A 57,671-nucleotide genomic window follows, 5' to 3' on the forward strand; every position below is an offset into this window, starting at 1 on the left:
GGTTGATCAAGTGCTGCGCACTGACAGTGATGGTGTTCCAGACACCTGTCACGTTGATATCGATCGTGTCCCGGAAGCTATCCGGGGTGATCTCGTCCCATACCTGGGGAACGCATATCCCGGCGTTCGCGATGACGGTGTCGAGGCCACCGAACTCGGCCACACCCTCATCGACGACGGCCTGCAGCGCATCGAGATCGCGAACGTCGCACTGGACGAGATGCGCGTTCGCCCCGACGTCTTCGATGAGCCGCCGTGTCTCCTCGAGATCGGCCGCGGTGGCCGAATCGTACGGGACATGCGGAAGCGGTCCGGCCAGATCCACCCCGATGATGTGTGAACCTTCGCGCGCCGCGAGAACGGCGTGCGAGCGCCCCTGCCCGCGCGCAACGCCAGTGATGAAGACTACTTTGTCCTCGAAACGTCCCATTTCGACGTATCCTCTCGAATTCGGGAGCTGTTCGAATACTTTGTGCCACTACCTAATTCGCGACAAGGAGGGTCAGATACCGGAAGCCGCGGGGACTGCCGCGGCATCGGCCCGCAACATATGCTTCATGATCTTGCCTGTCGCGTTACGAGGTAATTCGGCGACGATCACCAGATCTCGCGGTGTCTTGTACGATGCCAGGCTCTTGCGGCAGTGCTCGACGAGTTCTACGAGAGTCGGGGGGTTGTCGGCGTCGACGGGAACGATCACCGCGACCACTGCTTCGCCGAATTTCTCGTCGGGGCGCCCGATCACGGCGGCGTCGGCCACCGCGGGGTGCGTGCTCAACGTCAACTCGACCTCGGCCGAATAGATGTTCTCGCCACCGGAGATGATCAGATCCTTCTTCCGGTCGACTACGAAGACGTAGCCTTCGTCATCGCGGCGTACCAGATCACCGGAGTGGAACCAATCACCTTCGAAAGCAGCCGCGGTCGCTTCCGGATTGTTCCAGTACTCACGCATGAGCCCACGGCCCCGGTAGACGATCTCGCCCGTTTCGTCAGGTGACACATCATTCATCTCATCGTCGACGACCCGGATCGAGACATTGAGGGCGGGACGGCCGACGGATCCCTGTTTCGCGATTGCCTCATCGCCGTACAGCACGCAGGTGATGGGCGACATCTCAGTCTGTCCGAATATCGCGACGATCTCAGCGGACCGGAACGTCGTGCTCAACGTCTCGAGTAGTACGACCGATGCCGGCGCCGCGCCCCAGGTGATCGAGCGCAGAGTCCGGCCCCGGTCACCGGCGTCGGGAACCGCGACAATGGCCTGCCACTGTGGCGGGACCATGAATGTCGTTGTCACTCCCTCATTCTGGACGATGTCGAGAACCTCGTTCGGATTGAACGGTGTGCTCGGCAGGATTACCAGGGGGCGTCCGAACCGAATAGGGGCGGTGGTCGCCCCGAAGCCGCCGATATGGAAGAGAGGAGTGGCGGCGAGAACCACCTCGTCCCCGTCGACGAACCTCCACGCGCGAACCAGCACATCGGTGGTCGCCGCGAAATTGTCGTGGGTCAGGACAGCCCCCTTGGGGCGTCCGGTCGTACCGGATGTGTACATGATCGCGGCGGGATCGTCCGAATTCACAGTGGCCGGCGCGTGGGCGGGCCAGCTCCCGCCGATGATGTCGTCGTAGTCGGTGGCGGAGGGATCTCCGTCAGAACCCGCGATCACGACGCCGATCTCGGCGGTCATCGCAGCTGCCCGCGCCACTGCGCCGAATGTGGAGTCGGTGACCAGCAACGCCGCCCCGGAGTCGGCGAGGATGTATTCGACCTCGGGTTGGGTCAGCCGGAAATTGATGGGTACCGCGATGGCGCCGAGGCGGGCGCATGCATACACGGTCTCAAGGAATTCAGGCCGGTTGCCCATGAACACCGCCACCCGATCGCCCTGTCGGACACCGAGTTTCGCCACCCAGCCGGCCACCTGGGAGACGCGGTGATCGAGTTCTGACCACGTCGTGGTGACACCACCGAATCGCAGCGCCGGCTCGTCGGGGCGATTGTCGGCATGGTGACGGATTTGGGTCGACCAGGTGGCGTTGCGGGTCGCGCTCAGTTCGGACACAGGAGATGCCTTTCTACCGGAAGTTCCGGATCAGTTCTGTGGTCACAAGTTGCGGAAGTGTTTGATCGTGTCGGATTTGACTCTGCCGAGGGGGACGCGAAATACGCCGCCGACCACCGAGTGGGCGATCTTCGACGAGGTCGCGAGTTCGACCGCAAAGGTCCAGCGCAGTCGGGAGCCAGCACCATCCGCGACGACTTCGGTGCATTCGCCGAAGCGGCGCAGACCTGGAATGTTCGCGTCTGTCACGAGGAACGCGTTGCGGTAGCGACCCGACCCTGGGACCGCCTCCCAGATGAAATACTTCTCGGACAGCTTGACCAGGCCGTGACCGAGCACGGCCGACCGTGTCGTTTCGACGCCATGAGGTTCTGGTGAGGTGAACTCGATCGAGTTGATCTCGCTACACCAGTCAAGCGTGTCGTTCCTGGTCAGCTCGGTCCATGCCCGTTCTGGGCTGACCGGGATGTGCGTGTCGATGCGGTAGATGATCGGCGCCGAATCGAAGAAGTCCTCCGCGAAGGGTGACAGCTGGTGGCTACGTGGCATGCGACGAGCATATACACTCGACGACACAACGCGACAGAATTGCGTCAATGTCTCCAACTTTTGAGACACGCGCGCCCCGTAGCGGCCCGTACCCAGGATGGATGCGACGAACTGGCCTCGTCCGCGAGGCAAAGGATCAGTCGGTGGCGCGGAGGTTTGCCCCCGGGGTCGAAGCCCCGGGGGTCAGGTCACCAGACGGCCGGCGCGAGGAAGGTCGAAGCGAACTTGCGAACCGACTCGTCGTCGGTCATGTCGACCGAACTCGATGGAACGGCGAGGATAGAGGTCGTGACTCGGACCGCCACCTCGACGGCCATGCGAAGGTCGTCGAAGGGCATCTCCGCCCCAGATTCCTGGAGGAGGGTGGCGCCGACGTGGGTAATCGAGTCGAGAACCGTATCCATTCCCGGGTTGGTGAAACCGAAGAAACCGCTGAACAGCTCTGGATCCGAGGAGACCAGCTGCCTGATCAGCGCGTCCTCGCGCGAGTAGCGGACCGCCGTCACGGTCGCGCGCACCAGGGACTCTTTCGCGGTGTCCGCCTTCGACTCGGTCGCCAGCCGACTCATCATCGACGTTGACGTCTCGCTCACCACCGAGAACAGCAGTGCTTCCTTGCTGGGAAACCGGCGGTAGAGCGTACTTCGGCTGATGCCGGCCCGTTGCGCGATGAGCTCCATGTTGGCTCTCCGGATGCCGACGGCCGAGAACTCCGAGTAGCCGGCCTCGAGAATGTGCTGACCTTGCTGTTCTGGACTTGCGGTTGTGCGCAGCGGTCGCCCGAGAGCCATGTCGTAATCAACCTTTCCGATCGTGATGTGCTCATCGTATCCACGCCCCACGACGCGAACTCGTGACGGCGGCATGGACACATTCGTTGTGATGCGTGGGATCGTTGCATCGGGAGTGTGACGAATGTTACTGTGAGATCTAGATACGGAAGTGTCTCAAACGTTCAAATGCGTGTCTTCCCTGGTCGGACGTCAATCCTCGAGCAGAAGGCCCTCCTGCAACCGATCAATCGGTGCGAGGAACTCGCTATTCCGGAAAGGAAAATGAAACGACTTGTCGTGCATAGAATTTCGACCCATCGAAGGGCCGACGGGCATGGCCTTGACAGGCCGACGGCGGAGCCCGTGACATGAGTACGTCGATAGGTTCAGAGGCCTCGCTGGTCGAGGCGGCAGGTTCCGCCGTTGCGGCAGAGGAGCGTGAACGCGGCAGGGAGATTCCCGGCGGCTGGGAGATCTGGCTGTTCGTGCTCGGCGAGATGACCATCTTCGTCATCATGTTCGCAACTTACGCCCACGCTCGGTCAGACGATCCGGCAGCATTTGCCGCTGCCCAGGAGCATGTCAGCAAAAACATCGGGGCCATCAACACCCTCGTGCTGCTGACCAGTTCACTGTTCGTCGTACTGGCGCTGGCCGCCCTCCGATTCGGCGAACGCCAGTTGACATTTCGGTTGCTCTACGGAGCGATGGCGTGCGGCGTTCTGTTCATGGTCATCAAGTCGATCGAGTGGACGATCGAGATTCGATCCGGATTGACCTTCGGCTCGAGCGCTTTCGGCTCGTATTACTACATGATGTGCGCGCTCCATCTCGGCCATGTCGTGGTGGGTCTGATCGCACTCTTCGCGATCGTCACCCACCTTCGCCGTCGCCCGGAGCCCAACTGGCAGTTGGTCGATTCAGCGGCCATCTACTGGCACATGGTGGATCTGCTGTGGATCGTCCTGTTCCCGCTGCTCTATTTGGTGAGGTGATCTGATGCTGCAACTGGCGCTACGGACCCCGGTGTTTCGTGTCTGGCTGTTTTTGATGGCATGCACCTTGATCTCCTGGGGGGTGGGATCGGTCACGATCGGCGGCGTCGGCGACTCCGGTAGCGCTCGCGATGCCTATACGACGATCGTCCTCGCGATAGCGATCATCAAGATCTGGTTCGTGATCCGCTACTTCATGGATGCCCGAGAGGCTCCACGCAAATTGCGGATCATCTGTGATGTCTGGGTCGTGCTCGTCGGGTTGTCAATCATCTCCTTGTATCCCTTCGGCCTGCTGTGAGGTTCAACAGATGTCAATGAACACAAGAGACCAGAGCCTTTGTCTCTGGCTGGCACCGCTGTTCGTGGTGCTCCTCATCGCCGCGATGGCGATCGCAGGGTTCCTGCCACCGATGTCGCCGAACATGTCGGCGGCAGATGTCGCAGCGCATTACCGAGACAACGTCGGCCCGATCCGCACCGGGTTGCTGATCATCAACGCCGCCTCCGCACTGATCGTGCCGTTCTTCGTCGTCGTCGCGATGCAGATGAGCCGAATGAAGCTATGGAATCAGGCGCTCCTGTACGCGTTCTTCATGTGCGTCGCATCGAACGCGGGATTGTTCGCGGTTGCTGACGTCGCGTGGCTTGCCGCCGCTCTGCGACCGGAACGTGATCCAGAGCTGACCCAGTTGCTCAACGACATCGGGTGGGTGTGTTTCGTGGCCCCGGTAGGAGTGCTGGTCGTGCAGATCGGTCTTCTCGGCGCGGCGATCCTGCTCGATCAACGTCGGCGACCGGTCTTCCCGAGATGGTCGGGCTGGTTCACGATCGCGATGGCTGCGTGCATCGCACCCAGTGCGCTGGCAGTGACCACTACCGACGGGCCGCTCGCGTGGGATGGGGCCATCTCGTTCTACCTCAGGTTCGGGGCCTACATTCTGTTCCTGATCGTGTTGTGGGTGCTCACCCGCGCGGCGCTGCAGCGTCAGATCCAGGACGAACTCGACGAGATCGCCGAGCGAACGGCCGCCGACGGTGAGATCCAGCCCAACAGGAGCACTGTATGACCGCGCTCGACACGGTATCGGTGCCGGGGCCACGCGAGAGGCGCAACGATCCCTTCGGCTTTCGACCCACGCGACGAACCCTCGATCAGTGGGTGTGTCTATGGATGTATCCCGCAACGTTGACCATCCTGACGCTCGCGATGTTCACGATCGGGCCGCTCATGCCACCGATCGCACCATCGAAGAGCCCGGAGGAAGTCGCTGAGGTCTACCGCGGGACCAGTCTGATCCCGATTCCTATCGTGATCCTGCTGTTCGTCAATGGTGCGCAGTTGCCGTTGCAGGGTCTGGCCATCGCCTTCATCCGGAAGATGCCGCGTAGCGGCAAGCTGTTCGGAAACATCTATCTGGGTGTCTATTCGGCCGTTATGTTGCCGACAACCGGTACCCTTACCGCGTTCTGGGGTGTGCTCGTCTTGCGCCCCGACCGCGATCCGGCAGCCACGCAGATGCTCAACGATCTCTGCTATCTGATCATGATCGCGGTCGTCAGCGGCTTCCTGATCCAGTACGCGATCATTGCGATCGCGATCTTCGTCAACGGTGGCAAGGTCCTTCCGCTCTGGTTTGGCTACGTCAGCGTGTGGGCGGCGGTTTCGGAACTGCTGTTTTTGCCGGCATTCGTCTGGCGTACCGGACCTTTCGCCTGGAACGGTTTGCTCGACTTCTGGCTCGGGATCATCATCTTCGGCGTCTGGATGGTCGGACTGGTGCTGGCGATCGGCGGGGCTATCAAGGACAGCGTCCCACCGACCGGACAACCCGACGTTCCGGACGACGCTGCTGCCGGGGCGTTCGGGTGACCCATCCGGGGATGTGGCCAAACCGAGTCGACTCAGCTGTCGCCGTCGGATATCAACTTTGCCCAGGAGGACTGACAGATGCACCTCTCAACAGTCACGTGACGAACGCATGAGAACCTTCGGTCGAACTGTGCGCCTCGGCACCCTCGCCTCGATCTACGTCGTCACCGATGTCGCCACAGGACGATTTCCGTTCCGCGATGCGGTTGTGCAGGCGTGGTTTCTGCTGACGGTGACGGTACTGCCGGCCATCCTCATGTCGATTCCCTTCGGCGTCATCATCGCGGTCCAGATCGGAAGCCTCACCAGCAATCTCGGCGCATCCTCCATGTCCGGGGCGGTTGGCGGAATGGGCGTGATGCAACAAGGTGCGCCGATGTCAGCAGCGCTTCTGATCGGCGGAGCCGGGGCCTCGGCGGTCGCGGCGGATCTCGGCGCGCGCACCACCCGCGAAGAGATCGATGCCATGCGGGTGCTCGGCATCGATCCGGTGCGTCGGTTGGTGGCGCCTCGGCTCGTCGCGATGACCTTGGTCGCACCGGTTTTGGCGATATTCATCATCCTGGTCAGCGTCCTCGCGAGCTTTGTGGTCGCGGTATTGGGGCAGGGTGTCGTCAGCGGTTCCTATTGGCAGTCGTTCGGAAGTTTCGCATCAATCACCGATCTCGTGATCTGCATCCTCAAGTCGGTGGTTTTCGGATACGTCGTAGTCATCATCGCCAGCTATCGGGGACTCGAGGCAAAGGGCGGGCCGCGAGGAGTTGCTGACGCGGTGAACGCGGCAGTGGTACTCGGGATCGTGGTCGCCGTCGTACTCAACCTCGTCATCACACAGGTGACTTCCATGTTCTATCCATCGCAGCTCGTCTGAGGAATGGTGATCGTGAATCCAGTGAGTACTCCCAGCCGGTATCGGCCGCGGATCGTGCGGCTGGTCGACCCACTACGACTGGGTAGTCGACTCTGGGATGTACCCGAACGACTAGGTCATGTCCTACATTTCGTCGCGCAGGTGATCGCTGGCTTCCCTCCGGCGTTGACCAAGTATCGGTCGCATGTCGTCATCGCGTTCAACGACGTTACCTGGGGTCGCGGTTCAGTCGTCGTCGGCGGCGGAATCGCCGGAGTTCTTATCATCTTGGGCGCTGCCACCGGCGGGATGGTCGGGATTCTCGGTGTCACCTCGCTCAGCACGCTCAACCTCGGCGCGATGAGCGGCCTGCTGTCCGCACTCGCCAGCACGCGCGAAATTGCTCCGATTATCGCCGCCGTCGGCTTCGCCGCTCAGGCCTGTTGCCGGATGACCGCGGAGATCGGCTCCATGCGAATCGCCGAGGAAATCGACGCCATCGAGGTGCAGGGAGTCCGCCCGATCCCCTTCGTTGTGACGACGCGGGTCATCGCCGGAATGCTCGCCATCGTGCCGATCTACCTGGTGGCCCTGACAGTGAGCTACCTGTCAGCAGAATTGGTTGCGTCGGTCCTCTACCAACAGTCCAGCGGCGCGTATCAGCATTACTTCCACATGTTCGTCGAGCCAATGGATATCGTCTATTCGGTGACCAAGGTATTGATCATCACCGTCGCGGTCATCATCGCGCACGCGTACTACGGCTTCTATGCCAGCGGCGGGCCGGAAGGCGTCGGGATCGCCTCGGGGCGGGCCATCCGCGCAAGTCTGGTCCTGATTGTGTCGCTGGACATGGTCCTGACAATCCTGATGTGGGGATTCGACACGAAGGTGAGTTTCTCGGGATGAGCAGGCTGTTCGGGCAAGCGCGACCCCACGGCCCACTCGATGTGTGGGCTCTGCGTCTCAGAGGCCTCACGCTCCTGGCCGTCGTCGCTGTCGTGGCGGCCGTATGGGTATACAAGCCGTTCAAATCTGACGACAAGGGATTTACGATCGACGTCTCGGCGCCGAGCTTTGCAGATGGTGTCGCGGTTGGTACCGCCGTACAGATGCGCGGATTCCTGGTGGGAGAGGTCACCGCTATCGATGCCTCGAACCCGTCCGCGGAAGTCGTCACACTCCATGTGGACAATCAATTCCAGGACCAGTTTACGTCGGCCGCCGAGGTGAGATACGCATCCCGGACCCTTTTCGGTTCCGACGCCATTGATGTAGTGCCGAGCCCAGGCGGTGAGCCGTTGATCCCTGGAGCCACGCTGGCATTCACCGACGCCATCGCCGACTACACGATCACCAGCACTGTCCGTCGGGTCGGCCGTACCACCATTCCGGTGTTGACCCCCCGGCTCAGCGAGATCATCAAACAGGCGAGTGCAGACGCAACGCAATTGGCACCATTCCTGACCGCGGGCATCGCCATCTTGAACGGCGTCTATCGAGGGCAGACGACGCCGCTGGAGCAAACGCTGCCGCCGGTCGCAGATGTACTCGAAGGATTCGGATCCACGATGCCCCAGATCCTGGAGACCTTCTACCTGATGATCGACAACCAGAGATACAACGACCAAGTGTACGTCGGGAAGGTCAACAACATGCTCGACGCTTTCAGCCAGATGATCGGCGGTGCGGGCAAATTCGTCGGCGGTGCCGAAGGATTCGGAAACGTCCTCGATCTGATCAATGCCTATGTCGGACCACTCCACTACGCGATCCGTGGGGTCACGGCGGACCAGATCGCCCAGTTGATCGAGCGTGCCGACGGCGCGTTCGTGGTGCAGCCCGGGTCGGACCGGGTCACCCTGCGGGCTGATATCGACATCAGTGTGATCCCTGCGGTCGCAATCGTGGCGCCCCAGCTGCTCACGACCGAAGGGAGCGGTCGATGAGGCCTTTTCGGTACGCTGCGATCCGGCTCGCGGCCACCGGGGTAGTCGTTGGGTTGATCGTGTTTCTCATCGTGCAGGCCATCGTGCGCCCTGTTGATGGACATACCACCCAGTATGTCGCGGTTTTCACCGATGTCTTCGGGCTTCGTAAGAACGCCGATGTACGGGTCCGGGGCGTGCAGGTCGGCAAGGTCGAGAAGATCACGCTGCGCGACGACGGCAACGCGAATGTCGTGTTCACCGTTCTGGATCGCGAGCGACTCAAGGCCGACGACGGACTCCAGATCAATTTCCAGAATCTCGTCGGACAGCGATACGTGGCGATCAACCGGACTCCGGAATCGACGGCGGATCAGCCTGCCTCACAGACCATTCCGACGAGCCGGACGATCGGATCCTTCGATATCACCGGGTTGTTCAACGGTCTTCGGCCGATCATGCGGGGCGCGGATCCGGCTGTGCTCAACACCTTCGTCGAGAACATTCTCGCGCTCATACAGGGCGAAACGCCTTCAGGAGAAAATCAAACCGGAATCGGATCGGTGCTGAGGCAGATCGATGAGATGTCCGGCTACGTCGTGGACCAGTCCGCGTTCATCAGGGCGATTCTGGACAACCTGGGAGTGATCTCGACGCAGCTTCAGGGAAAATCGGAGCAGGTGACCGAGATGATTGCCGCGATCAACAGGACCTTTACCGGCCTAGAGGAGTATCTGCCGCCGATGATCGATGCGTTCACCAAGGGCTTTCAGAGCCTGCCCCAGATCACCTTGTTGACAAATTCGCTGCTGGATCTGGCTGTCGGAGGGCACGATGACGTCAGACGTCGGATGCTCGAAGTGACCCCGGACGCGACGAATCTCATCGACGCGGTGGATGTGATTCCGGCGACGCTGGATTCATTGACGCGAATTCTCCAGAACGGCCCCACGTCGGCGCAGTGCAGCAAAGGACAACTGCCACTGCCGGTTTTCGACCAGGTGATCGTCGGTGGCCAAGGAGTGTTGATATGTCGCGGATAACGTGGTCGAAGCGACTGCGGTCGTTCATCGACACCTTGGTCGGCCGGGAAATACTGAGTCGGAAAACTGAGTACCTCTGGACGGCAATCGGTGCCGTTGCCGTGGTGGTCGTGCTCGGGATCAGCGTCGGACTCTACGTCCGTCCGATCGGGCAACACACTTACTCGATGGTGATGACCGAGAGCGGCGGCATCCGTTCGGGAACCGAAGTGCGGGTGGCTGGTATCCCCGTGGGCAAGGTGACTGATGTGAGGATCGCCGGCGATCACGTCGAGGCGAAGATCTCGGCGAAGTCGTCGGTCTTCGTCGGTGCGGATTCGCGGATCGACGTCCGCATGCTGACTGTGGTCGGCGGAGTTTTCGTCGACCTGGACCCGAGAGGTTCCCAACCCCTCGGTGGCCGGCCGATACCGGCCGAGCATGTTTCCATTCCGTACGAGTCTGCCAGGTTGATGGATGACTCTGCGGCCATCGTCGAGGAGATTGATGGGCCAGTAGCGCGGCAAACGATGAACTCGCTGATCACTTCACTGAAGGGAGCGCCGCAAGCACTGCACAACACGGTCGCGAACGCCGAGCAGATCACCGAGATCCTGTTGCGCCAGCGCGTGCAGATGCGGTCGGCTCTCGACCTGGCGACCGAGTACACCACGGTTCTCGCCGACAACAAGGAGGCGATCCGGTCGATGATCATCAGTGCCACCGACACAATCCCGGTACTACTTGGCTACCGTGATCAGGGGTTGGCGACAATCTGGGGTATCACACTGCTGATCGACAAAGTCATCGCCTTCCTCTCGGGTCCGTATCGGGAGGCGATCGCGCCGATCGTGGAAGACCTTGTCGCCTCGAAGGACAGCGCCCAAGGATTCCTCGATCAGGTTCAGGCCACCATCACGAAGCTGACCGGCATTCTGGACGCGCTCCGCACGGAGGCCGCGGATCAGGGCATCACAGTTGATTCGGGCAATCAGACCATCGACCTACCATCAGCGTGTATACCGATTGCAGGCAGGACATGTTGATGTCGCGGGACCGGCTGGTGACAGTCATGGCTGTCGCTGTCGCCGTCGCGGTGGTGGCTAGCGCGGCAACCGCCTATCACTTCGTAACCAAGTCCGAGACCATGTCCATGTGTGCCGAATTGCCCGATGCTATCGGCGTCTACGAAGGGAACCCGGTCACCGTCCTCGGTGTCGAGGTGGGTTCGGTCACGTCCCTGACCCCTACCGGGCACGGGGTCCGCGTGGGAATGGACATCGGCGAGCGTTCGCTCGCTGCGGGAGTCGGTGCCGTGTCGATCAACAACTCGGTATTGTCCGATCGCAGGATCGAACTGGTAGGCGCCGACCGTGGCGAGGGCGCCGAATTCGATGTCGGCCACTGTATTCCAATCGATCGCACGGCCACCCCGGTGACGATCAACCGTGCCCTCGATTCTGTGAAGCGAATCATGGACGACATCGCGGCGGGTGACGACGAGAGCAGGCAGCCGATTCAGGAACTCCTCGACATGGCCGTTCAGGAAACCGGTGGTGGGACCGGAGACTCGGTGAATCAGCTGCTGCGAAACGCCAACGGGCTCCTCGCCGATCCGAAGAGTTTGACCGCGCAGATCGGGATGATCCTGAACAACTTTGCCGTGCTGAGCCAGGTCAGCAAGGAGAACTGGGACAAGATCGGTGTCCTCGGACGGGACATGGCTGATGTGTTGGCCTGGGGAGCGAGCATGTTCGACGCCTTGAGTATCTCCGTAGCGACCATCGCCGAGGGGTTCGACGAACTCAACGATCTCCTCGGCGACTACCTGCCGCAGCTTCTCGACGTTGTCGATGACAACCGACCACTGCTCGACCTCACCGTTTCGCAGCTGGGGGCGCTGGGTTCGGCACTGACCGTCTTGCCGGGGTTGGCTTCGCGCCTGAAGGCATCGCTGGATCCGGGACTTCACGCCCTGCGTGTCGTTTACCGCACCTCTGCGGTACGCATCGAATCGGCTACCGCCGGTGTTCTTTGCGACCTGTCCGGTCCACCGGAGTCGCGCCCGTGCCAGATCGATGAGCAAGGGAAGACCGTCGTGAATCTGTCGGCCCTGATGGCCTCGCAACTGCAAGGAGGTCGATGATGCGACGGCGATATCCAGCGATTCGGGTGGGGACTGTCGCGCTCGCCCTGATACTGATCAGTTCGTGCGGGCTGAACCCGGATCGCATTGCCCTCCCGGAGCCGGGCGCGGGCGACAGACATGATCTGACGATCGAATTCGCCAGTGTGGTGAACCTGCCTCAGGGTGCGAACGTGGTGTCCAAGGGTGCGCGAATCGGGCGGCTGGATTCCATCACGCTCGGTGAGAACTCGGCGAACCTCAGGGTGAGTGTTGATTCGTCGGTGCCGATCCCGGCCACGACACGCGCTGAGTTGCGCCAGACGTCGATGCTCGGCGACATCTTCATCGCGCTCGTCCCGCCGCCCACCGGTGATCCAGGTGCGATGTTGGGCGACGGCGGGACTATCCCGTTGTCGCAGACAGACCCTGGACCGCAGGTTGAAGAGATCATCAAGAATCTTGCGGAGTTCATCAACGGGGGCTCGATTCTGCGCATGCAGGACGCGTTGTCCGACGTCAATCGCGCGGTGGACAGTGCGCGAGCACCCCTTCGTGCCGTGTCCACGTTGACGGCCCAGGACATCGCTGCCATGAGCGCGTCGACGGACGAGCTCGATCGCATCTTGAAGTCTTTGCAGGACGTCACGGCGGCGATGGCGGCGAAGCCGGCCCAACTCTCTGATCTGATGAGTGAAACCGGCGGCAAACGCTTCGTGACGATTGTGGATGCGGTGACCTCCGGACTGCAGTTGGTCTTCAACATCAGCCCACTGACAACCGGACTGCTGTGGACGGTACCGAGGCTGGCACAGCTGCAGCCCTTTCTCGCTGATGTCGTGCCGCTCCTGCGGACCTATTCGCACAGTGCCACGACCGTGAACGGGAATTACGGGGCAGCATCAGAATTGGTGCAGCAGAAGCTGGTTCCTTTCGTGCAGAACGGTCCGTCCCTGTCTGTCGGGCAGGTCACGGTCGACGGTGGCGACAGCGACCGAACCGATGCCGCCATCGCCGTATTGCGGATGATCGGAGCTCTGCGATGACAGTACGGTCGGCGCTGCCCACTTTGGCGACAGCAGTGGTCGCGGTCGTTGCTGGGGGGTACCTGTGTTTCGGCAGCCTCGAGCTGCATCCGCTGAGGGAAACCACCGACCTCACCATCGCCTCACCGGCTGCCGCCGGCCTGGGCGTCGGCACCGAGGTGATGCTGCGCGGTGTTCCGATCGGCACAGTCACCTCTGTCGAGCCCACGTCAAGTGGGGCCTCGGTCGGATTGGGATATGACGCGCGCTTCGAGGTCCCGTCCAACTCTCAACTGGCGGTGGTGAATCTGTCGGTGCTGGGCGAACCAGTGGTGATGATTCAACCGCCGACGAGCGCAGCGGCGGCACCGTTCCGCGACGGCGATCGCGTCGTCGGCCAGGTACTCGAAGTACCGTCGAGCGTCCCCGAATTGCTCGCCTCGATCGATCGCTTCCTCGCCCAGGTCGACCCGGCCGCGGTGCAGCACCTCGTCGATGCAGTCGAGGCGTCCCTGGCCGGAATCGACTCGCAGATAACCGATCTGGGGCAGGCGGCCAGACTGCTCGCAACGGTGATGCTGCGGGGGCAAACCGACATTGCCACGATTATCGGGAACACCGAATACATCACGCAACGGTCCGCGTGGGTGAATCCGGAATTGACCCGCGCCGGACCGCAGGCCGAGCTCCTCGGCGCAATGATCCGGAAGTTGTCGTTCGCTGTGCACCCGTTCACCGTGCAGACCGATGGCGGAAGGGTTGTCGTGGACAAGTGGAAGCCGACGTTGGAGCGATTGGCTGCCCTCATCGCGGAGATCTCGCCCGCTGTCGGTGGCGTCGCGGCGCCACTGCTGCCGGCGGCACAGGCATCCGGTGCGGGGCTGGCGAACATCAATTTCGCCGATCTGCTCAACGCTGCGATGCAGGCCCTTCCCGGCGACAGCCTGCGCATCTCGCTGTCGATACCCAACTGATGACCAATATGTAGATAGGACATGGTGACGATGACCAACGATATCGACACGACCAACGTAACCGCCGCAGAGTCAAAAGATGAAGAGCCGCGGGAGAAAAAGACGGCGGCGAACACCTCGACCCAGAACGAGAAAGCGTTGTCGGATTCCGCCCCGACACCGGCGTCGGAAACAACGAGAGCAGGATCGGAAGCGGGCGTCGGCAACAGGCTGCGGGCGCTGTCGGCCGGCCGGCCGGTGGCGGTCGTGGCGATCCTGGCACTCGTCGCGGTAACGATCACCTTCGCGGTGTTGTGGCGCGATGCCTCCGGGCGGGCGGATGGGCTCGAGCAACAGCACGCCGACGAGGCGACCGCCGAACGAATCGCAGGCCAATACGCCGTCGGTGCGGCGAGCTTCGACCATCGCAATCTCAAGCCGTGGGTAGCTGCGCTGAAATCGGGTACCGATACGGCGCTCACCTCGCGATTCGACTCTGCGGTCGAGACATTGACACCGCTTATCCGAGAGGTCCAGTGGGTTCAGACCAGCAAGCTCATCGCGGCCACCACCTTGAAGCACGAGGGCGACACCTACGTCGTCCAGGTGTTCGTGTCGACCTCGATGACGAGCACGCAGAACCAGGAGCCGGTGAACACCGTGACGCCCTACACGCTGACCGTGTCGGGGCCGCCGAACTGGACCATCACCGACGTCGCCGGAATCGCCGGTACCCCGCAGGATGGCAGTACTGGCACCGGGCAACCTGACCTCACTCCGCCCGGCGAAGCCCCGAACCCGCCAACGGAATCCGGTCAGGCTCCGCGGTGACATCGCGCCGAGGACATCAGTCGCGGGCCGTCACAATCGCGTCAGCTGCGATCGTTGGAATGGCGGCGGCGCGCAACTGGATGGAGTCGGCGAATGGGTGGTCCGTCAGCGCTATGGGTCGCCTCACCCCGGAAGTCGAAGGCGTGATGCCGAGGAGTCCCGTGATGACACCGGGCTTTTGGCTGCTGCTGGGCAGTTGCTGCGTGGTCCTGCTGGCTCTGCGCCCGGATCGGGGCAGAGCCGCGCTGCGAATCACTCGCATCATAGCCGTCGTCGGGGTGACGCAGGCTTCCGCCGCGGTTCTGTTCATGCTGCGCCCGGCCGCGCTTCTTCCCGCGGACGCGAAGGTGGCTGCGGGCGATGGCGCCTTCACCATATGGCCAGGGGTGGCGCTGGTCGGTGCCTGCCTCGTAGTGGTGGCAGCGGTGATGACACCAGTCGACACTCGATCGGCAGACGAGGCCGACGGCCTGCGTCCACCGATCGAGGTCTGACGTCAGCGACCGTGTAGCCAGCCGATGAGCCGGGGCAGCAAGCGATCGACCCATTCGGGACGGCGCAGGCTCAGCAGGTTGACTGGCAGTGCGAAGCGCTCGATCGCCAGTGCGCGGGGTCGGGTGAATTCACGGAGTCCTTCCGGGCCGTGAATACGGCCGAAGCCACTGTCGCCGCGTCCGCCCAGGGGAAGGCTGGCGATGGCGGCGAACCCGAGGACCGAGTTGATCGAGACCTGGCCCGTGTCGAGGCGGCGCGCGATGTCGGCGCCGTGCCGCTTCGCGAAGACCGCGCCGCCGAGCCCGAGGGCCACGTCATTGGCCTGAGCGACTGCGTCATCGACGGACTCGACCGTGGTGACGGTCAGGGTCGGACCGAATGTCTCCTGTTGGATGGCCGCCGAGTTGTGCGGAGGATCGAGCAGGACCACGGGTGAGATGAAGCGATCGCCGATGCTCGCCAATCCGCCGATCAGCGGAGCAGCCCCATCGTTGATGGCGGCCCGCACGTGATTTCGTACTACTTCGGCCTGGGATGGCATCGTCATCGGGCCATACGACGAGCCCTCCCGCTCACCCGGCCGGATATCGGCGAGCTCCCGCTCGAGCGCCGCGACGAATTGGTCGCGGACCTCGCGGTCGACGTACACACGCTCGATGCCAACGCATGTTTGCCCCGCGTTGCCCATCGCGCCGAAGGCAATCGACTCCGCTGCCGCGTCGATATCGGCATCAGCGGTGACGATCGCGGCGTCCTTGCCGCCGAGTTCCAACACGACCGGAACAAGATTGGTGGCACAGGCGGCCATGACTGCCTTGCCGGTAGCCGTCGACCCGGTGAAGGCGAGTTTGTGGACACCGGCATCGCACAGCGCTCTACCGGTTCCGCCATCTCCGGTGACGATGGACAGGATCCCTTGCGGTGCCTCCGGATTCGCGGTGGCGAAGGCATCGGCATACCACTGCGCGACAGCAGGGGTGTATTCGCTGGGTTTGAAGACGACGGTGTTACCCGAGGCGAGCGCGGTCGCGATGGATCCGTTCGGTGTGTAGAGCGGGTAATTCCAGGGACCGATTACACCGACGACGCCGAAAGGAAGGTGATCGACCCTCGCCGCGAAATTCGCGGTGAGCAGTCCGGTTCGGCGCTTCTCCGGACCCAGGATCTTGGCCGCGTTCTTCGCCGTCCACGCGATGTGCTCTAGCGACAGCATCAATTCCAGCGCGGCATCGGGCCGCGGCTTTCCGTTCTCGCGGTGAATGAGATCGATGATCTCAACCGCGTGCTGGGCCATGTACCGGCGCCACGCGAGCAGGCGCGCGCGCCGACCTTTGAAGCCCTTGGCGCGCCACCACGAACTTGCTTCGTGCGCCTGCCGGACGACCTCGGTGACCTCGGTGAGTCCCATGATCGGGACCACGGCGACCACCTCGTCGGTCGCCGGATCGAAGCTCTGCAGTTCAGTGTCCATCGGTTGCCTCACATGTGAACGATCGGTAATGTCGGGTGGCATTTGCAGCTGCCGGTTTTCTGGTGCATGGGAACGGTTCGGACACTTACGTCTACTTCCTCACAGCGAAGACGAGCAGTTGAACGGTGAACAGTGTCAGGGCCGAAGCTAGGCCGACACGCTCACCAGCGACTGTTCGCTGCGCATGCCGTCGCGCTTGCGAGTCGTGGGGTGGATGAGATCGAAGATGTTTCGGCGCCCTCGTCGATACAGCCGGTTGTCCAGGGCCAGAAGCGGCTTCAAGAACCAGACGTCGACGAAGCGTGCCACCTCGGCGGGTGTGGCCGCCGAACCTGCGGCCGTGAGGATTCCGTTCGTGGCCCGGCATCCCGCTTCGGTAGCGCTGTCCATGGAGTCGACACCCAGTCCGTTGTCTGTCCGGACATATGACGAAGCGAGAAACAGATTCTTCACCGCGGTGGTGGCCTCGGGCTGGTTGTCCATGCACGAGGGAGTGTTGACAAAGAGATGTTCCAGATGCGTAACGGGGTCGGTGCCGTGTGCCTGCGTGGTGCGGCTCAGGTACCACGAATGGATAAGTGAATCAGGTAGTAGCCGTTCCCCATCGGGAACGTCGCGGCGAAGCTGGGCGATGGTCTCGTGGAAGATGTGCTCGGGATCCAGATCTTTCGCGGACTTGCCATAGATGATGCCGGGGGTCTCCCAATCGGGGATGTCGATCGACAGGTAGCCCTTGACGGTGCCGTCTCCGTACAGTTCGTCGATCTGTTGGTCCCACAACTTCGCGTAGTTGATGACCGCCGCACCCCAGGGCTCACTCGCCGAGTAGTGCAACTCGTACAGCTCGGGCACCTCTTCGGTCAGATACACCGTCAGGCCGCACAGCAAAGTCGGCTCTATGTTCTTGATCCGTCCCAGCGCTGGATCCACTTCGGCCAGCTTGCCGTCGACGATCGAGGCGACCCGTTCGGCGGGCATGGCGAGCACGTAGTAGTCGGCGTCGACGGAGCTTTCCTCGCCGCTGTCGTCGCGGATGATTGCCGAAGTAATCTGCCCGTCCGCATATTCGAGTGAGATCAGTTCGTGCTTCAGATGAATATTCACTCCGAGCGAGCGAAGATGATCGCCCCACGGTTCCCAGATGACTTCGCTGAAGGGCCCGGTGGCGCCGAGGAACCACTGGCGGAAGTTCGCCTCGCCGAACGAGACACGCATGAAGCCCGCCATCACCCGGGCGCAGGTCCGCGCATTCATTCGATTGAGAACGCCGAGCCCGGCACCGTCGATCATCTTCAGTAGTTGACGTGCCGTGGGCGACATCTTGTCGGTGGCCATGAAGTCGGCAACCGACTGGTGTTCCATCTGGCCGTATTGGCGGAGTTCGCCGCTGCTCAGCATGGTGAGCACCTTGGTAGCCAAGAGCGTTTTGTCTTTGACGCTCAGCTGGCCCATCAGTCGTCGCATGCTCGACTTGCCGGGGTCGCGGGGCCGACGCCGGTTGATGATCGCGCTGAACACAGATGCGGCGGTGGGGGGTTTGCCTTCGGGGAACGCGATGGTATCGCCTTTCCAGGCGATCTTCGCGCCCGTCAGCGGACTGAGTTCGTCGAAGATGCTGCCGCCCTTGCGGCCAGGGATGCGGCGGAGCTGGTCGGGAAGAGTGCCGTAGAAGCCCACGACCATGTGCGGACCGATCTCCGCCGGAAGGTCGCCACGTCCTTCGGTTCCAGTGTTCTCGATCCGATAGCTGCGGGCTTTGCCTCCCAACGCCTCGCGCTCGAACAGATCGACCGAGAACCCGCGCTCTGCCAGTTCGAGCGCGGCGCTCAGGCCGCCGGGGCCACCGCCGAAGACAGCGACACGATCGGATGCTGAGTTGCCCTTTTTGCGATCAGTGAGCGCTGATGACACGTCTTTTGTCTCCTGAGTCCAAGGGAAGTGAAGTCCCGAAGTTGATACATCGACACAATCCTATCTCATCGTTTCAGCGTCTGGTGGTGACACTGACCAGAAACCGGACTCGGCGCCTGCGTTTTGCAAATGGAAGCGCAGGCGAACGAGCCAGCTGAAGTTATACGACATGCGACTAAACACGCTATGAGTCTCACTACATGAGCTTTATAGCGCAGACACACCTTGATTTATGAGCTTCAATCAGCCGAGAGTGCCTCGCTGACTGCGATCCTTCTGCCCCTTGACCTAAGCTCATTGAATGACCGCAGCCATGTCCCCGCTCGTTGCCCTCCTTGCCGGACAAGAGCAGCCCAACCGCACGGACACGCGCATCATGGACACGACTCGCGATCTGTTGATCGAGCACCACGCGGAGATCACGGTGGACCAGGTCGCGGAGCAGTCCGGCGTTTCCCGCGCGACAATCTTCCGGCGGTTCGGGAACAAAGAAGCCCTGATCGAACGCACCATCCGTCGCGAACTGCGCCTAGGCGTAGAACAGACCTTCCAGAGCATGGCGGCGAAGTCCACGGCCAAGGCGCGGGCGATCGAATTCATCTCCCGCGCCTTCGAACTCGCCGTGGAGCATCCAGTCCTGCGCAACCAGTTCGCTCATTCGGCCAGTGACCTGACGCGACTCGGGTCGAGCGGCACCCCATCGATGCTCGACACGACCCGGCAGGCATTCGCCGATGTGCTACAGCTCGCGGTCTCCGAAAGCGGACAGACCCCGATTCTTTCGCCCGCCATCGCGGCCGATGTTCTCATCCACACGATCGGTGGTTATGCCCTGGTGCCCACCGCGAATCCGCGGGGCGACCAATCGCTGACGTTCCGGCGCATGATCGAGGACCTCGTCGAGCAGCTGCTGATCGGGCACTGACCGCCGCGACCGACCTAGCCGAACTGAAAGCCGATCAGTAGGTCGCGGGCGCGGCACCGATCCCACCATGACATCCTCTGTTACCGCGGAGCCATCCGGACCCCGCCATCGAGACGGATGGTCTGGCCGTTCATGTACGGGTTCTCGAGCAATTCGACAGCAAGCCGCGCGTAGTCGTCGGCAGCGCCGAGTCGCTTCGGGTGCGGCACAGTGGCAGCGATGCTCTCGCGGATGTCGGGGCGCAGCCGGCTCAGCATCGGCGTGTCCATGACGCCGGGAGCGATGGTATTGACCCGAATCTGCCAGCTCGCCAGGTCACGAGCCGCGACAAGGGTGATGCCGTGGACGCCTGCCTTGGCCGCGGTGTAGGAAGTCTGTCCGATCTGACCGTCGAAGGCCGCCACGGAGGCGGTCAGGACGATCGCCCCTCGGTCCCCATCGTCTGGTTCGTTGCCAGCCATTCGGGCCGCAGCCAGGCGAAGGACGTTATACGTGCCGACCAGATTCACCCGGACCACCTCGGCGAAGGTGTCGAGGGAACCCGGTGTGCGCTCCTTGTCCAGAATGCGGACCCGGTCGCCTCCCCGGCCGGCGCAGTGCACGACGCAGCGCAGCGGACCCCGCGTGTGCGCGGTGTCCAGGGCCGCAGCGACGGCTGCCTCATCGGTGATGTCAGCCTGGACGAAATGCGCGTTGTCACCGAGTTCGGCAACGGCTTTGGCGCCCTGCTCCTCGGAGATGTCGGCGAGTACCACCCGCCCGCCCCCGTCGATGATCCACCGAGCCGTGGCCAACCCGAGTCCTGAGGCGCCGCCGGTGACGAGGGCGCTCGATCCGTGGATGTGCATGGTGCAACTCCTTACAAGCCGAGGGATTTACTGATGATGGTTTTCAGAACCTCGCTGGTGCCGCCGTAGATGCGGGACACCCGCGCGTCGGCGTAGAGCCGGGCTATGGGGTATTCGAGGATGTAGCCGTAGCCTCCGTGCAGCTGCAGACAGCGATCAACTACCCGCCCTTGGGTTTCGGTGCAGAAGAGCTTCGTCTTGGCCGCGTCGGCCCCGGTCAGTTCGCCCGCGACCAGCGCGCTGATCGCCGTGTCGAGCAAGGCCTGGGAGGCTTCGAGGTCGGTGGACACGGCCGCCAGCTCGAATTTTGTGTTCTGGAACTGGGCCAGGGCCTGTCCGAACACTTTTCGGTCCCGCACGTAGTCGATGGTCTGGTCGATGGCGGCCCTGGTCTGCGCGACTGCCCCCACAGCGATGGCCAGCCGCTCCTGCGCCAGGTTGCGGCCCAGATAGGCGAAGGCCTGACCTTCTTCGCCCAGCCGATTGGTTACGGGAACACGGACGTCGGAAAACGACAGTTCCACGGTGTCCTGGACGGACAAGCCGAGTTTCTCGAGCCGACGTCCCACCTCGAAGCCGAGCATGCCCTTCTCGACGACGAGCAATGAGATCCCGCCGCGGCGGTTGTCCGGATCGGTGGACGTGCGGGCGGCGACAATGACCAGGTCGGCGTGGTGGCCGCCGGTGATGAATGTCTTCGATCCGTTGAGCACGTAGTGCTCTCCGTCGCGAACTGCCGTCGTGGCGATTCCGGCGAGGTCCGAGCCGGTCCCCGGTTCGGTCATGGCTATCGCGGAATACAGCTCACCCGACGCCAGCCCGGGGAACCAGCGGCCGCGCTGGGCGGCGTCCGCCAGTTCGAGGAAGTACGGCACGACCACGTCGAGGTGCGTTCGCAGCCCGCCCAGGGTCACCCCTGCGCGTGCGGTCTCTTCTTGGATGACGGCGTTGTATCGGTAGTCCCGCTGCCCACCGCCGCCGTACTCCTCCGGAATCGAAACACCGATGATGCCGAGCCGGCCCAGCACGGTGAACAACGAGCGCGGCACCAGGCCCGAACTTCGCCACTGGTCGTACACCGGAACCACGTCGCGAGTCAGGTAATTGCGCACCAGGTGGCGAAAATCCTCGTGATCCTCGGTGAACAGCGTTCGGCGCATCGGGCTACTCCTCTTGGCGGTCACGTCACGGTGCCGTGGTCGCGGCAGCGGATCGCAGACGACCCGCTTCGGCATTCAGTGCACTGTATTTATCACATCGTCTACAGGGGATCAATAGCCTAGGTAAACAACCGAGGTACTAGCCCTGATACCGCGAACTTTCCACTAGAGGGTTGTTCAGCTTCACCTATTGAGGATACTGTATTGACGCTCAAGCCATCGCGATGAGCCATACGGAAGGAGTAGATGTGTCGGATGTGGTCCTGGTGGAACGCCACGACGCGGTCCAGGTCGTCACCATCAATCGACCAGCGGTGAAGAACGCCCTCGATGCCGCCGTCGCGCAGGCCGTGGCCGAGGCGATCGACGAGCTGGACGAGTCGGGTGATCTTCGCGCCGGAGTCATCACCGGCGCGGGCGGAACCTTCTCGACGGGTATGGACCTGAAGGCATTTCTGCGCGGCGAGTCCCCTTCTCTTCCAGGGCGAGGCCTGTGTGGGATCACCATCACACCGCCCCGCAAGCCCCTCGTCGCCGCGGTCGAGGGTTGGGCACTGGCCGGCGGTTTCGAGCTATTGCTTGCGTGCGATCTCGTGGTCGCGGCACGCACGGCGCGATTCGGCGTGCCCGAGGTGAAACGGTCTCTGGTGGCGCGAGGGGGCGCGGCGTACTTGCTACCACGGCGAATTCCGCAGGCCATCGCACTTGAACTGCTGCTGACGGGCGAGCCCATCGACGCCGATCGGGCTGCGGAGATCGGATTGGTCAATCGGCTCACCGATGAAGGCGAAGCACTCGACGCGGCGATAGAGCTAGCCGTACAGATCGCGGCCAATGGCCCCCTCGCGATCGCAGCGACCAAACAGATCGCGCGATCCAGCGGCGATTGGACGCTCGAAGAAGGGTGGGAGCGGCAATTCGCAATGTCGCTGCCGGTATTCCAGTCCGAGGACGCTGCCGAGGGCGCCACCGCGTTCGCCGAGAAGCGGCCACCGGTTTGGAAGGGACGGTGACTGTGCCGTCGCGAGGAGCTGACGTGTCCACCGGACCGCTGTCAGGCTGCCGGGTCGTCGAACTCGGCGGTATCGGGCCCGGCCCGTTCGCCGGCATGCTGCTGGCCGACCTGGGCGCCGAGGTCGTGCGAGTGGACCGTCCGGAGCGGATGAGCGAGGCGGATGCCGGCGGACCGTCCGACATCGTGAATCGCGGAAAACGCTCGGTGGTCATCGATCTGAAGCACCCGCAAGGCGCAGGTATGGTGCTGGACTTGGTCGAACGGGCCGACATCTTGATAGAAGGTTTCCGCTCGGGAGTCACCGAGCGGCTCGGCATCGGGCCCCACATCTGCCTCGCACGTAACCCCCGGCTCGTGTACGGCCGGATGACTGGCTGGGGACAGGACGGCCCATTATCGGCAGCGGCCGGGCACGACATCACCTATATCGCGCTGACCGGGGCGCTGGGCGCGATCGGCGCAGTGGGCGGCCCACCCCAGATACCGCTGAACCTGGTCGGCGACTTCGGCGGTGGTGGATGCTACCTCGTCATCGGAGTCCTGGCGGCATTGCATTCGGCACAACGATGCGGTCGTGGGCAGGTTGTCGACGCCGCGATCGTCGACGGCACGGCACATCTGCTCGCGAGCACTCATTCCAAACGCGCGCGCGCGGCGTCTGGACCGACGAGCGCGGCGTCAATCAACTCGACGGCGGCTGGCCCTTCTATGCGGTGTACGCCACCAAGGACCACAAGCACATCGCCGTCGGGGCGCTCGAAGCCAAGTTCTACCGACGGCTGGTCGAGTTGCTCGAGCTCGACGTCGACCCGGATCGTCAGCACGATCGATCGACCTGGCCTGCGCTGCGGCAACTGCTGGAGCAGCGGTTCGCCGAACGAACCCGCGACGAGTGGGCTCGGCTCTTCGATGGGACCGATGCCTGCGTCGCGCCGGTCCTGAATCTGGCCGAGGCCGGCGACCATCCGCATCTGGCCGCGCGCGCCACCATGATCACCAGCCACAATGTCGCCCAGCCCGCGCCCGCCCCGCGATTCTCCGGTACGCCGACGCAGCCGGGCGCTCCCGCCGGAGTACCGGGTGCCGATACCAGGGCGGTGCTCACCGACTGGCAGGTCGGCGAGATCGAGGATCGCCTGCACAGCGGTGCCGCCATCCAAGCCAGCATACCGGCGAAATAGCAGACAGACCCATGGTTTCCCGACGCGGAGGCCGGATCGAGAGGACCAGTTCATGAGAGACGCCGTTATCGTCGATGCCGTTCGCACCCCGATCGGCAAGCGCAACGGTTCGCTGGGCCACATTCATGCGGCCGACCTGTCGGCCCGCGTTCTCAACGCGCTGATCGAGCGGACAGGAATCGAGCCCGGCATCGTCGACGATGTGATGTGGGGCTGTGTCACCCAGATCGGTGACCAGTCCAGCAATATCGGCCGATTCGCCGTGCTCGCCGCGGGCTGGCCCGAGCATGTCCCCGGCGTGACGATCAACCGCGCGTGTGGCTCCGGACAGCAGGCCATCGACTCCGCAGCTCATGCTGTGATGGCGGGACAATACGACGTCGTGGTGGCCGGCGGCGTCGAAACCATGACCCGGGTACCGCTGGGCTCACACCGGACGATCGGTCAGCCCTACGGCCCAGCAGTCCTGGCCCGCTACAACAACGCCGAGTTCAACCAAGGTGTGGGCGCCGAACTGATCTGCGAGCAGTACGGATTCAGCCGTCGACAGCTCGACGAATTCGCCGCCGAATCGCACGCCAAGGCCGCTTCGGCGACCGACGACGGCGTCTTCGACGATCATCTCGTGCCCGTCGAGGTCGAGGGTTCCGACACATTCACCACCGACGAGGGACTGCGCCGCGGCACGACGCCCGACACCCTCGCCGGTCTCCGGCCATCCTTCGCGCCCGACGGCGTCATCCACGCGGGGAATTCCTCACAGATCTCCGACGGCGCGTCCGCGCTGCTCATCACCACCTCCGACCGTGCCCGCGAGCTGGGCTTGAACCCGATCGCTCGATACCACAGCGGGGCTGTGAGCGGTGCCGACCCAATCACCATGCTGCTGGGTCCCATTCCGGCGACGGCGAAGGTCCTCCGCCGGGCCGGGCTGTCGCTCGCCGATATCGGCACCTTCGAGGTCAACGAAGCGTTCGCACCGGTTCCCCTGGCGTGGCTGGCCGAAACCGGTGCCGAGCCGGACCTGCTCAACCCGCTCGGCGGCGCCATCGCGGTCGGACATCCGCTCGGTGCATCGGGCGGAATCCTGATGACCCGCTTGATCGCGCAGATGCGCCGACAGAACCTGAAGTACGGCCTGCAGGCGATCTGCGAAGGAGGCGGAACCGCCAACGCCACCGTCATCGAATTGCTGCGCTGAACCATCCGCGCCGAAGTCAGTGGCCTCAATAGTTCCTCGTGCCCTCCCAGAGCACGCGTCATTGCCGCCACAGCTCGGAGCCCTGTCTAGACTGAGCATCCGCAAAGGCCGTCCTGGAGGAGTATCCGCATGGCGAACGCCGTCGAGACCGAGCACGTCGACGGCGACGCGGGCACCGCAGCCGCGGTCCCCAGCGCCAGGCTCGCCGCACAGATCGCACACCGCATCGAGGAAACCGTGATCGCCGGCGGCTGGCCCGTCGGCACCTCGCTGGGGTCAGAGGTGGAATTACGTGAGCGGTTCGGGGTGAGCCGATCGGTCCTGCGCGAGGCTGTCCGTCTGGTAGAACATCACCAGGTCGCCCGCATGCGCCGAGGACCGAACGGAGGCCTATTCGTCAGCGCTCCGGACGCCGGTCCCGCCACCAGGGCTACCGTCATCTACCTCGAGTACGTCGGCACCAGTGTCGCCGACCTGCTCGAGGCGCGGCTGTTGCTCGAGCCCATCGCGGCGGGTCTGGCCGGCGAGCAGATCACCGAGGAAGGTATCGCTCTGCTGCGCGGCACCCTCGACAACGAGGCCGCCTGCCAGGGCGATCGGGGTGTATCCGCGCAGGACCCCCTGCATCCCCTCCTCGGCGAGCTGTCCGGGAATCCGGTGCTGCGGTTGTTCATCGACGTGCTGACCCGGCTGACCGCGCGGTACGCACACACCTCACGTCAGGTATCGAAAGCCGAGGTGGCCGAATCCAAGCGCGTTTCCCACGAGGCGCATATGTCGATCGTCGACGCGGTGATCGCAAGCGACGCGGCAATCGCACAAATGGCCCTGATCGCGCACCTCGAGGCGATCGCTGCGTGGATCGAGGCACATCGTGTCCGGCACCGGACGCGGATCCCGGGTCCGGTGGTCGAACCCGAGATCGTCGAAGGCCCACAGGCGAAACTCGCCGAGGTGCTCGCAAGCCGCATCCACGACGACATCGTCGCGCGCGGCTGGCAGGTCGGAATGGTTCTCGGCTCCGAATCAGATCTCCTCGCTCGCTACGGGATCAGCCGGTCGGTGCTGCGCGAGGCCGTCAGGCTCCTGGAGTATCACTCGGTCGCTCGGATGCGCCGTGGGCCCGGCGGTGGGCTCGTCATTGCCACGCCCGAGCCGCAGGCCAGCATCGACACCATGGCGTTGTTCCTCGAGTACCAAGGCGTCACCACCGACAATCTGCGCGTCGTCCGCAACGCCATCGAACTGGGGGTCGTCGTACGGGCGACGGCACGGCATGCCCAGGGCGACACCGGCATAGCCGAACGCCTCCGAGCCACCACCCAGCTCACAGCGGACGGCCCAGAGGACTACGTACACAAGGCCGACAGCTTCCATACTGAACTGGCGGACTCGGCCGGAAATCCTGTGCTGTCGTTGTTTCTCGCGATCATCACCGAACTGTTCCGCAGGCACACCGCGGAGTACAGCCGTCCCGCCCCCGGGGAAACAGCCGCCGCGGAGGTTCGGCACGCACATGAGCGGATTCTCGATGCCGTTCTCGCGGGCGATTCCGGGCTGGCTCGTCACCGCATGCGCCGGCACCTCGACGCGCTGGCGCCATGGTGGGCCTGACCGCATGAGCCACCGGCACACCAACCGCGAGGATGCCCTGCGTCGTGGTGGACCGACTACGGAGGTTGTGGTGGAACACCTCGGCCTGAAGGAGCTCGCCGCGGGCGCGGCCATCCTCGACGTGACCGATTCCGGCATGCCGGCAGCTCCGATGGTGGTCGTCGACTTGGATCGCGACCAGTGGTCGTACGCCGAGGCCGCTGCCGGTGCGCTCGGCAGGCGACGTTGCGTCGTGATGATCGGTGTCAGCGACTCCGCGCTTCCGGCGGCCGCCGAGCCACTGCTGGAATCGCTGACCTGCACGCTCGCGCCCAGCGGGCCAGGCCGGTCCTGGGTGCGCGGCGATCACACCGATCTGGACGCCATCGCTGCGACCGTTACCACCGCACCGCGCGCGGCGATCACTCTGGCGGGGTTGCTCGCACTCACCTCACGATCGACCGTCGAGGACGGGCTGCTCGCGGAATCACTGGCCTACTCCATGCTGCTGGCGGGCTCGGAATTCGCGGGTTGGCGGGCTCGGATACCGCGGCGGCCGGTACCTGACAGTGATGTTCCGGTACTGCTTGACCGGGCAGGCGAGACGTTGGTGGTAACCCTCAACCGCCCGGAACGGCACAATGCGTTCGGTCGGGCCGTCCGGGACGGGTTGCTCGACGCGTTCGCGGTGGCAGAGCTCGACCCCGACATCCGCGAGGTCGTGCTTCGCGGAGCCGGGCGATCCTTCTGCAGCGGAGGTGATCTCGACGAGTTCGGCTCGGCTCATGACGCGGCCACCGCGCATCTGGTGCGGGTGGGCCGCAGCGCAGGCCATGCCGCGCATCGCCTCGCCCACCGCCTGCGCGCCGTCCTGCACGGACCGTGTATCGGCGCGGGCATCGAGCTTCCCGCCTTCGCGCACCGCGTGGAAGCGCACGAGGACGCCTGGTTCCAGTTGCCGGAGTTGTCCATGGGCCTCGTGCCCGGTGCCGGCGGAACCGTCTCCCTGTGCCACCGGATCGGACGTTGGCGCACAGCCTTTCTCGCGCTCACCGGCCGACCGATCGAGATCGGTACCGCGCTGGACTGGGGGCTGGTCGATGGCCGAGCCTGACTCCCTGGAGGCCAACGCGCGCTCACCGCTGCGCGCATGGGCCGCTTCCGGGGCGATGGCACTGACCGGCCGCGCCGGCGGAGCGCCGTGCGCCACCCCCGGACGCCCCGCGTCCGCTGTCGCCGAGTCCTTATGGCAATTCGAGCAGACCACCACGGCGCGGAGCGGACGCCAGCCGAGGCTTCCGGGAGTCGGCTTGCTCGGTGAGCGGGCTGCCATCGCGGGATTCACGCGCCGCGGACCTGCCTCCTGTGGCGGTGCGTTCCGTACGGTGCGTACCGGTGACGGGTGGCTTGGCCTGTCACTGCCTCGCGCCACCGATATCGAACTCATCCCAGCGCTGGTCGAGCGGCCGGCCCTCGAGGCGGATCCGTGGGAAACCGTCGCCCGCTGGGCACACGACGTCCCGACCGCCGAGGCGGCCCGGCGCGTCGCGCTGCTGGGTCTTGCGGGAGGCGCCGTCCCCGGCGACGGCCTGGATTCACGTGCCGCGGTGGAAATCACGGAGCTCGGGCCACGACGCCACCGGCGCGAGCGCCCGCTCGTCATCGATCTGACGGTCTTATGGGCGGGCCCGCTGTGCGCGCACCTACTGGGCCTGGGCGGCGCACAGGTCATCAAAGTGGAAAGTCGCTCCCGCCCGGACGGCGCACGGTTCGGCCCACCCGCGTTCTTCGATCTTCTGCACAGCGGACACAGCATGGTCGAGGTGGATTTCGGATACCAACGTGACGTGGACAGGTTGCGTGCCCTGATCGCCGATGCCGATCTCGTGCTGGAATCCGCCCGCGCCCGGGCCTTGCGCCAGTTCGGCATCGAGGCCGCCGACTGTGTGGCCGACGGGACCTCGTGGCTGTCGATCACGGCGCGTGGACGCGCCAGTAACACCGTCGGATTCGGCGACGACATCGCCGCGTCCGCAGGACTCGTCGTGGCCGACGGGGACGATCGACTGCCCTGTGGTGACGCGCTGGCCGATCCACTCACCGGGACGTGTGCGGCGGCCGCCGCGTCCGAGGCCCTTCTCGCCGACCGCGCCCGACTCATCGATATCTCGATGCTGCATGTGGCCGCGGAAGTCGGCACCGACATCCCCGAGCAGCACGCCGTTGTGCGCACCGACAACGGCTGGCTGGTCGAGACCGCGGACGGGCGCTTTCCGGTGGTTCCGCCCGTTCGGCGCCGGGTTCCCGGACGTGCCAAGGGAATCGGCGCGGATAATGCCACCGTTTTCGGAGCACGTCCGTGAGTATCCTGTTCCGCGATGTCGAAATCGATGGGGCCCGGGTCGATGTCCGCGTCGTCGGTGAGTACATCGCCGAGATCGGCCGGGGTCTGTCGATCGACTCGGCCGAACTGATCGATGGCGGCGCAGGGGCGCTGCTACCGGGTCTGCACGACCACCATCTGCACCTGCTCGCACTCGCGGCCACGCGCCGATCCGTTGATTGCGGACCGCCGTCGGTGACCGATCTCGGCGCGCTGGCGCGGGCACTCCGGGCACACGCGGGATCCGGCTGGGTACGGGGAACCGGCTATCACGAATCCGTGGCCGGCGATCTCGATCGACACGTGCTGGACCGTCTGCTCCCCTACCGGCCGGTTCGCGTTCAGCATCGCAGCGGCGCGCTATGGATTCTGAATTCCGTCGGTGTGGACACGGTTTCCCGAGTTCTCGACGCCACCGCCGATGTCGAACGCGACGAGTCCGGCGCACCCACCGGGCGACTGTGGCGCTACGATTCACGGCTCCGCCCTGCCCTACCGGCCGACGTCCCCGATCTGGCCCAGGTCGGGGAAACGCTGGCGCGATACGGCATCACCAGCGTCACCGATGCCACGCCGGACCTGGACGACACGGCGATCGGCCTGCTGTCGTCGGGACACCGCAGCGGCGCGTTGCCCCAGTCCATCACCCTGCTGGGTGCAGACAACACAGGAACTGTGGGCGGCGGACTCTCCGTCGGACCCCGTAAATTGCTGCTACGCGACCACGACCTGCCGACCTTCGACCAGCTCGCCGCCGCTGTCGCCGGGGCGCACAGCGTCGGCCGCGCAGTGGCGGTGCACTGTGTGAGCCGTGAGTCGTTGCTGCTGAGCATGGTGGTCTTCGATGGCGTCGGCAGCATCGAGGGCGACCGAATCGAACATGCCGGGATCGTTCCAGAGGGGGTCGCGGAGTGGATTTCACGCCTGGGTTTACGGGTGGTCACGCAGCCCGGATTTTTGTCGGCACGCGGCGATGACTACCTCCGCGACGTCGCCTCCGATGACCTTCCCTACCTCTACCCGTACGCGAGTCTGCTACGTGCGGGTGTGAAAGTCACCCCATCCAGCGATGCGCCGCACGGCCCGCTCGACCCCTGGGCGGTAATGCGTGCCGCGACCGACCGGACGGCTCGCAGCGGCGCGGTGCTGGGGCCTGACGAATGCGTCACGCCGATGACCGCACTCGCGGGCTATCTCGGAACCCCAGGCGACCCGGGCGGTCCGCCGCGACACCTAGCTTGCGGCGTCCGCGCCGATCTCTGCCTGCTCGGCGGTCCACTGCGACAAGCACTGACACGACAGGACGCCAGCTGGGTGCGGATGGTGGTGATCGGCGGTCGGATCGTGGTGCGCGATGAGTAGCACGCCATGCCGACGAGCCTGATCAGGCTACTAATTTATCACCACGTGCCGGAACCACGGCCTGAGGAGCGGTCGACGGCGCCCACTCATAGACGGCAGCGACGCTGCCGACGCATATGGTTAACTACGATAGGTAGGTGTGTTGCGGTGAACCGAGACTGTGCTGACATCGCGGCACGTCCATGATCGACGGCCAGCGGTTGCGCGGCACGGCTATCGACGATCCCGACGGAGGTAGCGTAGTGACCGACGAGTTGTTCGCTTCGAAGCTCGACCAGCCACATTCGACCATGCGGCCTATCCGTACGCCCAAGACCGCGGAGTTGGTTGCCCGCAAACTTCGACGGATGATCGTCGACGGCGAACTCCAGGACGGCGATCACCTCCCCAACGAAACCGAACTCATGGTGCATTTCTCCATCAGCCGCCCCACCCTCCGTGAAGCGGTGCGCGTGCTCGAATCCGAGCGTCTCGTCGAGGTGCGACGCGGATCACGCGCCGGCGCGCGGGTGTGTGTGCCCGGACCGGAGGTCGCGGCGCGGCCGGCATCCCTGCTGCTGGAACTCGCGGGCGCCACTGTCGCCGACGTCTTCGTCGCCCGTGAGGCGATCGAGCCCGCTGCGGCTCGGCTGCTCGCCGAGAACGGCACCGAAGCCGCGTTCGACGAACTGGAGCGCATCGTCGACGAGGAGATCCCGCTCGGATACGACCTCGATCGGCTCGCGCGCGGCAGCTCGATCTTCCACCTGCGCATGGTCCAGCTGTCAGGCAACCATACCCTCGCGCTCATCGCGGGCATGTTGCAGGAGATCTTCGAGCGCCATACATCGGTAGTCGTGCACGATCGCGTCGAAGAGCATCGGGAAGGCAACGCCGAGAACCCCAAACTGCTCATCCGGTCCTGCCGCAGGCTCATCAAACTGCTGCGTGCACGCGATGCCGACGGGGCGTTCGAGCACTGGCAGAACCACATGACCACGACCCGTGACCTGCTTCTACGCGGCTACGAAGACGTCAAGGTGCGCGACATTCTCGACTGAGTCCAGCTGGATTCCGGCGCGAACCGTTCGCCGATCACCATGGAGGACATACCGCCAGAGCATGACCTCGGCCGGTACTGGACGACTCCCCGACCATCCCTGTATCGCGGCAGGCAGCTTCGCCGCGATACACGCGGTCGGCCGATCAGCGTGGTCCCAGAGCTCCTCCTGAGGCGGGACTTCGGTGACAAACCCGATCTCGAATGCGCGCTACCCGGGGATGAGCTCGAGGTGGCGCTGCATCATCCGCGCCGCAATCTCTTCCAATTCCCGTGGCGCGGCAGGCAGAACAGCCGAACCACACACCTGGGAAGGCAACGATACCGTCGCGGTAGCCGGGCAGGTGACTTCGCCCCGCTGCGAGGTGCCACGCAGCTCGACCTCGGCCAGATACATACCGTCCTGCACTCGTGTGCCGGTCACCTCCCCGGTGATCATATGTGTGTCCCCGAGGTAGTTGAACCGGCGCATCTGCGACGACATACTCACCAGCCAGCCGTCGTCGCCCACCCAGTCGGTGAGGTAGTGGCTGAGCCAGCAATCGCGCATCATCCCATAGTCGTAGGCGGCGGGCAGGCCGATGGACTTCGCGTACGCGCTGTCCCAGTGGATCCGCTGAGCGACGTCCGGGATCCCCGCCTCGTCGGGAACGTAGAACGCCGCGATTCGGCGGCGGTTCTTGTAGGCCAACCGCGAGGCCGACGGCGTGTACGGCGCGAAACCGTAGCCGCCCGAATGGAAAACTACGACATCGGTGGTGGTCAGCGGACCTTTGGCCATGGTTCCGAGCGACTCGCCCACCGCAACGTCCTCAAACCACCTCGGGTCCGCTCCCCCGGGCCGCTCGGCCGAGTACACCTCGTCGATCCGGGCGATGTCCTCCTCGGTGTAGGAGGCCGCTTCGACGCTGCCGTACTTGCTCCGCTTCTTGGATTCGTGACGCTCGGTGTGGATCGTGATCACTCGTTGTGTCTGAACGATTTCCGCGCGCTGATTGAACTGGGCATGCAGGTGGGTGACGATCACCGAACGTCCCGCGAACTCCGACTGCTTCTCCTCCACCGTTTCGATGCCTCGAAAGGAATACAGGACGTCACCGTCGGTGACCGGCCGATACCAATGGGTTGTCGTGCCGGAGACGAAGACGTGGATGCCACGGAACGACGGTCGGCGCTGTTCCTTGGGGATCGGGTCGGCCGCCAGTTCCTTCTTCAGCGCGATGTTGATCATCGGCGGCGCGATCTGCCCGCCCCAGCGAGTCTTCTTGCCGTACTCCTCGTCGACGAAGAGGGGGTTGTCGTCGCCGTAGCTGCGCGCGAAGGCACGCATCACGTCCGGAGTGGCTCTGGTGAAGTGCTCGCGCTGGGTCACCGCGTGGTAGACGCCGATCAGATCCTTGGTCCGCGCGATGTCCTCGTCCCGAAACCGGAAGACCTGCGTGTCAGCGATGTCGGTAGTAGTCATGAGTCCTCAATTCTTCGGATGCGGCGCACCAGCGGGTGCGCCGGGCGCTCCCAGATGAAACCGAGAATCAACTGGGTGTCGAGTTCTCGGGCGTTGCTTCCTTCACCGCCGAAATCGGGATTTCGATCTCGGCGACCAGCTCGAGTAGACGGCGCCGATCGACCTTCATCGAGACTCCTCGCGGTAGCCGCGAGACCGTGAAGACACGCACGGGAATCTCGTAAGCTGTGAGCCGGTCTCGGCAGAACGCCTTCAACTCCGCCTCGTCGATCACATCGAAACCCTCGGCGGGCTCGATGACAGCGATTGGCACCCGCCCGAGCCTTGTGTCCTCACGGCCGAACACCGTCGCATCGAGCACCGCCGGATGCTCCCGAAGGGCGTGGGCGACGGTCTCGGGCTGAATCTTGAAGCCGCCCCGGATGATCGCGTCATCAGCGCGGCCGTCGACAAAGACGAACCCGTCGTCGTCGATGTGACCGATGTCGGAGGTACGCACCCAGTGGCTCGTACCCGCACCCGCCTGTCTCGAATGCACCTCCAGGCGACCGGTTCGACCGAATGGCAGCTCCATGCCGTCCTCGTCGGTGATCCGCATCCGGACACCCGGGAACGGCTTGCCGATACTCCCCCGCTTCTGCTGCCACCACTGCGCGTGCAGCGGCTTGGTCCAGCCGGCGACAGCGCCGGAGAACTCGGTCGCTCCGTACATGACCAGCACCGGTATCCCGTATCTAGCGGTGAACTCGTCGGCGAGGGTGGGGCTGACCACGGTTGTTCCCGCGGTGACCGCCCGCAGACTGGACAGGTCTTCGCGCGGGACATCCGCGTCGAGAACAGCCCGCATCGCCGCAGGCGGTAGTCCGGTGACCTTGGGACGGTGCTCTTTGACCGCAGCCGTCCACCCCGCGACCGTGAAACGAGGCAGCAGCACGAACGGCCTTGCCTCCGCCAGACATTGCAACACGCCCCAGAGCCCACCGATGTGGACGATCGGCAGCAGGATCAACCCGACGCTGCCGGTCAGGGGCACACGGTCGGCGGGTCCGGCCGCCCCGGTGTGCGAGTGCACCGCGGTCAGCGCCGCCTCGAGCTGGCGCCAGGTCAGCGGAATCCGCTTCGGCGGGCCGGTGGTACCCGAGGTGAAGATCTCGACACCGACCGCCTCACCGACCGTGCGGTCAGGCTCGGGCGCTGCCGCGACAGGCGAATTGGCCCTCGCCACAGACTCGCCGTCGACAGCGAGCCCGCTGATACCGGCAGCGTCGGCCGCGGCCAGGAACTCCAGTTCCGACCACATCTCCGCGGCGGCCAGTACCGCCCGTGGCGCAGCTCCCGTCATGTCGGCGGCCACTCTGGCCGTCGGCTGCATGGGATTCAGCGTGACGATGGTCCGCCCCTTGCCGAGAATGGCGAGCAGCGCGGCGACCGACTCCATCCGATTTCCGAGAACGACGGCGACTCGGCTACCCGCACCGCACCCGAGACTGTCCAGTTCCATGTCCAGGCGCTCGGCCAGTCTTCGCACCGTGCCCCACTCGAACCACGACTCGCCCTGCTGGATCATGCGGGCGTCGTCCGGCGCATTCCACAGGCTTACCAGCGCATCCTTGATGCTCGTCATGCGAAACTCCCACTCTGCCCCATTCCTTCAACTTAGATTACTTAGTTATCTAGGTCAACATTTCGATGGAGTCTCGTACTCGTCAGGCGCGAGCAGGTGGTCAAGGACATGACGACGCACGATTTTCCCGGTCTCAGTGCGCGGCAGTTCGCTCCAGACCACGATGCGGTCAGGCGTCTTGCTCCCGCGCAGTGTGGCGCGCACGTGGTTCCGCAGTTCTTCAACGGCAACCTCCACCCCCGGCCAGACAACGATGGCAGCCTCGATCCGCTGTCCCCACTCCTCATCCGGGACACCCACCACGACCGCGTCGACCACCGACGGATGGCGCAGCAGCACATCCTCGATCTCCGCCGGGGCGATGTTCTCCGCGCCCCGGATGATCATGTCGTCGACCCGGCCGCCGATGAAGAGATACCCGGCACTGTCGAGATGGCCCTGGTCACGAGTGTCGAAGAAGCCGCGGTCATCAACGAGTCTGCCGATACCCGCGTATTCGGCCGAAACCTGTTCACCGCGTACCCAGATACCGCCGACCACACCGGGCCGCACCGCAACGTTGTCGGCATCACGAACCTCGAGGTCGATACCCGGGACCACCCGACCGACCGAACCGAGGCGGCGACGGACCTCAGGATCCTCGCCGACCAGCGCCGCCCGGTGGTCATCCGGACCGAGAACCGCGATCGTCGAACTGGTCTCCGTCAGGCCGTAGGCATTGACGAATTCCACCCGCGGCCAGAGCCCGAGTGCCCGTTCGATCACCGTCGCCGGCATCGGCGCGCCACCATACGCCACCGCACGCAAAGTCGGGACATCCTTGTCGGCGTCCGATTCGATGATGCGAGACAGCATCGTCGGCACCACCAGAGCGTTGGTGATCCGCTCCCGGCGCGCGGCCTGCAGCCACTGCTCGGGAGTGAACTGTTCGAGGATGACGGCCCGCCTGCCGGAATACACGCTGGTGATCGTGTTGGCAACCGCGGCAACGTGATATGGAGGAACGCTGATCAGCGCAGCGTCCTCGGCGTCGGCAGAGGCGAACTCCACCGATCCGAACACGTAGGCGGTGAGGTTCTCGTGGCGCAGCAGGACACCTTTCGGCGCCGCCGTGGTCCCGCTGGTGTAGATGACGACGGCGGGCGCGTCGATATCCACCGGCGGAACCGGGCCGCGACCAGCCACGTTGGTGTCCGCGAGCCACTCCTCGGGAGTCAGCACCGTCATACCGGCCTCGCGCAGCATCTGGGCATGGGCGCCATCGGCGATTCCGACGGCTCGGGGATGATTCGCCAGCAGCGCCCGCAGCTGCTCGGCGCCCAGCCGGTAGTTGACCGGCACCAGCGGAACACCCGCGCGAGCGGCCGCGAAGAGCGCCACCGGGAAAGCGGGCCCGTTCACCGCGAGATAGACCACTGCGTCGGCGCCGGAGTCGCGGATCGTCCACGCCCCGGCGTCGGCCATCTCGGCGAGGCGAGCGGCGGTGATGCCGTCGGGGCTCGATCCGATCAGAACACGGTCGGCGAAACCGTCGGCCGCCATGTCGAGCAACATCGTCAGTTTCATTCGAGCTCCAAGCTCCGTAGCGACAGCGAACAGGCCGGCTTCAATCCGAGGACGGCAGCGGCTTGGCGGTCTTGATCGCCAAGGCGCGGCCATCGAGGGCCAGTGCCGCGCCGCCGGCCTTGATGCACAGCACTTCCAGATCGGTATCGCCGTCGACGTAGCGCTTACCGAGCACAGTCCCGGCTCCGGTATCAGCCGGACCGGTCGCAGCGCCCGGCTTGCCCACGACCATGCCCGATCCCCCGCATGTCAGCGCGACCTCAGCAGCGGGCGCACGGACGACAACCACCGCCGTCGAATCCACGACACTGACCAACGTCTGACCTACTTCGACCTTCATACATACTCCTCCGGATATCACCAACAGCTCAACCTAGTTATAATAGTAATATAAGTGCTGTAGAGGTGAGCGAACTCTTTGTGTCGCGCACAGTTCTCGATCAGGTCCAGATCGATGGTTTCGGGCTAGCGCGCCACGGCGCGGATGAGGGCGATCAGCTCCGGCGGGTACCGCCGTTGCTCCGTTCAGGACCGGTTCCATTCCAGCGGCAGCGAGGTCAATCCGAGCTGCCCACCGGTTTCCAGCAGTTCGGCACCGGCCACCACGCGATACTCGGGAATGCGCTTGTGCCATTCCTCGAGCGCGATGCGCAACTCGCGGCGCGCTAGGTGCGAGCCGAGGCAGCGGTGCGGACCCGCGCCGAAGGCAACGTGATTATTGGGGTTCCGCTCGATGTCGACGGTCGCGGCGTCCAGGAACGCAGCCTCGTCCCGGGTCGAGGCGGACAGCGGAAAGTTGACCATGTCACCGGCCTTCATCGGGCACCCCTGAACCTCGGTGTCCTGCAAGACTTTCCGAGCAGGTATCACGATGGCGTACGCACGCAGGAACTCTTCGATCGCGCTCGGGATGAGTTCGGGATCCTCGACGATGCGGGCGCGGTCCTCAGGATGGGTCGCCAGGTGGTGGAAGGACCAGCCGAGGGTGACCGACACGGTATCCATACCGGCCATGAACATCAACAAGCAGAACGAGAGCAGATCCGCGTCGGAGACCGGTTGCCCCTCCACGACGAACGTCTGGGCTCGGCTGATGATGTCGTCGCGCGGAGACACCCGCCGCTCGGCGATCACCGATGCGAATCGGGCCTGGACGGCCTGCATCGCCTCTGCCCTGATCCTGGCGAGCTCCTCAAGGTCTTCGGAGCTGCTGTGAAGAATAGCGTGCTCCCATTCCATGAACTGATCGAGCTCGTCGGTCGGCAGGCCGATCAGCTCAAGGAAGATCGTCGTAGGGTAACGCTGCGCGAACTCGGCCATGAGATCGCACGAGTCGGTGCCCTTCGCCAGAATGCTGTCGATCAGCTCGACCGCGCGGGTCCGCACCTTCTCCTCGAGCCGCTCGACAGCCTGAGGCGAAAACAGCGGACCGAGCTGCTTGCGCCACTCCATATGCTCGCTGCCGTCGAGCATCTCCGGAATCCATCTGTATTTCGGATCCGGATCGAGGACGGTAACCACACTGCTGGAGAAGATCCCGGGCCGCTGCAGGATGTGCAGGATGCCCTCGTGATTGACCACCGTCCAGAAACCCGGCCCGAACTCGTTGCGGTACAACGGCGCTTCGGCGCGGAAACCATCATAGGCCGCGTGCCAGGTTCCAGCCGGCTTGAGCTCTCGATAGTTGAAGTCCTGCACCGGGCAGCCGGACGCCGAATCCATCCGCTGCGGTTCGATCTGTGTCATTGCATTCTCCTGATGTCGCTGAGTGAAGAGTGAGTCGCCAGCGCCTAGGCGTTCAGACGCGTGGAAGACTCCACGCGATCTCCTTGATCTGCAGGAATTCGTCGAGCACGGTCGCGCACCGCCTCGGCGAGGGTCGCGTCGGCGGCCGTCAGAGGTCGGCGCACCTCGTCGCGCGGAGCGAGGACCCGGGACCGACGTCCTGGGGCAAGCAGGAGTTCGACGATAGATTCACCGATCCAGCCGGTGCCGACGAACCCGATGCGCATGTCGGTCACGCGGGACGCTCAGGCGAGGACTATGGAGCGTTCGGGACACGCAGCGATACCGGCTTCGACAGCCGGGTCCAGCGGAACATCCACCGCACGGTCGATCGGAACCGCGTAGCCGGAGTCGTCGACGTCGAAAACGTCGGGAGCGACAGCAAAGCAACGCGCATGCCCCGAACACTTCTTGGTGTCGATCGAGAGCTTCACGGGAGTCCTTCCGTTTGTCAAAGAGCGACGGCGACCTGCAACCGCCGACGCAAGGCACCACATCGGAGACACGGCAGGCAAGAGACATGCTCACGCCAGGGTGAGACCATGCAATCTCTTTTGTCTCGCAAAATAAGACCCTTGAAGAAGGGTAGCATCCACTCCGAGAATATCAAGACTTGTATCACATAGATAGATAAGTAATGCCAAATCGGCGCCTGGTCACTCGAACACGCCGATCGCCGAGTCGCCACCACGGGAGGTCAGAACATGCTCGGCAACACCCCCATTGCCACCGGCGATCACCGTCGTCACTCGTGACTTCACTGGAGGCTGCAACACACGCAGAATCGATGGCCAGTGTCTTGTAGATCGACACGCCGGTCCTCGGTCACAGCCGATGTCGAGGGGGAGCTGGACTATGTCTACGTCAGCACAGCCGGTCCAGTACCGCGCCGGCAGCACGGTCGCGCAGATTCTCCGGGCGACCAAGTGCCACCTGATTGGCGATCGCCCGTCGCAGCAGCAGATGCGCGGGATGTTCCCAGGTGAAACCGATACCACCGTGGATCTGAATGCACGCCTCGGCGGCCGACACCGCGGCATCGAGCGCGGCCGCGGCAGCGATATCCGCGGACAAGTGCACCTCCGGATCGTTCGAATCGAGGTGCGCCGCGGCGAGCACCTGTCCGCGCGAGCCTTCGGCACCGACAAGCATCCCCGCGCAGCGATGCGAGATGGCCTGGTACGAACCGATCAACCTGCCGAACTGCTGGCGCTGACCGGCCCAATCGACGGCCAGGGCCAAGGCCCTATTCGCGACACCGACCGAATCCGCCGCGAGCACCACCTGGGCCACTCGGCGGGCAGCGTCCAGGATTCGCGTGACCTCGGCGCCGCGGGCGATGACCTCAGGTTCTACCCCGTCCAGCACAACGATCCCGATGGTGCCGGTGAGGTCCACCGATTCTTGCGGCACGACCTCGGCGTACAGGGTCTTCACCGTGCCGAGGACGAGCTCGCCGTCGGCGGTGTCACGAGCGAGCAGTACGAGTTGGTCGGCGACCGGCGCGCCATGTACTCGTTCGACCGAACCCGACAGCCGGGACCCGTCCAGCATCGGTAACCGGCCGTCGACGACCCAGCCGTTGTCATCGACGGGGACAACGAAGGCAGCCGTGGTCCCGGCGCACACCGCGCGCACAGTCGCGGCGGCGCCCGCCTGCCGCAGCACCTCGAGCGCGATCAAGGTCGGGACCAGCGGCACCGGAGCGGCCGCGTAGCCGGCCTCTTCCACCGCGACCGCGAGCATCCGCATCCCGGCACCACCGCCCCCGAGTTCCTCCGGAACCGCGAGACCGGGAAGACCGAACCTCACCAATTCATCCCAGAGCCCGGCGTCGTACCCGGTGGTCTTGGAGGCCCACGCCAGCAGCTGTTCGGTACTGGTGCGCGAAGCCAGCGCGGTGCCGAGCACGTCGCGCAACGCTGCCTCGTCCTCGTCCGGTCGAGTCAGCGGCCGACCCGGCGCCACGGCAGGCGGACGGATGCTCTCACCGCGGTGCGACGGTAGGCCGAGCACCTGCTCGGCGATGGCGTTACGCTGAATCTCCGCGGTTCCGGCGCCGATGGTCGAGGCCCTGCTCATGAAGTAGCCGTAGGACCAGCGGCCGCCGTCGACAGCGCCCTCCGACCGACTGCTCAGTGCGGCGCCCGTCGCGGTCAGACGCTGCGCGAGCCGATGCAACTGCTGTTCGAATTCGGACTTGACCAGTCGGTTCACCGAGGCGACACCGCCGGGGTCCGCCTTGCGCAGTACCGCGTCGAGTGCGCGCGCGCTGTTGGCGGCGATGGCTCGCACGCCGGTCTCGATGAAGGCCAGTTCCTGACGTACCAGGGCATTGTCGGCGTACCCCTGCTCCTTCGCGAGAGCGAACACCTTGTCCACCAGGCCGCGGTAGCGGAACTCGTCGGCGAGGAATGCGGTGGCTCGCTCATGGCCCAGCGAGGTGCGCATCACCGACCATCCGTTGCCCTCTGTCCCGACCAGATTCTCCGCAGGGACCACGACGTCGTCCAAGAAGATCTCGGCGAAGTGGTGGCCGCCGGCGGCATCCCGGAGCGGACGGACGTCGATGCCGGGCGAAGTCATCGGGATCAGCAGGTAGCTGATGCCATCGGTGCCGCGGCCGGGCGGTCCGGTACGCACCAGTGCGAACATCCAGTCGGCCTCGGCGGCTCGCGTGGTCCAGATCTTCTGGCCGGTGACGCGGTAGTTGTCGCCGTCGCGGACGGCCCTGGTTGACAGTGAGGCGAGATCGCTACCAGCCCCCGGCTCGGAAAAGCCCTGACACCACGTTTCCTCGGCCCGTAGCAACGGCTCGAGGAAGCGCGCTTTCTGCGCCTCGGTGCCGTAGACGATCAGGGTGGGCGCGACGATGAAGGCAATCGAGTTCGGATGCTTCGGCACGCCGGCGGCGCTGGTCATCCGGTAGTAGTCGAGCTGGTCCTCGAGCCCGAGATCGAGCCCGCCGACAGATTTCGGCCAGCCCGGTGCTGCGACGCCCACGTCGACCATCTCCGAATGCCAGGCGCGTGCGGCGGCGGCGCGTTCCTCGGACGTCTTCGGCCAGGGGCGTTTCGCATAGGAGTCGAGCAATGCGGTCAGCCGTTCACGCCAGTCGCCTGGTCCGGTCGAGCCCTCCCGCGGACGGCCTGCCCTCGATCCAGCCACAACGTCTCCTCAGCTGCTGTCAATAGTCACTCGGTTAACTCAGTAATAGCGGATGATTGCCAGCTCGGCGCGCGTCGATCGAGGCTCGGCCGGTCAGCGACGGACTCGGTAGGCCATTTCCTGCGCCAGGCTCGCGACTATCTCACCCTCACCGCAGTCGATGATCGACCCCGGATACCAGCCGCGTCCACCCCCCGACACACCGCTCCCGTGGTCTACGAACAACCAGTCGTCCCACCGCGGGGTGCGATGGAACCACAGCGCGTGGTCGAGGCTCGGCCCGAGAACCTCGGCGACGACCGTGCGGCGCAGACCGGTGGAGTAGTCCGACATATAGGCAATAGCAGCGGCGTGCAGCAGCGGATCGCCCTGCGGTAGTTCGCAATTGGGACGGACCCAAAATCTCGACGGAAAGCACTTCTCCGCCCCCGACCATTCCTGGACCCGGGCCACCAGCGCCAACCCAGGGTCCGGGGTCACGGTCGGGCACTGTTGCGGCGCAGTGGGTGACACCGCATGGGCGGTGGTGCGCTCCTCGCCCTCGGCGACTGTCCGGAAGGATGCGGACATATTGAAGATGACCGCGCCGTCCTGCAAGGCGACCACACGTCGCGCCGAGTACGACTTACCATCTCTGTCGTTGTCGACGCGGAAAACGACCGGCTCGGCGCCATTCCCCCTCCGCAGGAAATAGCCGTGCAGCGAATGGGGATGGCGGTCGGCATCGACGGTGGCACCGCAAGCTAGCAAGGCCTGCCCCAGAACCTGGCCTCCGTAGAGCGAGCGATCGACCTCGACCCGGTGTAGCGACCGGAACAGTAGGCGGTCGAGACGCTCCAGCTTCAGCACTTCTGTGAGCGGAATCGTCCGCTGCTCGTCCCCGGGCCGGGGTTGGGCTACCTCGGACACCTCAGCTCTGCTTCGCCGGTCGCGTGCTGAAGCGGCTACTAATGTCCTTGCCGTCCGACCGAAAGGACGCCGCGGCTTCCGCCTCGAGGCCGAGAGCATGGGCCACCGAGGCGCCGGCACCTTCCTTCAGCAGGCGCAACATTCGCTGTACCGCTACCGGATGACCGCCCGCAATCGACTTGGCAACTTCGAGGGTGCGCTCCATCAACTCCGCGTGCGGCACAACTTCATTCGCCAGACCGATGCGCAGCGCGGTGGCCGAGTCGATCGGATCACCGCTGAGAATTATCTGGGTCGCCGCGGCCAGCCCGACGATCCGGGGTAACAACGCGCTTCCGCCCCATCCGTTCAGCAGGCCGATCGAGGCGTGGGTGTCGGCGAATACGGCCTGCTCCGAGGCAATGATGAATGAGCAGTTCACCGCCAATTCGAAAGCTCCGGTGTAACAGGGGCCGTTGACCGCCGCGATCACCGGCTTGCCGATCGCACGCAGCACCTGCGTGGGCGTGGTCCCCTCGGTCCGCGGGGGCGGGCCGGCCAGCGCTTCGGGCAGATCTACGCCGGCGGAGAACGCGGTGCCCGCCCCGGTGACCACTACCACCCGGATGTCCTCGTCGGCGTCGGCCTTCCACAGTTCCCGTTTGATCGCCTTGCGCATCGCCCGATTGATCGCGTTACGCCGATCCGGCCGATTCAATGTCAGGACGGTGACGTGGCCGTCCCGAGTCACCAGAACCGGCTCGGTTCGGTCGCTGTCGTTGTCCGTACCCACGGGCTCCCTCACATTTTCAGACGAATTCGGCTACTGCTTGTCCGACATTGTCAGGAGACGACAACCGGATCCGAGATCAGCGCCGCATTCCGGCGCAGGACGGCCTCGGCCTCAGCAGCGATCCGGGTGACCAGCGCTCCCGCCGTCGGTATGTCGTTGATCAGGCCCTGGACCATACCGACGGTCCAGATTCCCGCATCGGAGTCGCCGTTCTCGTAGACCTTGCGACCGCGCGTACCTGCAACGAGCTCCTGGACATCCTTGAAACGCCCGCCTTTACCCAGGATGTCGACCACCTCTTCGCTCACCGAATTCTTCGCGGCCCGCATGGTATTGCGCAGTTGCCGGAAGATGAGCTGCGTGTCCAGCTCGGTCGCCTCGACGATCTGTTCCTTGATCCGCTGGTGGATCGGGCTCTCGGCGGTGCACATGAACCGAGTGCCCATATTGATGCCGTCCGCACCGAGCGCAAGAGCCGCAGCAAGGCCACGCCCGTCGGCGAAGCCGCCGGAGGCGAGAATTGGGACGGTCAATTTGTCCGCCGCCGCCGGAATCAACACCAAGCCCGGGACGTCGTCTTCCCCCGGATGTCCGGCGCATTCGAAACCATCGATGCTCAGCGCGTCGACACCCAGGCTCTGCGCCCTGAGCGCGTGCCGGACACTGGTGCACTTATGGATCACTTTGATGCCGTGTTGCTTGAAGTGCTCGACGTGTACCTGCGGGTTGGAGCCTGCGGTCTCGACGATCCTCACTCCGGAATCGATGATCGCCTGGCGATACTCCTCGTACGGCGGCGGATTGATCGACAGTGTGAGGGTGAGGTTCACCCCGAACGGCTTTTCGGTCATCTCCCGGACGCGAGCGATCTCTTTCGTGAGATCCTCCGGAGTGGGCTGGGTGAGCCCGGTGATGATGCCCAGTCCGCCAGCTTCCGAAACCGCGGCGGCGAGTTCGGCGCGGCCGACCCACATCATGCCGCCTTGGACGATGGGGTGCTCGACACCGAACTCTTCGGTGAAACGTGTCTTCAACATGGAGTGACTCCTAGCGCGCGGCGGTGACCGACAGCGACCCGGCGCGGTAGAAGACGGCCTCCCGCTTCTCCAAGAAGGCCGCCTTGGCCTCCTTGGCCTCGGCACCGACGATATTGTTGGCCTGGACGTGGTTTTCCCGCTGTAGGGCAGCCTCGATGCCGCCGCCGTTTGCCGAGGCATCGAGCAGCTGCTTGGTCAGCGAGAGGGCCTGCGCCGGTGCGTGCACCAGTCGACTGGCCATGGTCTCGACCGTGCGGTCGAGATCCTCGGACGCCACGATCTTGGTCACCAGGCCGAGGTCCGAAGCTTCCGCCGCTGTGAGGATGTCCCCGAAGAAGGCCAATTCCTTCGCCTTCTGCAAGCCGACCAGTCGAGGCAGTAGCCAGCTGCCACCGAAATCCAGAGATAGCGCGCGTCGGATGAATATCTGGGAGAACCTCGCCCGGTCGGTGGCCACGACGAGGTCGCAGCCGAGCGCGAGGTTCCAGCCGGCGCCGACCGCGACGCCGTCCACCTTCGCGATGGTAGGGATGGTCAGCGCCGAAAGAGCCGCGGCCGCGTGGCTCGCGCGCCTCATGTAGTCCAGTGCGTCAGCAGAGACCCCGTCCAGGTCCGCCCCGGAACAGAAGTCGCCACCGGCTCCCGTCAATACCATCACCCGGTCGCCTCGGGTGCGCTCGATTTCGGTGAATGTCTCGGCGAGTTCGCGCCACATAGTCGGATCGCCGGCGTTCTTCTTTTTCGGCCGCGACATCACTACCGTCACCACGCCGTCACGGCGTTCAACTTCCAGTGTTTGCACCATGCCCACCTCTCGCCCGACGATTTCCCGCACACTCGTGGTATATCATATTTAACCTAGTTTGCTATGTCATGCCTGCAAGGAGAGCCTGACCGCGGTTGTCGGGGTCATCACTTCACCAGCTCCAGTATCGTCGCGTTGGCCTGCCCGCCGCCCTCACACATCGTCTGCAGGCCGTAGCGAATCCCGTTGCGGCGCATGTGAAAGACCAGGTCGGTCAGGATGCGGGCACCGGAGCCACCGAGCGGGTGACCCAGTGCGATGGCACCGCCGTTGGGGTTCAACTTCTCCTCGGGTGCGCCGATCTCCTTCTGCCACGCCATCGGTACCGGAGCGAAGGCCTCGTTGACTTCGAAGACACTGATGTCGTCGACAGACAGTCCCGAGCGCTGCAGCGCCTTCTCGGTCGCGGGGATCGGGGCACCGAGCATCATCACCGGATCAGCACCCGCGACGACCGCAGTATGTACTCGGGCGATCGGCGTCAGACCGTGCCGCCGCGCGAACTCGTCACTCACGATCAGCAACGCCGCTGACCCGTCGGAGATCTGTGAGGCATTTCCCGCGTGGATGACCCCGTCTTCTCTGACGACGGTCTTCAGGCCCGCCAGCTTCGCCACGGTGGTGCCGCGGCGAATGCCTTCGTCTCTGGAAACGACCGACCCGTCGGGCAGGGTGACGGGCACGATCTGCGCATCGAACAGACCGGCGTCCTGCGCAGCCGCTGCACGTTCGTGCGAGCGGGCGGAGAACGCGTCCACCTCGGTGCGTGACAGCGCCCATTTCTCAGCCATCATCTCGGCGCCGATACCCTGGTTGGGCGCCGAGATGTAACGCTCCATGAATCGGGGGCTGAGCGGGCTGCCCCCACCCATCACCGCAGCACCCATCGGAACCCGCGACATCGACTCGACACCACCGGCCACGACGGCTTCGTAGTGACCGGCGAGCACACTGGCCACCGCGAAGTTCAGCGACTGCTGCGACGATCCGCACTGACGGTCCACCGTGACACCCGGCACCGATTCCGGCCACCCCGCCGCCAGTACCGCATTGCGCGCGATGTCGTGGGTCTGCTCCCCGATCTGCCCGACGCATCCCCAAATTACGTCTTCGATCAGCCCGGGGTCGATACCTGCCCGCTTCACCAGCTCCTGTAGCACCACGGCCGACAGATCGACCGGATGGATCCCGGACAGCCCGCCGTTGCGTTTCCCTACCGGCGTACGCACGGCCTCGACAATTACTGCACCCATGGGTTTCCCTTTCTCGCCTCGGCGGCTGCGACCACCTCGGTAGCGTCGACGGCGAATCCGAACATGCCGCCCTTTCGGCCGCGGACCTGAGCTGCGACTCGTTCCACGTAGACGCGGACGCCAGGACGGCGCGGGCGGACGCCTTATCCGCACACAACCGCGCCACTGGCCGCATCGGATCGAGCATGATCATCCCGCCCGGAATCCGGGGGTTGCTGTACGCCCATACAGAAGATAGCTTACGTGGTTAACTAGGTCAAGATTGAAAGGAGCCACGCTGTGGACTTCGCATTGAGTGCCGAGCAGGAAGCCCTAGCTGCCAGCGAGCGCGCCTGGCTGGCCAAACACGATCCCATCTCCGTGCGCCGGCGCACCATCGATGTCGGCCCGGCTACGATTCCCGGCTACGCCGCGAAACACCTTGTGGACTCCGGGCTGATCGGACTGCTGACCAGCGATGCCGGCGGTACCCATGTCGACCTGGCGGTGCTCGTCGCCGAACACGGCAGAGCAGCCAGCCCCGTTCCGCTCGCCGAGCTGGCTCTGTCCACCGCCGTGCTCGACAAGCTTGTCCATCCACTGACCACACTCGCCGAGGCCAACACGGGCGGCGCGGAATTCGTCCCACTCGTCCTCGCCCCGGCCGAAGGCGGCCCGCTCAGCGCCGACATCAGCAGTACCGAGCTGCGGATCAGCGGTGTCACCGCGCCCGCCTGCGCTGCGCTCGACGCCACCGGATTCCTGTTCGCGGCAACATGTTCGGATGGGACGGAAATACTCGCCCACATCCCGAGCGGAAATGCCGGTGTCGCCGTTCGCACGCTGGAGACACTCGACCTCACCAGGTCCTGGTCCATTCTCGAACTCGACCTGACGCTACCGGCCGAGCGCTGGGCCGTCGCACCAGTCGGTACTCTCGCCTATCTCGACGACGCCCTCGCCTTCTCCCGGAAAATGGATGCCCTCGGTGCCGCCGAACGTCTCCTGGAGCAGACGGTTGAATACGCAGGTCAGCGCACTCAGTTCGGTCAGCCCATCGGGAGTTTCCAGGCAGTCAAGCATCACTGCGCGAACATGGCACTGCACACCGAGGCAGCCAGAGCCGCACTGTGGGCCGCGGCGGTCGCGCTCGACGGCGCCGACCCTGACCAACGTGCCGCCGCGGTCTCCGCTGCCGCGGCCTACGCAGGCAATGCGACCAGTTCCGTCGCCTCGACCGCTCTTCAGGTCCACGGCGGCATCGGTTTCACCTGGGAACACGATCTGCACCTGTTGACCCGCCGGATCAAGGTGGACGAGATTCTGAACGGCTCAGTGAGCAGGCATCGCAGGCGGCTCGCGCAGTTGTGAGGATCGGTCCTTTCCGCTCCTCCCCACCGGAACCCCTCGCCGATATCGCGGCAGTGACCGTCGCCGCGGAGCCGAGAAGCGGTGTCCCACACAGCGATTTGGCCTCGGTGCGCTGATCGCACTGACCATCGCGGCATGGTTGCGATACACCCGAGCCAGCCATACCGATGCCGGCCTGGTGGCGGGACGACGCGCGGATATTCGAACCCGCGCGCCGATCCGTCACTCAGCGCGGCATGTTCAATCCACGTTCGGCGATGATGTTGCGCATGACCTCGGAACTTCCGCCGGCGATTGTGTACGCGCGGGCATAGAGGAACTCGTCCTGCCACCGGCCGTTGTCCACAACACCGCGGTCACCTTCGACCAGAATTCCCGCCTCACCGCTCAGTTCCAGGGCGAAGCGCGCGATGTCCACGCCGAGTTCGCTGAACATCAGTTTGGCCATCGGCGCGTCCTGCACCCGCACGGTGCCACGCGACCATCGGCTGATGTTGGCGTACACCAGCGCCGAAAGCGCTGCTACTTCCGCGCTCAACCTTCCCAGCGTCTCCTGGACCGCGCCGTCTTCGATGGCGGGCCGCCCATCGCGGGTCACCTTCCTCGCCAGGTCCTTCAGCGCATCCACGTTCTGACGCAACCGGACCGCACTCGTGGCGACACCGCTGCGCTCGTGCCCGAGACTCGAATTAGCGATGGCCCAGCCGGCGTTCAGCTCACCGATCAGGGCCCCAGCCGGCAATTCGACGTTGTCGAGGAACACCTCGTTGAAGTCGGACGTACCGGTCATCTCACGCAACGGCCGCACGTCGACCCCAGGCAGGCTCATATCGACGACGAACGCGCTGATGCCCTTGTGCTTCGGCGCGTCCGGATCGGTACGGGCAAGCAGATAGCCGTAGTCGGCCCACTGCCCGTTGGTGGTCCACACTTTCTGGCCGCTTACCCGGAAGTTCCCATTCTCGGCACGTACGGCCCTGGTCCGCAGCGATGCCAGGTCACTGCCGGAGCTCGGCTCGCTGAACAGCTGACACCAGGTATCTTTGCCGGAGCGGATGCCCGGCAGGTATCGCCGACACTGTTCCTCGGTACCGAAATCGATCAGTGCGTGCGAAACCAGCCCACCCGCGCCCGCGAAGTGCGGGGCCCGGGCCCGGGCCAGCTCCTCACCCACCACCACGCCACGCTCACTGGAGTAGGCACCGCCTTCGCCGCCGTACTCCAACGGCCAATCGCCGCCCATGTATCCGGCGGCGTAGAGCTTGCCGATCCAGTCGGTGATCAAGGTGTGCTCGGCCCGGTCCTCGGCGCTGCGCGCGCCGGCCCTGGGTGGTATCGCCGGCACGTTGGTCTCGACGAAGGCCCGTACCTCCAGCCGGAACCATTCCAGCTCCGGGCTCATTCCGTAGTCCATCTCAGCTACTCCCTCTATGGGTCCGCGCCTGACGATTCGGCGGTCAGCGAACCTCGTAGTTTCGGGTAGCGACCTCCGACCGTTCGACCTGCGCCTTCCCTATAGGGTTGCCGATCATCGTGTACGACATCCCTGTGGCGAGGGCGTTCGAACGACCGGTGTCGCGCGATTCCCAAATAGCCCGGATACTGCCCTGCACCGCGGCCGGTGGCTTCGCGGCGATCCGCGCGGCCAGGTCCTGCGCCCGATCCCACAGGTGCGCACGCGGCAGAACCTCGCTGACGAAGCCGATCTGCTGCGCGCGTTCGGCCGACATTCTTTCGTCCAGGCCGAGCAGGACCATCCGCAACACCTCGCCGATCGGAATGCGGTGCGCCAACCCGATCGGCTCGAGAGCCGCGACCATGCCGTAGGAGACATGCGGGTCGAAGAACTGGGCGTCGTCACAAGCAATGATGATGTCGGCCTCGTTGAGCCAATACAGGGCCCCACCCGCGACCATGCCGTGCACCGCGCAGATCAGGGGCTTCCAGCAGCCGTTCTGCTTGGGCGAGAGATCGACCCCAGGGTCCTGCCTGCTGAACGGGTTGTCTGCCATGTAGGTACCTTCCCGCACATCCATGCCGGTGCAGAAGGCGCGGTCGCCGTTGGCCCGCAGCACGATCACGTGCACATCGTCTTCGTCAGCCGTGAAACGCCAGAGTGCCTTGAACTCCGCGCGCATCGCGTCGTTGAAGGAGTTCATCCGCTCCGGCCGGTTGAGTGTGACGGTCAGAACGTGGTCTTTCAACCCCGCGGTCACTGTGGTCAACCCGTTCAGGTCCACCGTTCCTCCTGCAGTCGTGAGTTACACTTCGACACCGTACCTATATAACTAAGTTAGCAGTCTCTCTATCCATTGGTTGGATCCGAGACTCCCGACCTCGATCCGCATGCCTGGATCGCCTGCAATACTTGTTCAACCTAGTACGATAGATTTCGATCATTCGTAAATGTCCGCGGACCAGATTCAGCGGACAACCCGTCGGAGAGCCCGACATCAACTCGCACCAGATGGTCACCTGGCCGACGAATCCACTCTCACTGGAGAAAATACGTGACCGACACGGCACCGGCACCGGCACCGATCTTCGGGTCACACAGTGCGACACCCCGCCCGATCCGGACACCCAAGACCGCCCAGCTGGTCGCACGCAACCTTCGTCGCATGATCGTCGACGGCGATCTCGAGGACGGCGACCACCTCCCGCACGAGGCCGAACTGATGGAGCACTTCTCGGTCAGCCGCCCCACTCTGCGCGAGGCGGTACGTGTCCTGGAATCCGAACGCCTCGTAGAGGTGCGACGCGGATCCCGTTCCGGCGCCCGAATCTGCGTCCCCGGCCCCGAAATCGTCGCACGACCAGCGTCGCTGCTCCTCGAGCTCGCCGGAGTCACAGTCGCGGACGTGTTCGTGGCCCGCGAGGCGATCGAACCCGAAGCCGCGCGCATTCTGGCCACCGAGGGCACCGATGAGCATTTCGACGAACTCGAACGCATCGTCGATGAGGATATCCCGGCCGCGTACGCCGCCGACGATCTCGCTTTCGGCACCTCGACTTTCCACCTGCGGATCGTTCAGTTGTCCGGGAACGCGGCGCTGGCCATCATCGCCTGCATGCTGCACGAGATCACCGAACGCCACACCGGCGCGGTCCTGCTCGAGACTCGCACGGACAACGAACGGTACGAGTTCTCGTACAAGCTCGAGATCCGTTCGTGCCGTCGGCTGATCAAGCTGCTTCGCACCCGGGGACGTGGAGGGCGTGTTCACACACTGGCAGAAGCATATGGTCAACACCCGCCTATCGCTGATGAAGGGCCGCGAGGACGTACAGGTGCGCGACATTCTCGACTAGCGGGCAGGTCGGATCGAACACCCGGGGCAAGCCGCGATTTTGCGGCAGACCGTCTACCGGCCTGCCGACAGGATGGGTGTCGAGCACACATGACCACGCCGGTCGATGGCGCTGTTTACATCTGTTCACCACCATGCCGCGCTGGAACATAGTTAATTTAGTGCTATAAGTTAGCGAAGCAATACGCGATCTCTGCATCGGTCGAGGCCATCCGTCCAGCAGCCGTCGACAGACCAGCGACGTAGCCAGCGAACAGGAGCACATATGGACATCAACGGGAAGAACGCGGTCGTCGTAGGTGGCGGTTCCGGCATGGGCAGAGCGACCGCGGAGGCGCTCGCCGCGGCCGGCGCTACTGTCGCCGTGCTGGACCGGGAAGCCGGCGACGGAAAAGAGACCGCAAACGCGATCGGCGGCATCTTCCATGCCATCGACATCACAGATTTCGACGGTGCTGAACGGGCCCTCGCCGCTACGGTCGACGACCTGGGAAGCCTGCATATCGCGGTTAACACCGCAGGCGGTGGAATCGCGAAGAAGACCCTCGGCCGCGGCGGCCCGCACGATCTGCAGACCTTTCGGCAGGTCGTCGACTTGAACCTGGTCTCCACGTTCAATCTCAACCGCCTACAAGCGTTCCACATGAGCAAAAACGAGCCCGCCGACGCAGAGCGCGGGGTCATCGTGAACACGTCCTCGATCGCGGCGTTCGAGGGCCAGATCGGTCAGGTCGCCTATACCGCCGCGAAGGCCGGTATCGCGGGCATGGCCCTCGCGATGGCCCGCGACCTCGGCTCGCAGGGAATTCGGGTGCTCGCCATCGCGCCGAGCCTGTTCGCCACCGCAGCCACTGCCGGCTTCACCGACGAACAGGTCGCACCCCTGGTCGAAGGTGCCGCTTTCCCGAAACGGATGGGACGGCCGACGGAATTTGCGAAGCTGGCGCTAGCAATCGTGGACAACCAGATGCTGAACGGCCAGTGCCTTCGCCTGGACGCCGGCCAGCGGTTCGCACCCCGCTGATCCCAGCATCCAGCCACGGCAATACGCCGTGGCGCCGATAGCGACGGACGACCACCTCGCCATCACCAAAGCGGTCCCGGCCCGACTCTCGAAGCGGGCGTGGTCGATCCGCCCCCACGGCCATCGTCCACCACTCGGGCGCCTCCTCGAACTCGAGGAGGTCGATGCCGATCTCCACACCTGTCCGAACACGAGGACCGGTGGACCGGGGCGGTGGCCGGGGCACGCGAGGGCCTCGGCCATCCTGGACATCAGACCCTAGGTCACTGCGCCGACGATCTTGAGTTCGATGAGCTTCTCGTCATCGATGCCGATCTCGCGCAAGATCTCGTCGGTGTGCTCGGCGAACAACGGAGCCCGCGTCATCTGCACGGGCGCGTCGTCGAACTTGACCGGGTTCGCGACCAGCTTCTGTGGTCTGCCATCCACGTCGATCACCTCGGCGATCCGGCCGTTGGCGATCAGTGCCTCGTCGTGCCCGACGTCCCACCCGTCCTGCACCGGAGCCCACGGCCCGCTCAGCCCGTTCAGGGCAACGGTCCATTCCGCATAGGTTCGGGTGGCGATCGCCGCCGCGAACCAGTCACCGATCTCCCCGCTGTTGGCGAAGATCTCCTCCATGGTCGCGAACCGCGGGTCATCGACGAGATGCCGGAGTCCGATCGCGGTGACGAACTCGTTCCAGAACCGGGTGGGCTGAAGCATCGAGAACTGCAGCCATCGGCCGTCGGAGGTACGGTACGAGCCCGTCAGCGGATTGCCCGCGGCCTGGGTTCTCCTCTGCACCTTCGGAAGAGGACCACCGGAACTGAGAGCCAAGTTGACCGAGAACTGGGTGGCCCACGCACCGACTCCGAGAAGGGACACGTCGACGACCGACGGTTCGCCCGTACGCTCCCGACCGGCAATCGCCGCAGCGATACCGCCCGCGATGGCCATGCCGCCGATGTTGTCGCCATACGCTCCGGCCGGCATGAATGCCATGTGGTCCGCTTCGGCGGGCATAACGCCGTTGGCGCTGCCGCCTCTAGCCCAGAATCCGGTCGCGTCATATGCGCCCTTGTCCGCGTCGGGGCCCTGACTGCCGTACCCACTACCGGTGACGTAGATGATGTCCGGGTTGATCGCCCGGATCTCCTCGAGCGTGATCCCGAGCTTGGTGCGGGGGCCGGGCAGGTAATTGGTGAGAAACACATCGCTGCGGCGGACGAGCTCCTCGAGGACCGGGCGGGAGTCTGGATTGGCAAGATCGATTCCGATGCTGCGCTTGCTCCGGTTCGGGCCCTCCATGATGGGAGCGAACGACGAACCGGTCGTGCTCGCATCGAGTCCCAGGACCCGGACCAGGCCGCGCTGGGCGTCACCGGTTACCGCGTGCTCGACTTTGACGATGTCGGCTCCCCAGTCAGCGAGCACGGCTCCGGCGGCGGGAACATAGGTGAACTGGGCGACCTCAAGAATGAGGATGCCCTCCAGGGGACGGTGCATGACGACTCCTGATCGTGGAAGAGAGTACGGACGTGGTTGTCAGTCGGCGCGCAGGAGGATCGCACCCGAAGGCACACCGCCTCCGGCAGTGACGACGGCGCCGTGCGGGTCGGCGACCTGCCTACCGGGAGCCTGGCCGCGCAGTTGCAGGACGGCTTCACGGAAGAAGCCATAGCCGTGGGTGCGGCCCGCCGAGAGCTGGCCGCCGTGCGGATTGAGCGGTAGCCGACCGTCGACCGCGATGCCGCGGCCTTCGTCGATGAAATCGCCGGCGCCGCCGAATTCGCAGAAGCCGAGCGCCTCGAGCCAGGACAGGGCGTTGAAGGTGAAGCCGTCGTAGAGCAAGGCGATGTCGACATCCGCGGGCCGCAGATCCGTTCGGCTCCACAGATGGGCCGACGGCCCGAGGGACTGCGGCAGGTGGGTCAGCGTGCCCTGGTCCCAGGAGAGGTGCTCCATGATCTGGGTCCCGACAGCCTCCACGAACACCGGCTTGTTCGGCAGATCAGCGACGGTATCCGCAGCGGACACGATCACAGCGACCGCACCGTCGACCGGCACATCACAGTCATACAACCCGAAAGGTGTTGAGACGACCCGGGCTCCCAGATAGTCGTCCATGGTGATCGGATCCCGGTACACGGCTTCCGGATTCGCGGAGGCGTTGTCACGCGCGTTGACCGCGATCGCACCGAGCACATGCTTCGCGTCGCCATAGCGGTGGAAGTAGTGCGAGGCCTGGCAGGCGATCCAGTTGGCGGCGGACATGGCCCCGAAAGGGTGGCGGAACTCGAGCATGCCTGCTGCCCGGCCGCCACTGGTTTCCCACCTGCCCGACCTCGTCAGTTGCGAGTGGCTGGCCTCCCACACCGTGCGGAAGCACAGTACGTGGCGGCACAGACCCGAGGCCACCGCGAGCATCGCGGCAATGATCGAACCATTCTGCCCAGGTAGATCTCCCCCGCCGTTGACCCAGGTCGGGTGGATCCGCAGGGCCTGTTCGACCGGCATGACGCCCCCCTCGGACATGCCGCCGGCCATCGCCCCCGGGTAGGTCGAGAGGCCGTCGATATCGTCTAGGGTCAGTCCGGCATTCTCGATGGCCGCGAGGCAGGCATCGACCGTCAGGGACAGCGGGTCGACCATGAGCCGACGGCCGATCGCCGACTGACCGACACCGGTGATCGCGACGCGCTCCTCGAACCGATCGGACGACGCGGGTGGACGGAGGTGGGCGCGGTAATCATCGGGTTCAGGTAACGGTCCCGGCTCACCGATGGCCTCGGGATCCAGCTCGAAGAGCGGCAGCCAGATGTCCTCGGCGGCCTGTTCGAACACAACACGGACCTGGGTACCGACTGTCACCTCGCCCGGCTCGCAGCCGACGATGTTCGTTGTCAGCCGCACGCTCTGATCCTCCGCGAGCGCGACGATCGCGATGACATACGGTGGGTGGAAGTGCGCAAGCCACTGCTGGGAATTGACCGTCACACCCACGACGACGGCGCGGCCGGACACCGGCTGAAGGGAAATGCTACGACCACGACATTCCGGGCACAGCACCGACTGCGGGTGCATCTGCTTGGAGCAGTCCGCACACTGAGCGATCCGCAGGATGCCGTCCGCCCCCGATGCCCAGAATCCGGCACTCGCCAACGTCGGCTGCGGTAGGGGTCTGCCGGTATCGATGGCGGCACCGGAGCCCTGCGTCACCGTCGCCCCGGAGTGCGGACGCGATCACGGACCGTGATCATCGCCGCGAGACGGCGCTGCGTGTCGGCACGACTCAGGACGATGTCGTCACCGGACTCACCGCGCTCCAGACGCGCGAGCCGTTCGCGTTCAGCGGCGATCTCCTCGTCGAGGAGATCGCCGGCCAGCTCACGAGTGAGCAGATCCTGGTCGACCCAGTCTGAGTAGGGAAGCTGTTCGATGGGTTCTTCCATGAGAGCAGTCCTTCTTGACACCACTGCGGAACCGAAGATTCCGTCAGTTCGAGCGCGGAAAGTTGAGGAGGGTACGAGCGTTGAGTTCGACCATCTGGTGCACTTCCGCGTCCGGAACATTGCGCATCTGGTCGTGCACCACTTTGCGGCTGTTCGGCCAGTTCGAGTCGGAGTGCGGGTAGTCGCCTTCCCACGTGATGTTGCCGATACCCACCGCATGCCGGTTGTCGAGACCGAACTGATCTTCGATGAAGCAGCCGAACAGATGATTGGCGAACAGCTCCGACGGCTTCACCGTCTGATTGATGTTCTGATAGAAGCGATGCTTGGCCCACACTCCGTCCATACGCTCGAGCATGTACGGTACCCAGCCGATTCCGCCCTCGGACAACAGGAACTTCAGATTCGGATGGTTGTGGAACACCGGTGAGAACAACAGGTCCGCCGTCGCGTACATGGAATTGCAGCCGAACAGCGCCGTCATCACGGCCATCGGCGCATCCGGCGCAGTGATGGGGGCCCGGCCGGACGTACCGAAATGAACACACAGCGGCTGGCCGGTGTCCACCGCCGCGGCGAACACTCGGTCCCAATGGTTGGTATGGAATGACGGTAGGCCCAGCGGAACGGGATTCTCCGGAAACGAGATGGCCCTCGACCCCTTGGCAGCAGTGCGGTAGATCTCCTTCACCGACTCTTCCACCGACCACAGCGGCAGGATCGTCAACGGAATCAACCGATCAGGTGCATACGCACACCATTCGTCGAGGATGTAGTCGTTCCATGCTTGAACGCACAGCAACGCGAGTTCCTTGTCGTTGCCCTCGAGGAAGACCGTGCCGGCGAATCGCGGAAACGACGGGAACGACAATGTGGCCTGCACACCGTCGATATCCATGTCCTGAACGCGGGCCTTCGGCTCGTAGCAGCCCGGAATCATATCCTCGTAACGAGTCGGTTCGGCACCGAACTCCTCCGGCTTCTTGCCTGCCACGGCATTCAGACCGATATAGGGGTAGATGCGGCCCTCGTACTCCCACACCTCCGCCAGCTTCGTTCCGATATCCGACCGGCCTCCGTCACCTGTGATAACCGACTTCGACATCTCCTTTTCGATGATCCTCGGTCCGGCCCCTACAAACCTCTTGGGCAAACGATCCGACCAGAGCCTGGGATGCTCGATCAGATGGTCGTCGGTTGAGATCAGGTGCATGTGATCTTGGAGCGGCATTGCTTCCTCCCGGTTGGGCCTGAGTCATCGTGTGTCCTCTGGAATCGGTGGTGAGCAGGTCAGGCGGTCAGCCGCGCGCCGCACTCCACGTGATGGACTTGGTCTGCAAATACTCCTCGAGTCCGGCAGCTCCCCACTCGCGGCCGAGGCCGCTCTGCTTGTAGCCACCGAAGGGCACGTGTGGTGTCACGCCGCCACCGCCACCATTAATCCCGACCATGCCGGTGCGAATGCGCTTGGCGATACCCAGCGCTCGCACCGTGTCGGCAGAGAACACTCCGCCGCCGAGCCCGAAGTCGCTGTCGTTGGCTAGACGCACGGCATGATCGTCGTCATCGAACGGGATGACGACGCCGACCGGGCCGAAGAACTCCTTCTGCGCGATTTCCATCGAATTGTCGACGTCGACGAACAGCGTCGGCTCCACGAAGTAGCCGTTGCCGAGTCCTGCCGGACGGCCACCCCCGAAGGCGATGCGCGCCCCCTGCTCGATGCCGGATGCGATGAGCGACTCCACCTTGTCGCGCTGTTCGGCGCTTATCAGCGGCCCCATCTGGATATACGGCTCGGCCGGATCGCCAACCTTGATCATTCCGAGTCCCGCGGTGACCATTGCAATGAGCTCGTCACACCGCGTGCGGTGCACAAGCGTGCGGGTGAGTAGCGAGCAGCCTTGCCCGGCATGGGTGACCATATTGCCGATCACGGACTGGGCAGCCTTGGCCAAATCGGCGTCCTCACAGACAATGTTCGCCGATTTGCCACCGAGTTCGAGAACAACCTTCTTGAGGCTCGGCGCGGCCTGTTCGTAGACGAGGCGGCCCACCGTGTCCGAACCGGTGAAGCTGACGAGGTCGATCTTCGGGTTGGTGGTCAATTCACGTCCGGCATCGATGCCGCCGGTGACGATGTTGAGCACACCGGGCGGCAGCCCGGCCTCATCCGCGATCTCACCGAGAACAAGCGCCTCGAGGGGCGTCGCCGGGGCGGGTTTGAGCACGACCGTGCACCCCGCGGCCAGCGCCGGGGCAACCTTCATGACATTGAGAAACAGCGGGAAGTTGTACGCCGAGATCAGCGCTGCTACACCCGCCGGCTCGCGAACCACGACGCCTTGGCCGATGCCCTGACCGATCGTCGGCAACACACCGCGCTCGAACTCGAACGACGGCAGGATGCGCTCAGCCATGTCGCGCAGGTGCTCGATCGGGATCCCTACCTGTAGGTACTCCGCCAGTGCCCGTGTCGAACCGGATTCCGCGATATTCAGGTCGACAAGTTCGGCGCGACGCTTCTCCATCACATCGGCCATCTTCCGCAACACCTGCGCGCGCTCATGTGGTGACATCGTCGGCCAC

General features: G+C 64.5%; 52 protein-coding genes and 2 pseudogenes (2 of these 54 cut by a window edge). 26 read left to right on the forward strand and 28 right to left on the reverse strand.

What is annotated here, in order from left to right; all coding sequences use genetic code 11:
• From NU1_RS19680 to NU1_RS19695, 4 genes are all read right to left on the reverse strand, one after another.
• A protein-coding gene (locus NU1_RS19680; protein WP_067523252.1) for a mycofactocin-coupled SDR family oxidoreductase crosses the window boundary here: on the reverse strand, nt 1-430 show its 5' portion. It extends 383 nt beyond the left edge of the window; only the first 430 of its 813 coding nucleotides appear in the window; it begins with the start codon at nt 428-430; its stop codon lies beyond the left edge, outside the window.
• A gap of 72 nt (nt 431-502) precedes the next feature.
• On the reverse strand, nt 503-2,071 hold the full coding sequence (locus tag NU1_RS19685) for a long-chain-fatty-acid--CoA ligase (RefSeq protein ID WP_067523253.1): 1,569 nt from the start codon (nt 2,069-2,071) through the stop codon (nt 503-505).
• A 42-nt stretch (nt 2,072-2,113) separates the two neighbouring features.
• Complete coding sequence (locus tag NU1_RS19690; protein WP_307644343.1) at nt 2,114-2,677, reverse strand: SRPBCC family protein; 564 nt, start codon at nt 2,675-2,677, stop codon at nt 2,114-2,116.
• A 131-nt stretch (nt 2,678-2,808) separates the two neighbouring features.
• Nucleotides 2,809-3,411, reverse strand: a complete 603-nt coding sequence (locus NU1_RS19695; protein WP_067523339.1) for a TetR/AcrR family transcriptional regulator — start codon at nt 3,409-3,411, stop codon at nt 2,809-2,811.
• Nucleotides 3,412-3,761: 350 nt separating this feature from the next.
• Here NU1_RS19695 and NU1_RS19700 point away from each other — a divergent pair, with 350 nt between their 5' ends.
• From NU1_RS19700 to NU1_RS19765, 14 genes are all read left to right on the forward strand, one after another.
• Entirely contained in the window at nt 3,762-4,388 is a 627-nt protein-coding gene (locus NU1_RS19700) for a cytochrome c oxidase subunit 3 (RefSeq protein WP_084521609.1), read from the forward strand.
• A 4-nt stretch (nt 4,389-4,392) separates the two neighbouring features.
• A complete protein-coding gene (locus NU1_RS19705) occupies nt 4,393-4,689 on the forward strand; it encodes a cytochrome C oxidase subunit IV family protein (RefSeq protein WP_067523255.1) in 297 nt (98 codons plus the stop codon).
• A gap of 64 nt (nt 4,690-4,753) precedes the next feature.
• On the forward strand, nt 4,754-5,458 hold the full coding sequence (locus tag NU1_RS19710; RefSeq protein WP_157552577.1) for a hypothetical protein: 705 nt from the start codon (nt 4,754-4,756) through the stop codon (nt 5,456-5,458).
• Nucleotides 5,455-6,261, forward strand: coding sequence for a hypothetical protein (locus tag NU1_RS19715; RefSeq protein WP_157552580.1), 807 nt, complete (start codon nt 5,455-5,457; stop codon nt 6,259-6,261). Before NU1_RS19710 ends, NU1_RS19715 begins: the two co-directional genes overlap by 4 nt.
• 109 nt (nt 6,262-6,370) lie before the next feature.
• Entirely contained in the window at nt 6,371-7,132 is a 762-nt protein-coding gene (locus NU1_RS19720; protein ID WP_067523258.1) for an MlaE family ABC transporter permease, read from the forward strand.
• Between the two features lie 3 nt (nt 7,133-7,135).
• The gene (locus NU1_RS19725) at nt 7,136-8,020 is read left to right on the forward strand and encodes an MlaE family ABC transporter permease (protein WP_157552583.1); all 885 of its coding nucleotides are present in this window, start codon (nt 7,136-7,138) and stop codon (nt 8,018-8,020) included.
• Nucleotides 8,017-9,060: an MlaD family protein gene (locus NU1_RS19730; protein ID WP_067523259.1), complete on the forward strand. Its 1,044-nt coding sequence runs from the start codon at nt 8,017-8,019 to the stop codon at nt 9,058-9,060. The genes NU1_RS19725 and NU1_RS19730 overlap by 4 nt, the downstream gene beginning before the upstream one ends.
• A 71-nt stretch (nt 9,061-9,131) precedes the next feature.
• Nucleotides 9,132-10,082 (forward strand): MlaD family protein, encoded by a 951-nt coding sequence (locus NU1_RS19735; RefSeq protein WP_169815104.1) that lies wholly within the window; start codon nt 9,132-9,134, stop codon nt 10,080-10,082.
• A 167-nt stretch (nt 10,083-10,249) separates the two neighbouring features.
• Entirely contained in the window at nt 10,250-11,107 is an 858-nt protein-coding gene (locus tag NU1_RS19740; RefSeq protein ID WP_169815105.1) for an MlaD family protein, read from the forward strand.
• Between the two features lie 107 nt (nt 11,108-11,214).
• Nucleotides 11,215-12,207: an MlaD family protein gene (locus NU1_RS19745; RefSeq protein ID WP_245720210.1), complete on the forward strand. Its 993-nt coding sequence runs from the start codon at nt 11,215-11,217 to the stop codon at nt 12,205-12,207.
• Between the two features lie 26 nt (nt 12,208-12,233).
• Nucleotides 12,234-13,232, forward strand: coding sequence for an MlaD family protein (locus NU1_RS19750; RefSeq protein ID WP_169815107.1), 999 nt, complete (start codon nt 12,234-12,236; stop codon nt 13,230-13,232).
• On the forward strand, nt 13,229-14,185 hold the full coding sequence (locus NU1_RS19755; RefSeq protein ID WP_067523264.1) for an MlaD family protein: 957 nt from the start codon (nt 13,229-13,231) through the stop codon (nt 14,183-14,185). Before NU1_RS19750 ends, NU1_RS19755 begins: the two co-directional genes overlap by 4 nt.
• A gap of 30 nt (nt 14,186-14,215) precedes the next feature.
• Complete coding sequence (locus NU1_RS19760; RefSeq protein ID WP_157552589.1) at nt 14,216-14,995, forward strand: serine/threonine protein kinase; 780 nt, start codon at nt 14,216-14,218, stop codon at nt 14,993-14,995.
• 164 nt (nt 14,996-15,159) lie between these two features.
• Nucleotides 15,160-15,489 (forward strand): hypothetical protein, encoded by a 330-nt coding sequence (locus NU1_RS19765; protein ID WP_157552592.1) that lies wholly within the window; start codon nt 15,160-15,162, stop codon nt 15,487-15,489.
• A 2-nt stretch (nt 15,490-15,491) separates the two neighbouring features.
• Here NU1_RS19765 and NU1_RS19770 read toward each other — a convergent pair whose 3' ends face one another.
• Nucleotides 15,492-16,961: an aldehyde dehydrogenase family protein gene (locus tag NU1_RS19770; RefSeq protein WP_084521612.1), complete on the reverse strand. Its 1,470-nt coding sequence runs from the start codon at nt 16,959-16,961 to the stop codon at nt 15,492-15,494.
• 147 nt (nt 16,962-17,108) lie between these two features.
• A complete protein-coding gene (locus tag NU1_RS19775; protein WP_067523268.1) occupies nt 17,109-18,872 on the reverse strand; it encodes a hydroxysqualene dehydroxylase in 1,764 nt (587 codons plus the stop codon).
• A gap of 301 nt (nt 18,873-19,173) precedes the next feature.
• Between NU1_RS19775 and NU1_RS19780 the strand changes: the two genes are divergently transcribed.
• Nucleotides 19,174-19,797 carry a TetR/AcrR family transcriptional regulator gene (locus tag NU1_RS19780; protein ID WP_084521613.1) on the forward strand — a complete coding sequence of 208 codons (624 nt, stop codon included), beginning with the start codon at nt 19,174-19,176 and terminating at the stop codon, nt 19,795-19,797.
• A gap of 80 nt (nt 19,798-19,877) precedes the next feature.
• Here the strand turns inward: NU1_RS19780 and NU1_RS19785 are convergent, their stop codons facing one another.
• Together NU1_RS19785 and NU1_RS19790 are read right to left on the reverse strand one after the other, a co-directional pair.
• Nucleotides 19,878-20,645 carry an SDR family NAD(P)-dependent oxidoreductase gene (locus NU1_RS19785; RefSeq protein WP_067523270.1) on the reverse strand — a complete coding sequence of 256 codons (768 nt, stop codon included), beginning with the start codon at nt 20,643-20,645 and terminating at the stop codon, nt 19,878-19,880.
• Between the two features lie 11 nt (nt 20,646-20,656).
• Nucleotides 20,657-21,805 carry an acyl-CoA dehydrogenase family protein gene (locus NU1_RS19790; RefSeq protein WP_067523271.1) on the reverse strand — a complete coding sequence of 383 codons (1,149 nt, stop codon included), beginning with the start codon at nt 21,803-21,805 and terminating at the stop codon, nt 20,657-20,659.
• Nucleotides 21,806-22,029: 224 nt separating this feature from the next.
• Here NU1_RS19790 and NU1_RS19795 point away from each other — a divergent pair, with 224 nt between their 5' ends.
• The 8 genes and pseudogenes from NU1_RS19795 (at nt 22,030) to NU1_RS19830 (ending at nt 31,580) form a co-directional block, all read left to right on the forward strand.
• Nucleotides 22,030-22,818 carry a crotonase/enoyl-CoA hydratase family protein gene (locus NU1_RS19795; RefSeq protein ID WP_212761475.1) on the forward strand — a complete coding sequence of 263 codons (789 nt, stop codon included), beginning with the start codon at nt 22,030-22,032 and terminating at the stop codon, nt 22,816-22,818.
• 23 nt (nt 22,819-22,841) lie between these two features.
• Nucleotides 22,842-24,001: pseudogene (locus tag NU1_RS19800) on the forward strand (CaiB/BaiF CoA transferase family protein).
• A 52-nt stretch (nt 24,002-24,053) separates the two neighbouring features.
• A complete protein-coding gene (locus NU1_RS19805) occupies nt 24,054-25,202 on the forward strand; it encodes a thiolase family protein (RefSeq protein WP_067523273.1) in 1,149 nt (382 codons plus the stop codon).
• Between the two features lie 129 nt (nt 25,203-25,331).
• Nucleotides 25,332-26,816, forward strand: coding sequence for a FadR/GntR family transcriptional regulator (locus NU1_RS19810; RefSeq protein WP_067523274.1), 1,485 nt, complete (start codon nt 25,332-25,334; stop codon nt 26,814-26,816).
• Between the two features lie 4 nt (nt 26,817-26,820).
• Nucleotides 26,821-27,909, forward strand: a complete 1,089-nt coding sequence (locus NU1_RS19815) for an enoyl-CoA hydratase/isomerase family protein (protein WP_084521632.1) — start codon at nt 26,821-26,823, stop codon at nt 27,907-27,909.
• The gene (locus NU1_RS19820; protein ID WP_067523275.1) at nt 27,896-29,158 is read left to right on the forward strand and encodes a CoA transferase; all 1,263 of its coding nucleotides are present in this window, start codon (nt 27,896-27,898) and stop codon (nt 29,156-29,158) included. The genes NU1_RS19815 and NU1_RS19820 overlap by 14 nt, the downstream gene beginning before the upstream one ends.
• Nucleotides 29,155-30,540, forward strand: coding sequence for an amidohydrolase family protein (locus NU1_RS19825; RefSeq protein WP_067523276.1), 1,386 nt, complete (start codon nt 29,155-29,157; stop codon nt 30,538-30,540). Before NU1_RS19820 ends, NU1_RS19825 begins: the two co-directional genes overlap by 4 nt.
• A 242-nt stretch (nt 30,541-30,782) precedes the next feature.
• Nucleotides 30,783-31,580 carry a FadR/GntR family transcriptional regulator gene (locus tag NU1_RS19830; RefSeq protein ID WP_371859814.1) on the forward strand — a complete coding sequence of 266 codons (798 nt, stop codon included), beginning with the start codon at nt 30,783-30,785 and terminating at the stop codon, nt 31,578-31,580.
• A 210-nt stretch (nt 31,581-31,790) separates the two neighbouring features.
• Here the strand turns inward: NU1_RS19830 and NU1_RS19835 are convergent, their stop codons facing one another.
• The 13 genes from NU1_RS19835 to NU1_RS19895 form a co-directional block, all read right to left on the reverse strand.
• Complete coding sequence (locus tag NU1_RS19835) at nt 31,791-33,044, reverse strand: FAS1-like dehydratase domain-containing protein (protein ID WP_067523277.1); 1,254 nt, start codon at nt 33,042-33,044, stop codon at nt 31,791-31,793.
• A 67-nt stretch (nt 33,045-33,111) separates the two neighbouring features.
• On the reverse strand, nt 33,112-34,668 hold the full coding sequence (locus tag NU1_RS19840) for a class I adenylate-forming enzyme family protein (protein WP_067523278.1): 1,557 nt from the start codon (nt 34,666-34,668) through the stop codon (nt 33,112-33,114).
• A gap of 54 nt (nt 34,669-34,722) precedes the next feature.
• On the reverse strand, nt 34,723-36,234 hold the full coding sequence (locus NU1_RS19845) for a class I adenylate-forming enzyme family protein (protein ID WP_067523279.1): 1,512 nt from the start codon (nt 36,232-36,234) through the stop codon (nt 34,723-34,725).
• Between the two features lie 40 nt (nt 36,235-36,274).
• Nucleotides 36,275-36,574, reverse strand: coding sequence for a hypothetical protein (locus NU1_RS19850; protein WP_067523280.1), 300 nt, complete (start codon nt 36,572-36,574; stop codon nt 36,275-36,277).
• Between the two features lie 185 nt (nt 36,575-36,759).
• On the reverse strand, nt 36,760-37,980 hold the full coding sequence (locus NU1_RS19855) for a cytochrome P450 (RefSeq protein WP_067523281.1): 1,221 nt from the start codon (nt 37,978-37,980) through the stop codon (nt 36,760-36,762).
• Nucleotides 37,981-38,024: 44 nt separating this feature from the next.
• A complete protein-coding gene (locus NU1_RS19860; protein WP_067523282.1) occupies nt 38,025-38,255 on the reverse strand; it encodes a hypothetical protein in 231 nt (76 codons plus the stop codon).
• A gap of 9 nt (nt 38,256-38,264) precedes the next feature.
• A complete protein-coding gene (locus NU1_RS19865; RefSeq protein ID WP_067523283.1) occupies nt 38,265-38,453 on the reverse strand; it encodes a ferredoxin in 189 nt (62 codons plus the stop codon).
• A gap of 430 nt (nt 38,454-38,883) precedes the next feature.
• Entirely contained in the window at nt 38,884-41,187 is a 2,304-nt protein-coding gene (locus NU1_RS19870; RefSeq protein WP_067523284.1) for an acyl-CoA dehydrogenase family protein, read from the reverse strand.
• Between the two features lie 93 nt (nt 41,188-41,280).
• Nucleotides 41,281-42,096 (reverse strand): acyl-CoA thioesterase, encoded by an 816-nt coding sequence (locus NU1_RS19875; protein WP_212761474.1) that lies wholly within the window; start codon nt 42,094-42,096, stop codon nt 41,281-41,283.
• Nucleotide 42,097: 1 nt separating this feature from the next.
• On the reverse strand, nt 42,098-42,868 hold the full coding sequence (locus tag NU1_RS19880; RefSeq protein ID WP_157552595.1) for an enoyl-CoA hydratase-related protein: 771 nt from the start codon (nt 42,866-42,868) through the stop codon (nt 42,098-42,100).
• A 50-nt stretch (nt 42,869-42,918) separates the two neighbouring features.
• The gene (locus NU1_RS19885; RefSeq protein ID WP_067523285.1) at nt 42,919-43,905 is read right to left on the reverse strand and encodes an NAD(P)H-dependent flavin oxidoreductase; all 987 of its coding nucleotides are present in this window, start codon (nt 43,903-43,905) and stop codon (nt 42,919-42,921) included.
• A gap of 10 nt (nt 43,906-43,915) precedes the next feature.
• Nucleotides 43,916-44,710 carry an enoyl-CoA hydratase/isomerase family protein gene (locus NU1_RS19890; protein ID WP_067523286.1) on the reverse strand — a complete coding sequence of 265 codons (795 nt, stop codon included), beginning with the start codon at nt 44,708-44,710 and terminating at the stop codon, nt 43,916-43,918.
• 107 nt (nt 44,711-44,817) lie between these two features.
• Nucleotides 44,818-45,963 carry a thiolase family protein gene (locus tag NU1_RS19895; protein ID WP_067523287.1) on the reverse strand — a complete coding sequence of 382 codons (1,146 nt, stop codon included), beginning with the start codon at nt 45,961-45,963 and terminating at the stop codon, nt 44,818-44,820.
• A gap of 279 nt (nt 45,964-46,242) precedes the next feature.
• On the opposite strand from NU1_RS19895, the gene NU1_RS19900 reads away from it, so the two are divergent.
• Nucleotides 46,243-47,313, forward strand: coding sequence for an acyl-CoA dehydrogenase family protein (locus tag NU1_RS19900; protein ID WP_067523288.1), 1,071 nt, complete (start codon nt 46,243-46,245; stop codon nt 47,311-47,313).
• 226 nt (nt 47,314-47,539) lie between these two features.
• On the opposite strand, the gene NU1_RS19905 is transcribed toward NU1_RS19900, so the two are convergent.
• Together NU1_RS19905 and NU1_RS19910 are read right to left on the reverse strand one after the other, a co-directional pair.
• Nucleotides 47,540-48,727 (reverse strand): acyl-CoA dehydrogenase family protein, encoded by a 1,188-nt coding sequence (locus tag NU1_RS19905; RefSeq protein ID WP_067523289.1) that lies wholly within the window; start codon nt 48,725-48,727, stop codon nt 47,540-47,542.
• Between the two features lie 43 nt (nt 48,728-48,770).
• A complete protein-coding gene (locus NU1_RS19910; RefSeq protein ID WP_157552598.1) occupies nt 48,771-49,553 on the reverse strand; it encodes an enoyl-CoA hydratase/isomerase family protein in 783 nt (260 codons plus the stop codon).
• Nucleotides 49,554-49,823: 270 nt separating this feature from the next.
• Between NU1_RS19910 and NU1_RS19915 the strand changes: the two are divergent.
• Nucleotides 49,824-50,625 (forward strand): annotated as a pseudogene (locus NU1_RS19915) (FadR/GntR family transcriptional regulator).
• 264 nt (nt 50,626-50,889) lie between these two features.
• On the forward strand, nt 50,890-51,648 hold the full coding sequence (locus NU1_RS19920; protein WP_067523290.1) for an SDR family NAD(P)-dependent oxidoreductase: 759 nt from the start codon (nt 50,890-50,892) through the stop codon (nt 51,646-51,648).
• Nucleotides 51,649-51,906: 258 nt separating this feature from the next.
• Here NU1_RS19920 and NU1_RS19925 read toward each other — a convergent pair whose 3' ends face one another.
• The 5 genes from NU1_RS19925 to NU1_RS19945 all read right to left on the reverse strand — a co-directional run.
• Nucleotides 51,907-53,136, reverse strand: coding sequence for a CaiB/BaiF CoA transferase family protein (locus NU1_RS19925; protein ID WP_067523291.1), 1,230 nt, complete (start codon nt 53,134-53,136; stop codon nt 51,907-51,909).
• A 39-nt stretch (nt 53,137-53,175) separates the two neighbouring features.
• Nucleotides 53,176-54,849, reverse strand: coding sequence for a thiolase C-terminal domain-containing protein (locus NU1_RS19930; protein ID WP_281221254.1), 1,674 nt, complete (start codon nt 54,847-54,849; stop codon nt 53,176-53,178).
• Entirely contained in the window at nt 54,846-55,082 is a 237-nt protein-coding gene (locus tag NU1_RS19935; RefSeq protein WP_067523292.1) for a hypothetical protein, read from the reverse strand. The genes NU1_RS19930 and NU1_RS19935 overlap by 4 nt, the downstream gene beginning before the upstream one ends.
• A gap of 43 nt (nt 55,083-55,125) precedes the next feature.
• Nucleotides 55,126-56,313: an amidohydrolase family protein gene (locus NU1_RS19940; protein WP_067523293.1), complete on the reverse strand. Its 1,188-nt coding sequence runs from the start codon at nt 56,311-56,313 to the stop codon at nt 55,126-55,128.
• A gap of 67 nt (nt 56,314-56,380) precedes the next feature.
• Nucleotides 56,381-57,671, reverse strand: the 3' portion of a protein-coding gene (locus NU1_RS19945) for an aldehyde dehydrogenase family protein (protein ID WP_084521617.1). It continues 254 nt past the right edge of the window; 1,291 of the gene's 1,545 nt are visible here — the last part of the coding sequence; its start codon lies beyond the right edge, outside the window; it ends in the stop codon at nt 56,381-56,383.

The organism is Nocardia uniformis NBRC 13702 (assembly GCF_001613345.1).
GTDB classification, from domain to species: Bacteria; Actinomycetota; Actinomycetes; order Mycobacteriales; family Mycobacteriaceae; genus Nocardia; species Nocardia uniformis.

Bases quoted from the DNA above. Each gene is read 5' to 3' on its own strand.
- NU1_RS19695 (WP_067523339.1), bottom strand. From the start codon at position 3,411: ATGGCTCTCGGGCGACCGCTGCGCACAACCGCAAGTCCAGAACAGCAA.
- NU1_RS19700 (WP_084521609.1), top strand. From the start codon at position 3,762: ATGAGTACGTCGATAGGTTCAGAGGCCTCGCTGGTCGAGGCGGCAGGT.
- NU1_RS19705 (WP_067523255.1), top strand. From the start codon at position 4,393: ATGCTGCAACTGGCGCTACGGACCCCGGTGTTTCGTGTCTGGCTGTTT.
- NU1_RS19715 (WP_157552580.1), top strand. From the start codon at position 5,455: ATGACCGCGCTCGACACGGTATCGGTGCCGGGGCCACGCGAGAGGCGC.
- NU1_RS19720 (WP_067523258.1), top strand. From the start codon at position 6,371: ATGAGAACCTTCGGTCGAACTGTGCGCCTCGGCACCCTCGCCTCGATC.
- NU1_RS19725 (WP_157552583.1), top strand. From the start codon at position 7,136: ATGGTGATCGTGAATCCAGTGAGTACTCCCAGCCGGTATCGGCCGCGG.
- NU1_RS19730 (WP_067523259.1), top strand. From the start codon at position 8,017: ATGAGCAGGCTGTTCGGGCAAGCGCGACCCCACGGCCCACTCGATGTG.
- NU1_RS19740 (WP_169815105.1), top strand. From the start codon at position 10,250: ATGGTGATGACCGAGAGCGGCGGCATCCGTTCGGGAACCGAAGTGCGG.
- NU1_RS19745 (WP_245720210.1), top strand. From the start codon at position 11,215: ATGTGTGCCGAATTGCCCGATGCTATCGGCGTCTACGAAGGGAACCCG.
- NU1_RS19755 (WP_067523264.1), top strand. From the start codon at position 13,229: ATGACAGTACGGTCGGCGCTGCCCACTTTGGCGACAGCAGTGGTCGCG.
- NU1_RS19760 (WP_157552589.1), top strand. From the start codon at position 14,216: ATGACCAACGATATCGACACGACCAACGTAACCGCCGCAGAGTCAAAA.
- NU1_RS19765 (WP_157552592.1), top strand. From the start codon at position 15,160: ATGACACCGGGCTTTTGGCTGCTGCTGGGCAGTTGCTGCGTGGTCCTG.
- NU1_RS19770 (WP_084521612.1), bottom strand. From the start codon at position 16,961: ATGGACACTGAACTGCAGAGCTTCGATCCGGCGACCGACGAGGTGGTC.
- NU1_RS19780 (WP_084521613.1), top strand. From the start codon at position 19,174: ATGACCGCAGCCATGTCCCCGCTCGTTGCCCTCCTTGCCGGACAAGAG.
- NU1_RS19785 (WP_067523270.1), bottom strand. From the start codon at position 20,645: ATGCACATCCACGGATCGAGCGCCCTCGTCACCGGCGGCGCCTCAGGA.
- NU1_RS19790 (WP_067523271.1), bottom strand. From the start codon at position 21,805: ATGCGCCGAACGCTGTTCACCGAGGATCACGAGGATTTTCGCCACCTG.
- NU1_RS19795 (WP_212761475.1), top strand. From the start codon at position 22,030: ATGAGCCATACGGAAGGAGTAGATGTGTCGGATGTGGTCCTGGTGGAA.
- NU1_RS19805 (WP_067523273.1), top strand. From the start codon at position 24,054: ATGAGAGACGCCGTTATCGTCGATGCCGTTCGCACCCCGATCGGCAAG.
- NU1_RS19810 (WP_067523274.1), top strand. From the start codon at position 25,332: ATGGCGAACGCCGTCGAGACCGAGCACGTCGACGGCGACGCGGGCACC.
- NU1_RS19815 (WP_084521632.1), top strand. From the start codon at position 26,821: ATGAGCCACCGGCACACCAACCGCGAGGATGCCCTGCGTCGTGGTGGA.
- NU1_RS19820 (WP_067523275.1), top strand. From the start codon at position 27,896: ATGGCCGAGCCTGACTCCCTGGAGGCCAACGCGCGCTCACCGCTGCGC.
- NU1_RS19835 (WP_067523277.1), bottom strand. From the start codon at position 33,044: ATGACTACTACCGACATCGCTGACACGCAGGTCTTCCGGTTTCGGGAC.
- NU1_RS19840 (WP_067523278.1), bottom strand. From the start codon at position 34,668: ATGACGAGCATCAAGGATGCGCTGGTAAGCCTGTGGAATGCGCCGGAC.
- NU1_RS19845 (WP_067523279.1), bottom strand. From the start codon at position 36,234: ATGAAACTGACGATGTTGCTCGACATGGCGGCCGACGGTTTCGCCGAC.
- NU1_RS19850 (WP_067523280.1), bottom strand. From the start codon at position 36,574: ATGAAGGTCGAAGTAGGTCAGACGTTGGTCAGTGTCGTGGATTCGACG.
- NU1_RS19855 (WP_067523281.1), bottom strand. From the start codon at position 37,980: ATGACACAGATCGAACCGCAGCGGATGGATTCGGCGTCCGGCTGCCCG.
- NU1_RS19885 (WP_067523285.1), bottom strand. From the start codon at position 43,905: ATGTTGAAGACACGTTTCACCGAAGAGTTCGGTGTCGAGCACCCCATC.
- NU1_RS19890 (WP_067523286.1), bottom strand. From the start codon at position 44,710: ATGGTGCAAACACTGGAAGTTGAACGCCGTGACGGCGTGGTGACGGTA.
- NU1_RS19895 (WP_067523287.1), bottom strand. From the start codon at position 45,963: ATGGGTGCAGTAATTGTCGAGGCCGTGCGTACGCCGGTAGGGAAACGC.
- NU1_RS19905 (WP_067523289.1), bottom strand. From the start codon at position 48,727: ATGGACTACGGAATGAGCCCGGAGCTGGAATGGTTCCGGCTGGAGGTA.
- NU1_RS19920 (WP_067523290.1), top strand. From the start codon at position 50,890: ATGGACATCAACGGGAAGAACGCGGTCGTCGTAGGTGGCGGTTCCGGC.
- NU1_RS19925 (WP_067523291.1), bottom strand. From the start codon at position 53,136: ATGCACCGTCCCCTGGAGGGCATCCTCATTCTTGAGGTCGCCCAGTTC.
- NU1_RS19935 (WP_067523292.1), bottom strand. From the start codon at position 55,082: ATGGAAGAACCCATCGAACAGCTTCCCTACTCAGACTGGGTCGACCAG.
- NU1_RS19940 (WP_067523293.1), bottom strand. From the start codon at position 56,313: ATGCCGCTCCAAGATCACATGCACCTGATCTCAACCGACGACCATCTG.